The 41511-nt window shown below is 70.0% G+C and carries 33 protein-coding genes and 3 pseudogenes (1 of these 36 cut by a window edge); 23 read left to right on the plus strand and 13 right to left on the minus strand.

Annotated elements, in window-relative coordinates; genetic code table 11:
* Window positions 1–2164: the 5' portion of a nitrate reductase subunit alpha gene (locus ADL12_RS43095; RefSeq protein WP_208614742.1), read on the minus strand. 1475 nt of this gene lie to the left of the window's left edge; only the first 2164 of its 3639 coding nucleotides appear in the window; it begins with the start codon at window positions 2162–2164; the stop codon falls past the left edge of the window.
* Window positions 2165–2639: 475 nt separating this feature from the next.
* Between ADL12_RS43095 and ADL12_RS43100 the strand changes: the two genes are divergently transcribed.
* Together ADL12_RS43100 and ADL12_RS43105 are read left to right on the plus strand one after the other, a co-directional pair.
* On the plus strand, window positions 2640–3923 hold the full coding sequence (locus ADL12_RS43100; protein WP_244188259.1) for an MFS transporter: 1284 nt from the start codon (window positions 2640–2642) through the stop codon (window positions 3921–3923).
* Window positions 3924–4218: 295 nt separating this feature from the next.
* Window positions 4219–4698, plus strand: a complete 480-nt coding sequence (locus ADL12_RS43105; RefSeq protein WP_244188258.1) for a restriction system modified-DNA reader domain-containing protein — start codon at window positions 4219–4221, stop codon at window positions 4696–4698.
* 117 nt (window positions 4699–4815) lie between these two features.
* On the opposite strand, the gene ADL12_RS43110 is transcribed toward ADL12_RS43105, so the two are convergent.
* The 3 genes from ADL12_RS43110 to ADL12_RS43120 all read right to left on the minus strand — a co-directional run bounded on the left by ADL12_RS43110 (window position 4816) and on the right by ADL12_RS43120 (window position 8139).
* A complete protein-coding gene (locus ADL12_RS43110; protein ID WP_062713737.1) occupies window positions 4816–5913 on the minus strand; it encodes an integrase core domain-containing protein in 1098 nt (365 codons plus the stop codon).
* Window positions 5914–6235: 322 nt separating this feature from the next.
* On the minus strand, window positions 6236–6844 hold the full coding sequence (locus tag ADL12_RS43115; RefSeq protein ID WP_062713817.1) for a hypothetical protein: 609 nt from the start codon (window positions 6842–6844) through the stop codon (window positions 6236–6238).
* A 59-nt stretch (window positions 6845–6903) separates the two neighbouring features.
* Window positions 6904–8139, minus strand: a complete 1236-nt coding sequence (locus tag ADL12_RS43120) for an AAA family ATPase (protein ID WP_062713738.1) — start codon at window positions 8137–8139, stop codon at window positions 6904–6906.
* A gap of 434 nt (window positions 8140–8573) precedes the next feature.
* On the opposite strand from ADL12_RS43120, the pseudogene ADL12_RS43125 reads away from it, so the two are divergent.
* From ADL12_RS43125 to ADL12_RS51970, 6 genes and pseudogenes are all read left to right on the plus strand, one after another.
* Window positions 8574–9671: pseudogene (locus ADL12_RS43125) on the plus strand (helix-turn-helix domain-containing protein).
* Between the two features lie 9 nt (window positions 9672–9680).
* Window positions 9681–9806, plus strand: a complete 126-nt coding sequence (locus ADL12_RS51960; RefSeq protein WP_425265213.1) for a hypothetical protein — start codon at window positions 9681–9683, stop codon at window positions 9804–9806.
* Between the two features lie 79 nt (window positions 9807–9885).
* A complete protein-coding gene (locus ADL12_RS55845; protein ID WP_107120175.1) occupies window positions 9886–10143 on the plus strand; it encodes a hypothetical protein in 258 nt (85 codons plus the stop codon).
* On the plus strand, window positions 10140–10529 hold the full coding sequence (locus ADL12_RS43135; protein WP_062713746.1) for a PIN domain-containing protein: 390 nt from the start codon (window positions 10140–10142) through the stop codon (window positions 10527–10529). Before ADL12_RS55845 ends, ADL12_RS43135 begins: the two co-directional genes overlap by 4 nt.
* A gap of 103 nt (window positions 10530–10632) precedes the next feature.
* Window positions 10633–10846, plus strand: a pseudogene (locus ADL12_RS58775) (FAD-dependent monooxygenase); the annotation flags it as partial.
* 321 nt (window positions 10847–11167) lie between these two features.
* Window positions 11168–11344, plus strand: a pseudogene (locus ADL12_RS51970) (ATP-binding protein); the annotation flags it as partial.
* A 20-nt stretch (window positions 11345–11364) separates the two neighbouring features.
* On the opposite strand, the gene ADL12_RS54640 reads toward ADL12_RS51970, so the two are convergent.
* Entirely contained in the window at window positions 11365–11547 is a 183-nt protein-coding gene (locus ADL12_RS54640) for a hypothetical protein (RefSeq protein WP_062713747.1), read from the minus strand.
* Window positions 11548–12410: 863 nt separating this feature from the next.
* Between ADL12_RS54640 and ADL12_RS57410 the strand changes: the two genes are divergently transcribed.
* Window positions 12411–12530, plus strand: a complete 120-nt coding sequence (locus tag ADL12_RS57410) for an IS110 family transposase (protein ID WP_244188260.1) — start codon at window positions 12411–12413, stop codon at window positions 12528–12530.
* Between the two features lie 165 nt (window positions 12531–12695).
* Here ADL12_RS57410 and ADL12_RS43145 read toward each other — a convergent pair whose 3' ends face one another.
* The 3 genes from ADL12_RS43145 to ADL12_RS43155 all read right to left on the minus strand — a co-directional run bounded on the left by ADL12_RS43145 (window position 12696) and on the right by ADL12_RS43155 (window position 14720).
* Window positions 12696–13229 carry a hypothetical protein gene (locus tag ADL12_RS43145; RefSeq protein ID WP_167364474.1) on the minus strand — a complete coding sequence of 178 codons (534 nt, stop codon included), beginning with the start codon at window positions 13227–13229 and terminating at the stop codon, window positions 12696–12698.
* Window positions 13230–13337: 108 nt separating this feature from the next.
* Entirely contained in the window at window positions 13338–13988 is a 651-nt protein-coding gene (locus ADL12_RS43150; RefSeq protein ID WP_062713749.1) for an MBL fold metallo-hydrolase, read from the minus strand.
* Between the two features lie 45 nt (window positions 13989–14033).
* Window positions 14034–14720 (minus strand): maleylpyruvate isomerase family mycothiol-dependent enzyme, encoded by a 687-nt coding sequence (locus ADL12_RS43155; RefSeq protein ID WP_062713750.1) that lies wholly within the window; start codon window positions 14718–14720, stop codon window positions 14034–14036.
* Window positions 14721–14944: 224 nt separating this feature from the next.
* Between ADL12_RS43155 and uvrA the strand changes: the two genes are divergently transcribed.
* Complete coding sequence (gene uvrA / locus ADL12_RS43160; protein ID WP_062713751.1) at window positions 14945–17992, plus strand: excinuclease ABC subunit UvrA; 3048 nt, start codon at window positions 14945–14947, stop codon at window positions 17990–17992.
* Between the two features lie 165 nt (window positions 17993–18157).
* Here uvrA and ADL12_RS43165 read toward each other — a convergent pair whose 3' ends face one another.
* The 4 genes from ADL12_RS43165 to ADL12_RS54650 form a co-directional block, all read right to left on the minus strand.
* Window positions 18158–19069, minus strand: a complete 912-nt coding sequence (locus ADL12_RS43165; RefSeq protein WP_062713753.1) for a carbohydrate kinase family protein — start codon at window positions 19067–19069, stop codon at window positions 18158–18160.
* A complete protein-coding gene (locus ADL12_RS43170) occupies window positions 19066–20187 on the minus strand; it encodes a LacI family DNA-binding transcriptional regulator (protein WP_062713755.1) in 1122 nt (373 codons plus the stop codon). The genes ADL12_RS43165 and ADL12_RS43170 overlap by 4 nt, the downstream gene beginning before the upstream one ends.
* A gap of 208 nt (window positions 20188–20395) precedes the next feature.
* A complete protein-coding gene (locus ADL12_RS43175) occupies window positions 20396–21349 on the minus strand; it encodes a hypothetical protein (protein ID WP_062713757.1) in 954 nt (317 codons plus the stop codon).
* A 669-nt stretch (window positions 21350–22018) separates the two neighbouring features.
* Window positions 22019–22177: a hypothetical protein gene (locus tag ADL12_RS54650; protein ID WP_159053476.1), complete on the minus strand. Its 159-nt coding sequence runs from the start codon at window positions 22175–22177 to the stop codon at window positions 22019–22021.
* Here ADL12_RS54650 and uvrC point away from each other — a divergent pair.
* The 13 genes from uvrC (at window position 22176) to ADL12_RS43240 (ending at window position 38872) form a co-directional block, all read left to right on the plus strand.
* Window positions 22176–24272: an excinuclease ABC subunit UvrC gene (gene uvrC, locus ADL12_RS43180; RefSeq protein WP_062713759.1), complete on the plus strand. Its 2097-nt coding sequence runs from the start codon at window positions 22176–22178 to the stop codon at window positions 24270–24272. The two genes, ADL12_RS54650 and uvrC, sit on opposite strands and share 2 nt — an antisense overlap.
* The gene (rapZ, locus tag ADL12_RS43185) at window positions 24269–25285 is read left to right on the plus strand and encodes an RNase adapter RapZ (RefSeq protein ID WP_062713761.1); all 1017 of its coding nucleotides are present in this window, start codon (window positions 24269–24271) and stop codon (window positions 25283–25285) included. Before uvrC ends, rapZ begins: the two co-directional genes overlap by 4 nt.
* The gene (locus ADL12_RS43190) at window positions 25282–26349 is read left to right on the plus strand and encodes a gluconeogenesis factor YvcK family protein (protein ID WP_062713762.1); all 1068 of its coding nucleotides are present in this window, start codon (window positions 25282–25284) and stop codon (window positions 26347–26349) included. The genes rapZ and ADL12_RS43190 overlap by 4 nt, the downstream gene beginning before the upstream one ends.
* The gene (gene whiA / locus ADL12_RS43195) at window positions 26340–27329 is read left to right on the plus strand and encodes a DNA-binding protein WhiA (RefSeq protein WP_031477421.1); all 990 of its coding nucleotides are present in this window, start codon (window positions 26340–26342) and stop codon (window positions 27327–27329) included. Before ADL12_RS43190 ends, whiA begins: the two co-directional genes overlap by 10 nt.
* A 151-nt stretch (window positions 27330–27480) precedes the next feature.
* Entirely contained in the window at window positions 27481–30435 is a 2955-nt protein-coding gene (locus ADL12_RS43200; RefSeq protein ID WP_062713764.1) for a M14 family metallopeptidase, read from the plus strand.
* A gap of 229 nt (window positions 30436–30664) precedes the next feature.
* Window positions 30665–31675, plus strand: coding sequence for a type I glyceraldehyde-3-phosphate dehydrogenase (gap, locus tag ADL12_RS43205; protein WP_062713766.1), 1011 nt, complete (start codon window positions 30665–30667; stop codon window positions 31673–31675).
* A gap of 153 nt (window positions 31676–31828) precedes the next feature.
* A complete protein-coding gene (locus tag ADL12_RS43210; RefSeq protein WP_062713767.1) occupies window positions 31829–33040 on the plus strand; it encodes a phosphoglycerate kinase in 1212 nt (403 codons plus the stop codon).
* A 5-nt stretch (window positions 33041–33045) separates the two neighbouring features.
* A complete protein-coding gene (gene tpiA, locus ADL12_RS43215) occupies window positions 33046–33822 on the plus strand; it encodes a triose-phosphate isomerase (RefSeq protein WP_062713768.1) in 777 nt (258 codons plus the stop codon).
* Between the two features lie 128 nt (window positions 33823–33950).
* Complete coding sequence (gene secG, locus ADL12_RS43220) at window positions 33951–34181, plus strand: preprotein translocase subunit SecG (protein ID WP_062713769.1); 231 nt, start codon at window positions 33951–33953, stop codon at window positions 34179–34181.
* A gap of 201 nt (window positions 34182–34382) precedes the next feature.
* A complete protein-coding gene (locus ADL12_RS43225) occupies window positions 34383–34718 on the plus strand; it encodes an RNA polymerase-binding protein RbpA (protein WP_003957010.1) in 336 nt (111 codons plus the stop codon).
* 222 nt (window positions 34719–34940) lie between these two features.
* Entirely contained in the window at window positions 34941–36134 is a 1194-nt protein-coding gene (locus ADL12_RS43230; RefSeq protein WP_062713770.1) for an MFS transporter, read from the plus strand.
* A gap of 52 nt (window positions 36135–36186) precedes the next feature.
* A complete protein-coding gene (pgi, locus tag ADL12_RS43235; protein ID WP_062713771.1) occupies window positions 36187–37842 on the plus strand; it encodes a glucose-6-phosphate isomerase in 1656 nt (551 codons plus the stop codon).
* Window positions 37843–37933: 91 nt separating this feature from the next.
* Window positions 37934–38872, plus strand: coding sequence for a hypothetical protein (locus ADL12_RS43240; protein WP_079052588.1), 939 nt, complete (start codon window positions 37934–37936; stop codon window positions 38870–38872).
* Between the two features lie 26 nt (window positions 38873–38898).
* On the opposite strand, the gene ADL12_RS43245 is transcribed toward ADL12_RS43240, so the two are convergent.
* A complete protein-coding gene (locus ADL12_RS43245; protein WP_062713772.1) occupies window positions 38899–41184 on the minus strand; it encodes an FtsX-like permease family protein in 2286 nt (761 codons plus the stop codon).
* Window positions 41185–41511 lie beyond the last annotated feature (327 nt).

Below are 41511 nucleotides of genomic sequence, written 5' to 3' on the forward strand. Positions count from 1 at the left end.
GGGCCGCGCGCAGACTGGAGTGCGTGCCGAGCAGATGCTTGAGGAAGTACTCGTTCCCCTTGCCCGACGAGCCGAGCAGGTTGGCCCGCCACAGGGTCAGACAACGCGGCCAGTTCTCCTCGGCGTCCGGATCCTCGCAGGCCCAGCCGAGCTCGCCCGAGGCCAGCTTGCGGGCGACGTACTCGGTGGGGGCCTCGCCCGCGGCGGCGGCCTCATCGGCCAGGTCGAGCGGGTTGCGGTCGAACTGTGGGTAGGAGGGCATCCAGCCCAGCCGGGCGGACAGCGCGATGGTGTCGGCGGTGTGCAGGCCAGCGAGGTCGCCGCGGGCCAGCGGTGAGGCGAGCGCGTCGGCGCGGTAACCGTCGTAGCGCCACTGGTCGGTGTGGGTGTACCAGTACGCCGTGCCGATCATCTGCCGTGGCGGGCGCTGCCAGTCCGTCGCCATCGCCAGCGTGGACCAGCCGGTGAAGGGACGGCACTTCTCCTGGCCGACGTAGTGCGCCCAGCCGCCACCGTTGCGGCCCATCGCGCCGGTGAGCATCAGCAGGGCCAGGATCGCCCGGTAGGTCGCGTCGCCGTGGAACCACTGGCAGATGCCCGCCCCCATGATGATCATGGTCCGGCCGCCGGACCGCTCGGAGCTGCGCGCCATCTCGCGTGCCACCCGGATCACGGTGCCGGCCGGTACGGAGGTGTGCTCCTCCTGCCAGGCGGGCGTATACGGCTGGCTGGCGTCGTCGTACCCCGTCGGCCAGTTCCCGGGCAGGCCGTCGCGCCCTACGCCGTACTGCGCGAGCATCAGATCGAAGACCGTCGTCACCAGACGGCCACCGATTCGGCGCGCCGGGACACCGCGGCGCAGCACCGAACCGCTCCCCTCCGTGGTGTCGAAGCGCGGCAGCAGGACCTCGACGGGCTCCGCCCGCTCTCCGAGGAGCGTCAACTGCGGGCTGATGTCCCCGAGGTCGAGGTTCCAGCGCCCCATGCCGGATTCCGTCCACCGCTCGCCCAGCGTGCCGCGCGGCACGACCGGCTCACCGGTGCGCCCGTCGACGAGTACGGTCTTCCACTCCGCCCCTTCGGAGGTGTCGCCGAGGTCGGACGCCCGCAGGAACTTCCCCGGCACGAAGGCGCCGTCGTGCTTCTGAAGCGTCACCAGGAACGGCAGGTCGGTGTAGGTCCGCACGTAGTCGACGAACATCGGCACTCGGCGCTTGACGAAGCACTCGGTGAGGATCACATGGCCCATGGCCATCGCCAGGGCGCCGTCGGTGCCTGGCTGGGCGTGCAGCCACTGGTCGGCGAACTTGGTGTTGTCGGCGTAGTCCGGTGACACCACGACCACTTTCTGGCCGCGGTAGCGGGCCTCGGCCATCCAGTGGGCGTCCGGGGTCCGGGTGACGGGGACGTTGGAGCCCCACATGATCAGGTAGGCGGCGTTCCACCAGTCGCCGGACTCCGGCACGTCGGTCTGGTCCCCGAATACCTGTGGGGAGGCCACCGGGAGGTCGGCGTACCAGTCGTAGAAGGAGGTCATGCAGCCGCCGATGAGTTCGATGAACCTCGACCCGACCGCGTGCGAGACCATCGACATCGCCGGGATCGGGGAGAAACCCGCGATCCGGTCCGGGCCCCACCGTCTGATCGTGTGCACATGCGCGGCCGCCGCCATCTCGACCGCCTCGTCCCACGTCACCCGCACATGGCCGCCCTTGCCCCGGGCCCGCTGGTACCGGCGGCGCCGCTCCGGGTCGCCTACCACGTCGGCCCACGCCAGCACCGGGTCACCCAGGCGAGCCCTGGCCTCCCGGTACATCTCCACCAGGACACCGCGCGCGTAGGGGAAGCGCACCCGCGTGGGCGAGTAGGTGTACCAGGAGAACGCCGCGCCCCGCGGGCAGCCGCGCGGCTCGTACTCCGGGGAGTCCGGGCCGACCGACGGATAGTCGGTCTCCTGGCTCTCCCAGGTGATGATCCCGTCCTTGACGTAGACCTTCCACGAGCACGAGCCGGTGCAGTTCACCCCGTGCGTGGACCGTACGACCTTGTCGTGGCTCCAGCGGTCCCGGTAGAAGACATCGCCCTGCCGACCGCCCTCCAGGAAGACTGCCCGCCGATCCGCTGAGACATCACGCCGGGTGAAGAAGCGCCCGGCACGCAGCAGGGCGTCCGCCGCCGCACCGTCGTACGCGGGCCCGTCACGCCCGACGGGCCCACCAGGGGTACTGCCGTCCGCCACGATCGTCACCTCTCGCCTGCATGCGAGTCGTGGGACACCTAACCGTCCATAACTTACCTATATGTCGCATTTCCGTATGGGGTGGACCGCCGGACCGGTCCCGGCCGCCCTCCCTCCTCAGCCCACTCCAGCCGTACCGAGGCCACGCGGACAGGGGCCGAACGACCCTTTGCTCCACCTCCATGGCCCTCGCGCCGCATCACATGCTCGGGACAGCATCACCCGAAGCGACGGGCGCGTCGAGCGGATGGGCGGGTGAGTACGCACCAGCATCGTGAGGCGGATCGACGAGTCACGGAACGGCCGGGGAAACCCGCCCTTGGAGCATGGAGGAGGCCCCTTGAGCCGCACCTCAAGGCCGAGGACCGGTGGAACGGCGGCAGCCACGCAATCGCAGCGGATGCTCGCCCTGGCCACCGCCGGATTCATGCTCTGCTTCTGGGCGTGGGCGCTGCTGGCGCCGCTCGGCCCGACCCTCCGCGAGGACCTGGACCTCACCTCGTTCCAGCAGTCCCTCGCGGTGGCGGTACCCGTGATCGTCGGCTCGCTCGGCCGGATCCCCGTGGGCGCCCTCACCGACCGCGTCGGGGCGCGCCGGATGTTCCCCCTCGTCGCCGCCCTCACCGTCCTGCCGGTGCTCTACCTCGGCCACCTGGCCGACTCCCTGACCGAAGTGCTGGCGGGCGGCTTCTTCCTCGGCCTGGGCGGCACGACCTTCGCGGTCGGCGTGCCGTTCGTCAACGCCTGGTACCCGCCCGAGCGGCGTGGACTGGCGCTGGGGATCTTCGGCATCGGCACCGGCGGCACCGCCCTGTCGTCCTTCACCACCGTGCAACTGGCCGACGCCGTCGGGTACGCGTTCCCCTTCGACCTGGTCACCGGCCTCCTGGTCGCCTACGCCGTGGCCGCCCGTCTCCTGCTGCACGACAAGCCCGACCGCGCCGTACTACCCGGCTCACTACTCGCCCGCACCACGGCGACCCTGCGGATGCCCGCCACCGTGCAACTGGCCCTCCTCTACGCCGTGGCCTTCGGCGGATTCGTCGCCTTCAGCGTCTACCTGCCCACCTACCTCACCACCGCCCACGACCTCGGACGATCCGACGCCGCCCTGCGCACCGCTGGCTTCGTCGTCCTCGCCGTCGCCATGCGCCCGGTCGGCGGATGGCTCTCCGACCGGCTGCACCCCGTGCCCGTGCTCATCGCCGCCTACGCCGCCGTCGCGGCTCTCGCCCTCCTCGCCGCCTTCGAGCTGCCGCTCATCCCGCTCGGCACGCTCGCCTTCCTCGGCATGGCGGCCGCCCTGGGCGCGGCATCGGGCGCCGTGTTCGCACTCGTCGCCCGCCTCGTGCCCCCCGATCGGGTCGGCGCGGTCACCGGTGTCGTGGGCGCTGCTGGAGGGCTGGGCGGTTTCTTCCCGCCCCTGGTCATGGGTGCCGTTTACGGCGCCACGGACGACTACTCATGGGGTTACGTGTTGCTGGCGGTCACCGCGGGCGCTGCCGCGGCGTTCACCACGACTGCCGTGCGACGACAGGCCGGGGCAAACATCGTGACCGGTGCAGGTGGCCACCACGGCCTCATCGCGACACAGCATGCGCAGCGATGTGCACCGTCGCAAGGGGGCAGCTCGCCAGAGCCCAAGGCCGTCGTTCCATCAGTGACCCAGCGCAACCCTGGCTGACCTGCAAGGACTCCCCACGCGTTCCCAAAAACAAAGAGGGGCGTTCCCGGGCCTCATCGAGGCAACGCGCTGACCTGCGGCTTCGTAATTATCCGCAAGGCCCGACCCAGCCCACCACAGCGACCCCGACCTGCTCGGCTTCGACAGCGCTGGCTACGCCCGGCGCAGCAACACCCCCTACTCGCTGGCCGAAGCGAAACGCGGCCTGTGCCGCGCCGACGAAACCATACGGATCCTCGCGCTCAACGACTCTCACCTCGTCCCGCTCCGTAGCCGCCTCATGCGGGAGGTCGGCGTGCTCGCCCGCTACGGGGACGATCCCGCCATCCAGCAGCTGATCGACGACAAGGTGGGGCCCAAGGCGCCATACAGCTCGGCAGCCGCCATGGCCCTGGCCCTGCAGCGCGCCTGCGACCGGCCCGCCGCCGCGCCCACCCCGGCCGCAACGACGCCCGGCACCACACCCACCATCGACCCGACACGTTCCCGAATCGACCTGCAAGACCTGCTGGAACATCTGGACCCGGACGACCTGAAGGCCGGCATCACCCTCACCGGCCGGCACGGGAAGAAGGCGCACCAGGCAGTCCTGAACCACGAGGGCCAGATCAAAGTCCTGGGCCGCCCCTGGCGCACCCCGACCACCGCCGCCAGGGCCGCGACCGGCAGCAACAAGATCGACGGCTGGGATTTCTGGCGTCTGACCATCGCCGGTGTGGAGCAGACCCTCGCCGAGTTCCGCGCCACGCACTTCCCGCCACCCGCACCAGCCTGAACGCCGCAGGCGAGGACCTGGGAACGCCAAGGACAAGGTGCGAGGGCACCGCCCACAGCAGTCACGGGACTTTCTTGGCCCCCGCCCTGTCCCTGCCGAGAATCTCGTCCGCGCAGGTCAGGCCGCATGCTGGTACTCGTGGAGGGTGCCGCCGAGGCGGTCGCGTCGTCGTATGTCGAGGTGGGAGATGGCGTCCGGGTCGGTGATCGGCGGTCGCAGGGGGTGCAGCGGGCGGGCGTCTGCGATGCCTTGGTGGGACCGGTGGGAGTTGTAGTGCTGTTCGAACTCGCGCAGGGCGTGGAGCAGGTGGCGCTGGTTCCAGACCAGGGTGCGGTCCAGCAGTTCGCGTCGGCAGGTCTGCACCCACCGTTCCATGAGCTCGTTCATCCGCGGTATCCGGATCCCGCTGAGTACGACCTCGATCCACGCATCCTCAAGGACGGTGTCGAACAGGGCGGGGGACTTCCCGTCGCGGTCGCGGATCATGAACCGGGCCCGGCAGCCGGCATCCTCGAGATCCATGACAAGGTTTTTCGCGGCCTGCGCCACCCAGGAGGCGGTCGGGTGCGCCGTCGCGCCCAGGACCCGGATGCGCCGGCCGCCGTGCTCGAGCACGGCGAACACGTACAGCCGCGCCCCGGACAGGGTGACCGCTTCGAAGAAGTCACACGCCGGCAGGGCATCAGCCTGGGAGCGCAGAAAGTCCGTCCAGGTGCTGGAACCCCGCTCGGGTACCGGGTCGATCCCCGCCTCCTTCAGGATCTGCCATACCGTGGAAGCAGCCACCTGCACGCCCAGGACGAGCAGCTCACCGTGGATGCGCCGATATCCCCACCCGGGATTCTTGCTCGCCAGGCGCGGGATGATAGCGCGGATGGAGCGCACGGTGCGCGGTCGGCCCCCGCGTTTCGGCCGGGACCGGGCCGTATGGCGGCGCGCGAGGAGATCACGGTGCCGGCGCATCACCGTGTCCGGCCGCACCAGCAGCCGCACCCCGCGCAGCACCTCCGTCGGCAACCGGCGCAGCAATGCTGCCAGGAACGCGCGATCGCCCGGGGTGAACCGCACTCTCCGGCCGTCGAGTTGGCGCTCCAGTACCCCGATCTGATGGCGAAGAGCGAGGCTCTCGGCGTCCTTGCCATGGTCGCTCATCGGCAGTAGGCGCAGCAGGGCGAACGCGTTCGTCACAGCGAGATACGTCAGTCGCAGCAGCACGGCCGGCCATCATGCCGGGGCGATCACCAGCCGCGCGAGTACCCTGCCCCCCAGACAGACCCTCACCTGCATGGATGAGGTTTCCGGCAAGCACAGCGTCAGACTGCCGCGGAGCTGCGCGGCGGCCAGGGTGGGCTTCACGAGGACCTTTCGGGCAGGACGGCTTCAGGGACCGACGGGCGCATACCGCCGTGACAGTCGGCGAGAGCAGCGTGACGATCAGCATCAAAAATACCGCTCACCTCCGACAACGGGACCCGCCCCGGCATATCCCGGTCCCGGTCGTGCGCCGCGCGCATGCCCGGCACAACCGAAATGTCGGTCAGGTCCAGCCTGCGAGGTCGCCCACGAAGTCGTCGTACGAGCGGTTGCCGCCGCGCGGAGAGGGGATCAGCCGACGGGTGAGCGCCGCACGGGCCACCGCCGGGCCGTCGCTCTCCCGGAACACCGGCAGGCCGAGCCCGCGCTTGAGTTCCTCCTTGGCGTCCCTGATACGCCCGGTGTCCTTGTCCAGGAGCTTCGCGGGCACCTTCCACCGCGGACGCACATGCGGAAAGGCGTCCGGGAACAGCAGCAACCAGCTTTCGCTCTCCCAGGCGGCGAGCGCGAGAGCCGTGCGGAACTCCGGGCATTGGCGGGCCAGTTCGTCGGCGAGCGCCTTGCGGATCCGGTCGTAGCCGGCATCCGCGTACCCGTCCAGGTCCTCGTGGACGACGAAGCCGAGCAGGTCGGCGCGCTCCCGGAGGGCCTTCGCGCGGGCCTTCCCGGCCAGGGTCTGCACGGCGGCGGCCAGCTGCGTCCCGGACTTCCTGCGCAGCCGCACAGGGTCGTTGATGCGGACCAACTTGGCGGTGTCACTCAGATCGGGCCGGTGCGCCCGTATCAGCTCGGCGAGGATCTGGCAGTCGTTCTGATCCTCACCAGCCAGCACGATGACGCCCCGCGCCTGGCCCCTGGACGTCCGCGCGCTGGCCCGTCGCCCGCCCGCGGTCACAGCTCACCTCCGGTGAGGTCGCCGCCGAGGACACCTGAGAACCACAGCTCTCCGAGGGGCTGTTCGCCGGACTCCTCGACGATGGCCTTCACCTCGTCGACGGTCAGCGCGGGGATGATCGACGCACCCTCGTCGTCACGGTCGCACACCACGAACTCTTCCGGTCGCAGTCGGTTGACGAGCGCGGGGGAGTGGGTGGCCACGATGAACTGCGTCCGCTCGGCGGCTTCGCGCAGCCGCTGCACGACGAGTTCCAGGGCTTGCGGGTGCAGCCCGTGGTCGATCTCCTCGATACATGTGAACGCCGGCGGGTTCGGGTCGTACAGCAGCGCGAGCAGCCCCAACAGACGGACCGTCCCGTACGACGCGTAGGCGAGCGGGGTGAGCCGGCGCAGGCCGTGTTCACGCAGGACGACGGTCAACTGGTCCGTGGAGCCGCCGACCTCCTCGAACTCGATGCTCTCCAACTGCGGCAGGACGGTCCGGGCGTCGGCGACTAAATCGTCCCAGATCTCCTCACGGCCGCTCAGGTGGATCAGGAATCCGGCCAGGTTCTCGGCATGCGGCGAGAGCGTGGCGAAGTCCGCGCCGCGCAGCCGTGTCGGCTGACGGGCTGCCGCCACGTCGACGTCGAAGACCCGGAACGACGACAGCCGGTCCGCGACCCGTGTCACCTCGTCGCCGCCGTCGGCGGGACCGAGCCGGGGCAGCGTGGACAGACCACTGCTGAGCCTGCGGATACCGAAGCTGCCGCTGTCCTTCGTCTGTCCCGCCCGTTCGTCGACGACGCGAGCTTCCTCGCCGGAGATGCTGATGCGCCGGCCGCGTCCCTGCTTGCGTTTGAACGCGAACCTTTCCTCACGGGACAGGGTGTACCGCGTCCCTCTGCCGTCCCGGTTCGACGGCAGGGAGCGGCGGCGGATGACGAGGTTGTACTCGTCCGGCGCTTTGAGCGTCGAATTACTGGTCCAGGTGGCCTTCAGCTGGATGCGCATCGAGGTCGGCGGCCTGCTCCCGCCCCAGAAGGCCACCTCGTCGAACCCGCCGCGCGAGTCCAGCGCCGGCTGGAGGTCGGTGCGGATGATGTCGGCGAGGAACTCGAAGACCTCCAGCACATTGGACTTGCCCGCGCCGTTCGGGCCCACCAGCACGGTGAGGGGACCGAGCGGCACGGTCACATCCCGCAGGCTGCGGAAGTGCTCGACGTGGAGTTCTAGCAGACGGCCGGGCATGGGCAACCTATCGAGTCGATGCACGGTACGGCGGACGCGCCGGCGCGGGCCGCGGCGACGCGAGGTGCGTACTCCTGCGCGAGTGCTGCTCGCGGACGTCCCGGTGAGCGGGCATAGCGCCTCCTCCGTCGTGTCGTGCGTCCATGGACGGACGATGATCGACCAGCCGTGGACGATCGTGGCTCAGCGTATCTGCCACGGCTGACATCGATTCACCGATCCGCCACGGTTGACTCCGTCGGGCGCCGGCCAGCCTTGAGTGACGCCCAGACGGTCTTGCCCGGGCCGTCACGGCGGTCCGTGACCCTGCCCTTGCCGATAACGTCATCCGCGCTGGTTGGAGCCAGTGCGCGACGGTTCGCGGGATGTCGGCCGCTTCGCCGACGTCGACGACTCTGGCACGACTGGCGATCACCCGGGCATGATGACCGACCATGCTGCTGCGACTGGTGTACCTGGGCATGGCGAGCGCCTTCGCGATGCTGCGGCTGCTGCCGGTGAGCGATCGGGACATGGACGTGGAGGTCCTGGCTCTGCGCCATCAGATCGCAGTGCTGGAGCGGCAGCTGAACGGGCAGCGGGTGCGGTTCGACGCGGGCGACCGGGCGTTCCTGGCGGCGCTGCTCCAGGGTCTGCCGCCCGAGGTGCTGCGTCGGATGCGGCTGCTGGTACGGCCCGACACGGTGCTGCGTTGGCACCGCGACATGGTCGCCCGCCGCCACGCCGCCCGGTCCCGGCCGAAACGCGGGGGCCGACCGCGCACCGTGCGCTCCATCCGCGCCCTGGTCCTGCGCCTGGCCCGCGAGAACCCGGCCTGGGGCTACCGGCGCCTGCACGGTGAACTGCTCGTCCTCGGCGTGAAAGTGGCGGCGTCCACGGTCTGGGAGATCCTCAAGGACGCCGGGATCCCGCCGGCACCCGAGCGGACGTCCAGGACCTGGGCGGACTTCCTGCGCTCCCAGGCGGACGCGCTCCTCGCGTGCGACCTATTCGAAACCTTCACCCTGTCCGGGGCGCGGCTGTAGGTGTTCGCGCCCATCAGGCACACGGACCGGCGCATCCGGGTCCTGGGTGTGACCGCGCACCCGGCCGCCTCCTGGGTCGTGCGGGCGGCGAGGAATCTCGTCGTGGACCTCCAGGACGTCGGCTGCCGGGCCCGCTGCCTGATCCGGGACCGGGACGGGGAGTTCCCCGGACTGTTCGACACGATCCTCGCCGACGCGGGGATCGAGGTCGTGCTCAGCGGCATCCGGATCTCCCGCATGAACTCCGTCATGGAGAGATGGGTGCAGACCTGCCGCCGTGAACTGCTGGACCGCACCCTGATCTGGAACCAGCGGCATCTCCTCTACGCACTGCGGGAGTTCGAGCAGTTCTGCAACGCGCACCGGCCGCACCAGGGCATCGCGAACGCCCGTCGGCTTCACCCCCTGCCACCCCCGATCACCGACCCGGACGCTATCGCCCACCTCGACATACGACGACGCGACCGCTTCGGCGGCACCCTCCACGAGTACCAGCATGCTGCGTGACCAGGCCGGATGAGGTTTCCGGCAAGGGCAACGCTGACCGTCGAGCCGGGCTCGGCCGAGGCCCTCTCCCAGGTCACGGACCAGTTCTCCGCCGCCCTGGGCGTCCGTACGACGCTGCTGGCGGCCACCGGATGACCGCCACGATCACGTGTCCCACATGCGCCCGCAATGAACCGATTGACCTGCGAGGCTCCACAAAAGTAGAGTCTGGGTCATGGAAGACAAGTCGCTACGCGTGGACCCCGACACCCACGCTCGCATCGCCCTCATGGCCCGTGAGCGCGGGATGTCCGCCAAGGAACTCGTCCGCGCCTATGCCCTCGCCGACCGCACCGCCGCAGAGCGCGAGGCCGACGCCGAAGCCACCCGCGGGCGCATCAAAGCCCGCACCGGCCTCACCGTGACCCCGGACATGGAGGGAGCCGCCCGCGGTCTCGTCGCGAGTATGAAGGCCGAGGCCACCGCCGCGTGAAGTACCACATCGTCCTCGATGACACAGCGCTCGTCGCCCTGCACCAGGCTCACCCCTTCCTGAACGGGCTCCTCGTCGAAGCGTCCCGCAGCGACGAGATCGAACTCCACGTGCCCGCAGGCTGCCTCACACACGCGGAGACAGAGCGGCCTGGCATCGCTTCCTTCGCTCTCGAAGAGCCCTGGCTCACCGTCGACCCGCTCGACGGTGAGGCCTCGGCAGCCGTCGCCCCGCTCCTGGCCAAGGGCTTTCCCCTCACTGTGGCGCATGCCGTGCACGCCGCCACCCCAGCCATGCACGGACTGATCACTTTGGCGCCCGAACGTTACGAGGCGTGGCCAGCTGTGCAGGCCCGCCACCCCGACCGACCGCATCCCTCGGAGTGATTCATCAGGTGCCGAACCTCCGGAGGCAGGCGCCGTGCCCGGCGGACCAAGAGGCTGGCGGACCGGGGAAGCCGGACTCCACCCAGACTGTCCTGCCCGTCTCAGGCCCGCGGCAGCAGTGACCGTGCTGCCGCATCCTGCCGAACTGCTGGTGGCCGAGAGCTACCCGGGCGCCGCCGCGCACACGGCGCTGCTGATCCGCTCGGACGGCCACCTCGTCACCGTGCTGAGCGGAGTGCGCCCGGCAGATCTGTAGGCAGGCGGCCGAGGCGGCGCTGGGCGGTCCGGCCAGGTCGGAGACGGCGGCGGGGGACGGGCTGAGAACTCCGCACCGCCTGCACCCAGCGCACCATCACCCTCCCGCCCGAGGCCGGCGCCCAACTCTGGCAGCCCCTCCCTCCAGTACGGCACCGCGGAGTGGCAGCGCGTCTACTGCTCGGTGTCCGAGGTGCTGTGGCTTGCGTGGAAGCGTCACGCACTCTTTCCCTCGCCCTCTACATCGAGTTTGACCGACGTGTGCCGTCGGAAGTCGGCCGTTAGTGAACATGTGGCGATCGCAGCGGATTGGCCTGTTCGCGCTGATTTCGCAGGGGTGATTTTGCCTCATAAACGAGCGCACCAAGTCACTGATACGCACTCCACCCGGTGCGGGCAAGACAATGCTCGCGGAGCGGCTGCCCGCGGTCCTGCCCCGACTGACCCGGGAGGAGTCGCTGGAGGTGACGGCGGTACACTCGGTGGCCGGTCTGCTGCCACCGGGCAAACCCCTGATCGATGTCGCTCCCTACTGTGCCCCGCACCACTCGTCACCGCTGGCGCCCAGCAGGGGGCCGCTCTATGAGGCGGCCTCGGTGTCGAGGCTTGGCGCCGGCGGGTCGCCCATAGTGCGGAAGATGCGGCGGAGTCCCGCGATCTCTGATTCGGTGAGCGGCGGCCGGGCCGCGACGAACTCGCTCACGAACTCGTCGAGATCCTGGCCGGGTATCGGCCAGCACCAGCCGTCAGCGTCGATCATCATGAGACCGGCTCCCTCATGCGTGGAGTGGTCTACCGAAGCGCCTGGATCGCCTCGAAGCAGCAGGCCCGCAGTTCTCTACTGGTGTCCGCTCCTCAGCCGCGATGCCGGTCCAGAAGTCGTGGCCGACGATCACGGTGGCGAGTTCGACTGCCCTCGTTCGCAGCACGTGGATGCGCTGCAGGTCGGCAGAGTCCCAGCGGGGGGAATCGGGGCGGGAGGGGGTACGCCATGCGTTCTCGTGGGTCGTCCATGCGGACAGCGGTTCGGCGGACCAGGGCTGCCTCTAGAGCAAGTTATTCCTGGGCCTCGGTGAGGTCCTTCGGGAAGTCGTGCGTCGTCTTGTGTTTCGTCACCGCATATAAATGGTACTGCCGTTCGCACAGTCGGCCGGGTTGCCGGGCGGACGAGTTCCAAATCGCCCGTGTGATGGAGCCACGTCGCGGCGGACGGCGGGGTGCCCCTCGAAAGCCGTCGCCCGCGCCGGCCTGGCGGCCGAATGCCGACTGGAGACAACTGCCGCTGTTCGGACAGGTCCCGCGTGACTACGGCCGCCTTGATCAGGCCTCCGTCGCCCACCAGCTCGCCGAAGCATCCGCTTCGCCGTCAACCGCAGCCTGGCCCTCGTCCTCACCGGAGACGTCGAGGGCGGCGCCATCCGCCACACGGAGATCTTTGCCTCCCTGCGGGCCCTGGGCCTGAGGGTCGGCCACATCGTCGCAGTCCTGGAGGAGACGGGGATCTTCGAGGACGACAGTGAGCCCTCCTTCGAGGGCTGGTTCGCCGAGAGGCTGGAGGGTCTCGCGCCAGGCATCCGCTCGGAAGCCGCCTTCGCTGGTCTTTCACCGATCCCTTCCTCGTCCGGGCTGACCAACCGACACCGTCTCAACCGCAGCGGCGACCGGCAGCTCAACCGGGCCATGCACACGATCACCCTGATCTGGATGCGACTCGAGCCCTCTACGAAGACGTACGTCGCACGCTAGATCGCCGAAGGGAAAACCTCCCGTGACGCGCAGCGATGCCTCAAGCGGGTGATCTGCCGCCAGATCTTCAAGATCCTTGAGCGTGCCGACCGGAACCGACTCGGCAACGTCGAAGAACTCGCTCAAGCGGCTTGACACGACATAGCAGCCTCGGGATGGTCGTGATCACGCTGCCACCGCCTCGGCCACCTGGATCTGCTCGACGGCCGGGACCGGCTTCGCGCGGTGAACCTTGACCGACGGGGCACAGCGCTTCATGGGCACCCGGCCCAAGCCGAGCCGCTTGTATGTCGTGCGGATGGCGTCGAGGTCGGCGGTCTCCCGCGACGAGGTGACGCGCTCGACGACCCACGCGCCGCAGATGCCGACGGGCAGCCGGTCGAGGACCTTGCGCGCGGCCCGCTTTCCGCGGTCGGCGCGGCGGGCCTGGTCGGCGGCACGGTCGTACTCCTTGGCGGCAGCCTCGATCGTCTCGACCGACGGCATCTCCTCGTCGCTGTAGACGTCGGCCGGGTCCGGCGCGGTGACCGGCGCCTGCTGCGCCTGCTCGACGACGGGGGCGGCCGGGGCGAACGGCCGAGCGGACCGCGTCGCGGGCGGCGCCGAGCAGGCGCGTGGTGGGGGACTGGGCGCGGAGGGTGGCGCGAAGCGTCTTGTTGTACGTGCGACGCTCGCGATGGATGGCAGACTTCGCTGCATCAGCCGAAGCTCCTTCTGTTCAAGGACTTCGCTCAGGCCCGGCGCAGACGGTGCGAACGCCAAAGCGGGGCCCCATTTCTATGGGTGGCCCCGCTCAGATCAGCAGGTTTACCACCCGCGCGTGTGCCACTCCGGCAGATGCGGACGCTCGGCGCCCAGGGTCGTGTCGTTGCCGTGGCCCGGGTAGACCCAGGTCTCGTCCGGGAGCACGAAGACCTTCGCCTCCAGGCCCGACATCAACGACTCGAAGTCCTTGGGACGTGTTGTCCGACCAGGACCCCCCGGGAACAGACAGTCCCCGGTGAACACATGGGGATGTCCGTGCGGGTCGTCGTAGACGAGGGCGATCGACCCCGGAGTGTGCCCGACCAGGTGGCGCGCGGTGAGTTCCACGTGCCCCACCCGGATGGTGTCGCCGTCGTCGACCAGGACGTCGGTCGGCACCGGAATGCCGTCGGCGTCGTCCCGGCCGGCGTACGTGCGCGCGCCGGTGGCCTCGACGACCGCGGCGAGGGCCTGCCAGTGGTCGCCGTGCTGGTGCGTGGTGACGACGGACGCGATGCCGTCGTCACCGATCATGCCGAGCAATGCGTCCGCGTCGTTGGCGGCGTCGATCAGCAGTTGCTCGTCCGTGGCCCGGCAGCGCAGCAGATAGGCGTTGTTGTCCATCGGGCCGACCGCGATCTTGGAGATCATCAGGTCCTTGAGCTCGTGCACGTCGGCGGGGCCACCGACCGTCACCTGTCCGCTGTACGTCATGGCGGCAGCCTATAGCGGGAGAGCGGTCCAGGGACGGTCCAGGAGCTACAGCGGGGGGAGTGACGGCAAGGTGCCGCCCTGCGCGGTGAGCCCGGCCCCGTCGCGGCGCCCGGCGAGCCAGCCGAGCAGCTCGGGCGCCGGGCCCGTGACGGTGATCTCGGGCGTGCCCGCCTCCCGGCCCGTGCTCCACGCGCGCGTGCCGTCCGTGAGACGGGTCGGCGGCACATCCGGGTGCCCGGTGAACCGCTCCGCGAGGAAGTCGATCTCCCGCTCCACGAACTCCGCCGGCAGATCCTCCAGCTCGTACCCGATCCCGAGATCCACGTGATGCAACTCCACCTCGACCCACCGCCGGAACGGCACCCGGGCCGCCGCGTCGGTGACCCCGTTGCGCAGCTCGACGGTGCGCGACCAGTCCGCGGGTGCTGCCCCTGTCTCCTGGAAGCGGGCCGCGCTGTCGCGCACGTCGGTGAGCTGCACATCGAGGGGGCGCGGGGCGTCCCGCTCGATGTCGGCGTCCCGGGCCGTCGCCGAGACGTACATGGGGCGCCCTTGGAGGACGTTCACGAGGGCGTCAGCGTTACGGGCGAGGTGCGCGAGGACGTGGCCGCGGCTCCAGCCAGGGAGGCGTGACGGCTCGGCCACCGACGCGTTGTCCAGCTTGGCCGCTGCGGTGAGCAGCCGTTCCGTCGCTTCACGTACAGACACCAGGTCACGAGCGTGATCAATCATGGTGCTGACACTAGCCCCGCCACACCTTTGGGTGAAGGTGGTGAACGAGTGCCGTAAATCGAATGCGCGTGCTATAGGGTCGGTCTTGGCGTCGGGCATGCTGGATGGTCCGGGATTGTTGTCCCATTCGGGAATCCGACCGGCGTTGTCAGTGGCTCCCCCTAGTGTGAGAAAGCACGGGGGCCTCGCCCCTGTCACTTCTCTCAAGAAAGGTGCGGACCGGCGTGGCCGACCGTCTCATCGTCCGTGGCGCGCGCGAGCACAACCTGAAGAATGTCTCGCTCGACCTGCCGCGCGACTCGCTCATCGTCTTCACGGGCCTGTCGGGGTCGGGCAAGTCCTCGCTGGCCTTCGACACCATCTTCGCCGAGGGACAGCGGCGCTACGTGGAGTCGCTGTCGTCGTACGCCCGGCAGTTCCTCGGCCAGATGGACAAGCCGGACGTCGACTTCATCGAGGGCCTCTCTCCGGCGGTCTCCATCGACCAGAAGTCGACCTCGCGCAACCCGCGCTCGACGGTCGGCACCATCACCGAGGTCTACGACTACCTGCGCCTGCTCTTCGCGCGCATCGGCAAGCCGCACTGCCCCCAGTGCAGCCGCCCGATCTCGCGCCAGTCGCCGCAGGCCATCGTCGACAGGGTTCTGGAGCTGCCGGAGGGGAGCCGCTTCCAGGTGCTGTCGCCGCTGGTGCGCGAGCGCAAGGGCGAGTTCGTCGACCTCTTCGCCGATCTTCAGACCAAGGGCTACTCCCGCGCGCGCGTGGACGGCGAGACGATCCAGCTCTCCAACCCGCCCACGCTGAAGAAGCAGGAGAAGCACACCATCGAGGTGGTCGTCGACCGCCTCACGGTGAAGGATTCCGCCAAGCGCCGCCTCACCGACTCCGTGGAGACCGCCCTCGGCCTGTCCGGCGGCATGGTCGTGCTCGACTTCGTCGACCTCCCCGAGGACGACCCCGAGCGCGAGCGCATGTACTCGGAGCACCTGTACTGCCCGTACGACGACCTGTCCTTCGAGGAGCTGGAGCCTCGCTCCTTCTCCTTCAACTCGCCCTTCGGCGCCTGCCCCGAGTGCACCGGTATCGGCACGCGCATGGAGGTCGACCCCGAGCTGATCGTCCCGGACGAGGACAAGTCCCTCGACGAGGGCGCCATCCACCCCTGGTCGCACGGGCACACCAAGGACTACTTCGGCCGCCTGATCGGTGCCCTCGCGGATGCGCTGGGATTCCGGACGGACATCCCCTTCGCGGGCCTGCCGCAGCGCGCCAAGAAGGCGCTCCTGCACGGGCACAAGACGCAGATCGAGGTCCGCTACCGGAACAGGTACGGACGTGAGCGCGTCTACACCACGCCGTTCGAAGGGGCCGTCCCCTTCGTCAAGCGCCGGCACGGCGAGGCCGAGAGCGACGCCAGCCGTGAGCGCTTCGAGGGCTACATGCGTGAGGTGCCCTGCCCCACCTGTGAGGGCACCCGCCTGAAGCCGATCGTCCTCGCGGTCACGATCATGGAGAGGTCGATCGCCGAGGTCTCCGCGATGTCCATCAGCGACTGCGCGGAGTTCCTGGGCGAGCTGAAGCTCAACGCCCGCGACAAGAAGATCGCCGAGCGCGTGCTGAAGGAGGTCAACGAGCGGCTGCGGTTCCTGGTCGACGTAGGCCTGGACTACCTCTCGCTCAACCGGGCGGCGGGCACCCTCTCCGGCGGCGAGGCCCAGCGCATCCGCCTGGCCACCCAGATCGGCTCCGGACTCGTCGGCGTCCTGTACGTCCTCGACGAGCCGTCCATCGGTCTGCACCAGCGCGACAACCACCGGCTCATCGAGACCCTCGTCCGGCTGCGCGACATGGGCAACACGCTCATCGTCGTCGAGCACGACGAGGACACCATCAAGACCGCCGACTGGGTCGTCGACATCGGCCCCGGCGCCGGTGAGCACGGCGGCAAGGTCGTGCACAGCGGCTCCCTGAAGGAGCTGCTCGTCAACGCCGAGTCGCAGACCGGGCAGTACCTGGCCGGCAAGAAGTCCATCCCGCTGCCCGACATCCGTCGCCCGCAGGACCCGTCCCGTCGGCTCACGGTGCACGGCGCCCGCGAGAACAACCTGCAGGACATCGACGTGTCCTTCCCGCTGGGCGTGTTCACCGCGGTCACCGGCGTCTCCGGCTCCGGCAAGTCGACGCTGGTCAACGACATCCTGTACACGCACCTGGCCCGCGAGCTCAACGGCGCGCGCAACGTCCCCGGGCGGCACACGCGCGTGGACGGTGACGACCTCGTCGACAAGGTCGTGCACGTCGACCAGTCGCCCATCGGCCGCACCCCGCGCTCGAACCCGGCGACGTACACCGGCGTCTTCGACCACATCCGCAAGCTGTTCGCCGAGACCACCGAGGCGAAGGTCCGCGGCTACATGCCGGGCCGCTTCTCCTTCAACGTCAAGGGCGGCCGCTGCGAGAACTGCGCGGGCGACGGCACGATCAAGATCGAGATGAACTTCCTCCCGGACGTGTACGTCCCGTGCGAGGTCTGCCACGGCGCCCGGTACAACCGGGAGACCCTGGAGGTCCACTACAAGGGCAAGTCCATCTCCGAGGTCCTGAACATGCCGATCGAGGAAGCCATGGACTTCTTCGAGGCCGTCCCGGCGATCAACCGCCACCTCAGGACGCTCAACGACGTCGGTCTCGGCTATGTCCGGCTCGGCCAGTCCGCGACCACCCTGTCCGGCGGTGAGGCACAGCGAGTGAAGCTCGCCAGCGAACTGCAGAAGCGCTCCACCGGTCGCACGGTCTACGTCCTCGACGAGCCGACCACGGGCCTGCACTTCGAGGACATCAGCAAGCTGCTGAAGGTCCTGTCCGGCCTGGTCGACAAGGGCAACACGGTCATCGTCATCGAGCACAACCTCGACGTGATCAAGACCGCCGACTGGATCGTGGACATGGGTCCCGAGGGCGGTGCCGGCGGTGGCCTCGTCATCGCCGAGGGCACGCCCGAGGAGGTCGCCGCGGTCCCCACCAGCCACACCGGCAAGTTCCTGCGCGAGATCCTCGACGCCGACCGGATCAGCGACGCGGCCTCGGTGAAGGCCCCGCGCAAGGCGGCAGCCAAGAAGACGGTCGCGGCGGGCTCGACGGTGAAGAAGACGGCGACGGCCAGGACCACGAAGACGACCAAGGCCGCCAACAACACCGCCACCAAGAAGGCGGCCGGCGCCACGAAGAAGGCGGCACCCGCGAAGAAGACGACGCGGGCCCGCAAGGCCTGAGGCTCGCGGGCAACGAGCCCGAACATCGAACACATCCCGAAAAGTGCGGCGCCCCGCGGGAACTCCCCGCGGGGCGCCGCACGTTCCATGATCAGCCGCTCGGTCCCCGCGGCTGTGACGAACCTTGACTCCTCAAGAGTGGACAACAGTGGAACGGAACGCCTCCTAGAAGTCCCCCAGCTCGGAGGCGTACGGCGGCTCGGCGCCCGCCCGGGAGCAGGTGATCGCGGCAGCCCGCGCCGCGAACCGCAACAGCCGTGTCCAGCCGTCGGCGCCCAGTCCCACCAGCGCCTCGGCGGACAGGGCGTCCTGGGCGGCCAGGCCGTGCAACAGGGCCGCGTTCACGGTGTCGCCCGCACCGATCGTGTCGACGACGTCGACCTCCTCGCCCGCTACGGCGTGCACCGCACCGTCCCGTGTGAAGGCGGTCAGCCCGTCACCGCCCTGAGTGATCACGACGGCCGCAGGTCCCGCGGCCAGCCACTCGCGCGGGGTGCCGCCCAGCCACAGCGCGTCCTCCTCGGAGAGCTTGAGCAACGACACCGACGGCAGCCAGCTCTTGAATCGGGCCCGATAGCCGTCCGGGTCCGGGATCAGTCCGGCCCGGATGTTCGGGTCGAGCGCGGTGAACACCCCTTGCCCGGCCGCGCTCCGCATCAGCTCCTCATAGGCGCTCGCCCCCGGTTCCAGGACGAGCGAGCAGGTACCGAAGGAGACCGCGCGGGTCTGCGCGGGCAGCTCCGGGGGTGCCGTGAAGAGCCGGTCGGCGGTGCCCTCCACGTAGAAGGAGTAGGCGGCCGAGCCCTTCGCGTCGATGGTGGCGACCGCCAGGGTGGTCGGCTCCATACCGCGCTGCACCGCCGACACGTCCACCCCGGCCTCCCGCAGCCCGTCGAGCAGGGCCTCACCGAAGGCGTCGTAGGAGGTGCGGGAGCAGAAGGCGGTGGGGGAGCCGAGGCGGCCGAGGGCCACGGCGGTGTTGTAGGGCCCACCGCCGAGCGCCGGCTTCAGGCCCGCCAGGGCGCCCGTGCCCTGCGGTACCAGGTCGATCAGGGCCTCACCGGCGACGACGATCACGAGACGGTTCCTTTCACGGACGTCAGGGGCTGTTCGGGGCGGTCGGATGGCAGGGGCTTGGCGGTGCCCTCGGGTTTCGCGGATGTCCCGGACCCCCGAGGCTGTTCGGCGCAGCCGCACGAGGTGCGATGCACGAAGGTGCAGGGCAGACGCACCGTCCGGGCAGGCCGGTCCGGCGAGGCGAGGCGGTCCAGCAGCACACGGACCGCGCGGGCGCCGATGTCCCGGCTGGGTTGGGCTATCGCGGTGAGCCGGGGCGAGAACAGGTCGGCCCAGGCGAAGTCGTCGAAGCAGCACAGCGCGATGTCTTCGGGCACGGACAGACCGCAGTCGCGCAGGGCGCGCAGGGCGCCGATCGTCATCGCGTTGTTGGCCGTGACGAGCGCGGTGGGCGGCGCGGCGAGCGACAGCAGTGCGGCGGTGGCCTGTTCGGCGCCGGCCGACTCGGAGTCGCCGTGCACGACGAGGTGTTCGTCGAAGGCGAGCCCGGCAGCCGTCAGGCCGTCCCGGTATCCGGTGAGCCGCTCGCTGGTGGTGCTGAGTCCGGGCAGGCCGGCGACCATGGCGATCCGCCGGTGGCCGAGGTCGGCGAGATGAGTGACGAGCCGGGCCACGGGTTCGGCGCTGTCGGCGCAGACCTGGTCGAAGTGCGGCGAGCCGTCGGCCGTGCTGTCGACCACGCGGTCGAGGAGGACGGCCGGCACATTGTGGCGCCCGAGGTAGGCGATGAGTTCGCGCGGGTCCGCGGAGGGTGCGACGATCATGCCGTCCACGCGGCGTTCGTGGAGGAGCTGGACGACCTTGCGTTCATGCTCCGGATCGTCGTGCGGGTCGGCGATGAGCAGGCTGTAGCCGTGTTCCAGGGCAGCGGCCTCGACGCCCTGGAGTATCTCCGTGAAGTACGGATTGCTGATCGCCGACACCGCGAGCCCTATGGACCGGGTGCGGGAGGTCACCAGGGAGCGGGCGAGGGTGTTGGGCGTGTAGCCGAGCTCGTCCATGGCGTCCAGCACCGCCTGGCGGGTGTGGGGCAGCACCGGCCGGGTGCCGTTCAGCACATGCGAGACGGTCGCCACGGACACGCCGGCGCTCCGCGCGACGTCGGCCATGGTTGCCATCGCGGTCCCCTCCCGGTTCTGCCTGTGCCGCGCGCCCCTCCCCGGGCCGTCGCGGGTCTTCTGGCCGGGAAGGTATCCCATTCGGGGCCGGACGTAAACGCTTGCGCAAGCGTTTACGTCTCCTCGCGACCCTGCCGAGGTGAACGTCGGCCAGCCAGGGATCAGGACGTGGCGGTCTGCCGAGCCTGGGACAGATCGGAGCGGTGGGTCACTCCCACTCCCACCCGATGCCCACGATCCCCGTCCGCACCCGCGGCTCGACAAGGTGGACGGAATGGTGCAGTCCACTGAGGGCCAGCCCCTGGCGGCCGCTGCGGGGCGCTGCCGCCGAGTGCTGGGCGAACCGGTGGCAGCGGACCGGAAGGGTGTTCTCGGCGAAGCGGACCTGAAGGGCGTACTGGCCGCCCGAGAGCGGGAAACCGCGGGCGTACTCGCGGGACACGTCGGCCGTGCCGTCCTCGACGTCGTAACGGAAGAGGTAGGTGTCGCCGGCCCGCAGCCGCGTGCCGAAGAGCAGCTCGGCCACGAGGACACCGGTGTCGTGGTGCCGGCGGACCCGTCCCGTACGGCAGTTCTCCAGCGCGTGCACCGTGATGCGCTCCGGCACGCACCCCGGGTCGCCGTGGTGGACGGCGACGAAGCGGTCCACGCCGTCCTTGTGGGCGCGCACGATGTGGTGCGACTCGCGCCCCGCCAGCTCGCGGCGCGGCCCGATCCGCACCTGTTCGTGGTGGGCGAGGGTGTGCAGGCCGCCGTCGACCGGACAGTCCAGCTCGGCCAGTAGCTGTTCCAGGACGCCCGAGGCCTCCACCAGGGAGCGGTAGGAGTGGGCCGCGGGCCGCTGGAGGGCGGAGTGGTCGTCCGCCTCGGCGAGCAGCCGGATCAGGGACTCCTCCGGCAGCTGGAGGATCTCCTCCAGCGCCCGCACCGCACGCAGCGACTCGGGGCGCTGTGGTCGACGGGCGCCCTGCTGCCAGTAGCTCAGGCTGGTGACGCCGACCTTCACACCGTGACGGGACAGATGGTGCTGCACGCGCTGCAGCGGCAGTCCCCGGGCGGCTATCGCGGCGCGCAGGGCGACGTGGAACGGGCCGCCTCGCAGGGCCGTGTCCAGTTCCGCGGTGTCGGCGGGGATGTCCGCGTGCTGTGTGGCGTGCAGCATGCAGGGGCCTTTCTGTGGTTGTTCACAACGGGTGGTCAGACCGTTTGCGCGGCTGCTCGGGGCCACCCCGTCGGCGCGGCAGGGGTCTTCACATCCGTACGCCGTCGTTCACGACCCCGAGTTCCCCCGCATTGAAGCGTGTTGACCAAGTCCCGACAACACCTGATGCCCAACAGTGGGCAATCCTGGCCGAGTCGCGATGTGATCGTCTCAAGTCACGGTGTCCGCACCGGTGTTGTCCGGCACCTGCCTGATGGCGCGCTCCTGAAGCCCTCCAGGGAGTGCGTGGAGATCAGGACGATCACGCAGGCGGCCGCGCGCACCCGCCATCGGGATCGGAACGGCGCGCAACCGTCGTGCCCTGGGTTCGGCACTGTCGGCGCCCACGCTCGTGACGTGCCCGGGCGGCGCCCGTACAACGAGCTGGTGCTCTCCGCCGCGGTCGGCGGCGATCTTACGGATCCGGCTCCCGGAGGACATCGACGGCCACCGCCGTGTCCCGGCCGTTCTCACGTTCCTGGAGTCCCGGTGGGACGTGGCTGTGATGCTGCTGGACGACGAGGACGACCCCGGCGCGCACGCCGCCGATCCCGGGGCCGAAGGGTGCAGCGGGGGCTACGTGCTCACGAACGGGCAGGGTGACGAGTGCCCGGACACGGCACGGACACGCTACCGCTCGCGGAGGCGCTGCGGATCGCCCGTCACGTGCTGGAATCCGGCGCGCCGCCGCCCGGCGTGGCGTGGGTGGTGGACCGTGGCGCCCGGACGCTCCGGCGTTGTCCACAGGCCCGCCGGACTGTCAGCGCTCGCCAGTAGGGTGTGAGACATGGCCGATCCCTCCAGCTACCGCCCCAAGCCGGGACAGATCCCGGACTCTCCCGGGGTGTACAGGTTCCGAGACGAGCACCGCCGGGTGATCTACGTCGGAAAGGCGAAGAGCCTGCGCCAGCGCCTGGCGAACTACTTCCAGGACCTGGCGGGCCTGCACCCGCGCACCCGCACGATGGTCACCACGGCCGCGTCCGTGGAATGGACCGTGGTGTCCACCGAGGTCGAGGCCCTGCAGCTGGAGTACTCCTGGATCAAGGAGTACGACCCACGGTTCAACGTCAAGTACCGCGACGACAAGAGCTACCCCTACCTCGCGGTGACGATGAACGAGGAGTACCCGCGCGTGCAGGTGATGCGCGGTCACAAGAAGAAGGGCGTCAGGTATTTCGGGCCGTACGCACACGCGTGGGCGATCCGCGACACCGTCGACCTCCTCCTGCGCGTCTTCCCCGTGCGCACCTGCTCGGCCGGCGTCTTCAAGAACGCCCGCCGCACCGGCCGCCCCTGCCTGCTCGGCTACATCGGCAAGTGCTCCGCCCCCTGCGTGGACCGCGTCTCCGCCGAGGAGCACCGGGAACTGACCGACGAGTTCTGCGACTTCATGACCGGCCGCACGGGCACGTACCTGCGCCGCCTGGAGAAGCAGATGATGGAGGCGGCCGACGAGATGGAGTACGAGCGGGCCGCCCGCCTGCGCGACGACATCGAGGCCCTGAAGAAGGCCATGGAGAAGAACGCGGTCGTGCTCGCCGACGCGACCGACGCCGACCTCATCGCGGTCGCGGAGGACGAGCTGGAGGCGGCCGTGCAGATCTTCCACGTCCGTGGCGGCCGGGTGCGCGGCCAGCGCGGCTGGGTCACCGACAAGGTCGAGGAGATCACCACCGGCGCCCTCGTCGAGCACGCCCTCCAGCAGCTCTACGGCGAGGAGACCGGGGACGCGGTGCCCAAGGAGGTCCTGGTCCCGGCCCTGCCCGACCCCGTGGAGCCCGTGCAGGAGTGGCTGTCGGGGCGCCGCGGCGCCAACGTCTCGCTGCGCATCCCTCAGCGCGGCGACAAGCGTGCCCTCATGGAGACCGTCGAGCGCAACGCCCAGCAGGCGCTCGTCCTGCACAAGACCAAGCGCGCCTCCGACCTGACCACGCGCTCGCGTGCCCTGGAGGAGATCGCCGACGCACTCGACCTGGACAGCGCCCCGCTCAGGATCGAGTGCTACGACATCTCGCACCTCCAGGGCGACGACGTCGTGGCCTCCATGGTCGTCTTCGAGGACGGGCTGCAGCGCAAGAGCGAGTACCGCCGGTTCCAGATCAAGGGCTTCGAGGGCCAGGACGACGTCCGCTCCATGCACGAGGTGATCACCCGCCGCTTCAAGCGCTACCTCGCCGAGAAGGAGAGGACGGGCGAGTGGGCCGACGGCGAGAACACCCTCGACGACACCTCGTCCGATCCCCTCACCGACTCCTCCTCCGCCCCCGTCGCCAACGGCCTCAAGGACGACGACGGCCGCCCCAAGCGCTTTGCCTACCCGCCGCAGCTCGTCGTCGTCGACGGCGGGCAGCCGCAGGTCGCAGCCGCCCAGCGGGCCCTGGACGACCTCGGCATCGACGACATCACCGTCTGCGGTCTCGCCAAGCGCCTGGAGGAGGTCTGGCTGCCCGGCGACGACGACCCGGTCGTCCTGCCCCGCACCAGCGAGGGCCTCTATCTGCTCCAGCGGGTCCGGGACGAGGCCCACCGCTTCGCGATCACGTATCAGCGCACCAAGCGGGCCAAGCGCTTCCGGTCGAGCCCGCTGGACGACGTCCCCGGCCTCGGCGAGACCCGCAAGCAGGCGCTGATCAAGCACTTCGGTTCGGTGAAGAAGCTGCGATCCGCGACAATCGACCAGATCTGCGAGGTTCCGGGCATAGGCCGCAAGACGGCCGAGACGATCGCTGCGGCCCTCGCCCAGGCGGTCCCGGCCGCACCCGCCGTGAACACGGCGACTGGAGAGATCATGGAAGACGAGGAATCCGATACGACGGCGGAGACCTCGGGGGAGCCCGTGTCCGCGGGCGCCCCGGACGAACGACGGGGGCAGGAGAGATGAGCGAGCACGACACACAACCCACAGGCGAGCGAGATCAACAAGCTCAGGAAACCCACAAGGAAACCGGCGAGGATCTCACCCAGCAGGACGCACGCCAGGAAGACGGAGCACAGGTGAGTACGGGCAGCGAGACAGCCGGGGTCCCCGAAGCGGCCATCCCCGAGCTGGTGATCATCTCCGGCATGTCCGGGGCCGGCCGCTCGACGGCCGCCAAGTGTCTGGAGGACCTCGGCTGGTTCGTCGTCGACAACCTCCCGCCCGCGCTGATCCCCACCATGGTGGAGCTCGGCGCCCGCTCCCAGGGCAATGTGGCGCGGATCGCGGTGGTCGTCGACGTCCGCGGCCGGCGCTTCTTCGACAACCTCCGCGAGTCCCTCGCCGAACTCGACAGCCGGGGCGTCACCCGCCGGATCGTCTTCCTGGAGTCCTCCGACGACGCCCTGGTGCGCCGCTTCGAGTCGGTGCGCCGCCCGCACCCCCTCCAGGGCGACGGCCGCATCGTCGACGGCATCGCCGCCGAGCGCCAGCTGCTCCGCGAGCTGCGCGGCGACGCAGACCTGGTCATCGACACCTCCAGCCTGAACGTGCACGAGCTGCGCGCCAAGATGGACGCCCAGTTCGCGGGTGAGGAGGAGCCCGAGCTGCGGGCCACGGTGATGTCCTTCGGCTTCAAGTACGGCCTCCCGGTCGACGCCGACCTGGTCGTGGACATGCGCTTCCTGCCCAACCCGCACTGGGTCCCGGAGCTGCGCCCCTTCACCGGCCTCAACGAGGAGGTCTCGGCGTACGTCTTCAACCAGCCCGGCGCGAAGGAGTTCATCGACCGCTACTCCGAGCTGCTCCAGCTCATCGCGGCCGGATACCGCCGCGAGGGCAAGCGGTACGTGACGATCGCGGTCGGCTGCACCGGCGGCAAGCACCGCTCGGTCGCCACATCGGAGAAGCTCGCAGCGCGCCTTGCCTCCCAGGGCGTGGAGACGGTGGTCGTACACCGGGACATGGGACGGGAATGACGGGACGTACTCCGCGGCTGAGCAGGTTGCGCCGGGCGGTGCCCGAGTCGCGCGCCGGCCGGCCCGCCGAGGCCCGCGGTGCCAGGCCGCGCCGCCGAGGCGCCCAGCCCAAGGTCGTCGCCCTCGGCGGCGGCATGGGCCTGTCCGCCTCACTCGCCGCCCTGCGCCGGATCACCGGCGACCTCACCGCCGTCGTCACCGTGGCCGACGACGGTGGCTCCAGCGGGCGCCTGCGCGACGAGCTGGGCGTGCTGCCGCCCGGCGACCTGCGCAAGGCCCTGGCCGCGCTGTGCGGCGACGACGACTGGGGCCAGACCTGGGCCCGCGTCATCCAGCACCGCTTCCACTCCAAGGGCGACCTGCACGACCACGCGGTCGGCAATCTGCTGATCGTCGCCCTGTGGGAGCAGCTCGGCGACCACGTCCAGGCCCTGGACCTGGTCGGCAGGCTGCTGGGCGCGCACGGGCGCGTGCTGCCCATGTCCGCCGTACCTCTGGAGCTGCAGGCCCTGGTCAAGGGGCACGACCCGGACCGGCCGGACGACGTCGACACCGTCCGCGGCCAGGCCAATGTCGCCCTCACTCCGGGCGAGGTGCAGTCCGTGCACCTTGTCCCGCACGATCCGCCCGCCGTGCCGGAGGCCGTCGCCGCCGTCCGGGACGCGGACTGGGTGGTGCTCGGCCCGGGCTCCTGGTTCTCCTCGGTGATCCCGCACCTGCTCGTGCCGGAACTCCTGGACGCCCTCACCGAGACGAAGGCGCGCCGGGTACTCTCCCTGAACCTCGCCCCGCAGCCCGGAGAAACCGAGGGCTTCTCCCCGCAGCGTCATTTGGAGGTTTTGGGACGACACGCCCCTAAACTCGCCCTGGACGTGGTGCTGGCCGACGAGGCCGCCGTGCCCGACCGGGATGTGCTCACCGAGGCCGCCAAGCGGCTCGGTGCTGCGGTCGAGCTGGCCCCGGTGGCCCGGACGGACGGGACGCCCCGGCACGACCCGGAGCTCCTCGCCGCCGCGTACGACCGTATTTTTCGGATGCATGGAAGGATCGGCCCATGGCGATGACGGCAGCGGTGAAGGATGAGATCTCCCGGCTCCCCGTCACCCGGACCTGCTGCAGGAAGGCGGAGGTCTCCGCCATTCTGCGGTTCGCCGGCGGCCTCCACCTGGTCAGCGGGCGCATCGTGATCGAGGCGGAGCTGGACACCGCCATGGCGGCCCGCCGCCTCAAGCGGGACATCCTGGAGATCTTCGGCCACAGCTCCGAGCTGATCGTGATGGCGCCGGGCGGGCTGCGCCGCGGTTCGCGCTACGTCGTGCGCGTGGTCGCGGGCGGTGACCAGCTGGCCCGTCAGACCGGCCTGGTCGACGGGCGGGGCCGACCGATCCGCGGCCTGCCCCCGCAGGTGGTCTCCGGGGCCACCTGTGACGCCGAGGCCGCCTGGCGCGGCGCCTTCCTGGCGCACGGCTCGCTCACCGAGCCCGGCCGCTCGTCCTCCTTGGAGGTGACCTGCCCGGGCCCCGAGGCCGCGCTCGCCCTGGTCGGTGCGGCCCGTCGGCTGTCCATCGCCGCCAAGGCCCGCGAGGTGCGCGGCGTGGACCGTGTGGTGGTCCGGGACGGCGACGCGATCGGCGCCCTGCTGACCAGGCTCGGTGCGCACGAGTCGGTGCTGGCCTGGGAGGAGCGCCGGATGCGCCGCGAGGTACGCGCCACGGCGAACCGGCTCGCCAACTTCGACGACGCCAACCTGCGCCGTTCCGCGCGCGCGGCCGTCGCCGCCGGCGCTCGTGTCCAGCGTGCCCTGGAGATCCTCGCGGACGAGGTCCCCGAGCACCTCGCCGCCGCCGGACGCCTGCGCATGGAGCACAAGCAGGCCTCCCTGGAGGAGCTGGGCGCGCTCGCCGACCCGCCGCTGACCAAGGACGCCGTCGCCGGCCGTATCCGCCGGCTGCTGGCCATGGCCGACAAGCGGGCCCAGGACCTCGGCATTCCGGGCACGGAGGCCAACCTCTCCGAGGAGCTGGCGGACAACCTCGCGGGCTGACCTAAAAGATCGTCAACTTGCCGGTGCCGACGTCCACTTGGGACGTCGGCGCCGGTATTTGTCAGTCTTTGCGGCACTCTTGACTGGACCGTGAAGTGGCATGAGCCTGGCAGTCGTTCGTCACTGTGGCGAATCACTGCTAGGGGGGTTCATGAGACCCAGAGCGAGATCGATCCTCGCTGCCGGTGCGCTCCTGATAGGCGGAGCGAGCATCGCACCCATCGCCCAGGCACAACCTGGAAGTTCACCAGAAACCGACCCGAACGAAGTCAAGGTCTTCCGCGCCGAGGTCACCAAGAAGCAGATACCCCTGCTGCTGGCGGCCGGCCAGGACGGCCACGAACTCAGTGAGCAGGCGCCCGAGAAGGGCACGGCCACCGTCGAGGTCTACCTCACGGACGACCAGGCCAAGAAGCTCGAGAAGCAGGGCGTCGAGCTCACCGAGCACGACCTGTCCGCCAAGGCCGAGGCCCGCACCGAGAAGGCCGCGGAGGGCGTGTACCGCCCGTACAGCGCAAGCGGGGGCCTCAAGGAGGAGATCGTCCGGACCGGGCAGGAGAATCCCGGCCTCACCAAGGTCGTCTCCATCGGCAAGACGGTCAACGGCCAGGACATCCTGGCGCTCAAGCTCACCAAGAACGCCAAGAAGACGAAGGACGGCTCCAAACGCTCCGTCCTCTACCTCTCCAACCAGCACGCGCGCGAGTGGATCACGCCGGAGATGACCCGGCGTCTGATGCACTACTACCTGGACAACTACAAGTCCGACAAGCGCGTCAAGAAGATCGTCGACTCGACCGAGCTGTGGTTCGTCCTCTCGGCCAACCCCGACGGCTACGACCACACCTTCAAGGACTCCACCACCCGCCTGTGGCGCAAGAACCTGCGGGACATCAACGGCGACGGCACCATCACCACCGGCGACGGCGTCGACCTCAACCGCAACTTCACCTACAAGTGGGGCTACGACGACGAGGGTTCGTCCCCCAACCCCACCAGCGAGACCTACCGCGGCGCGTCCCCGGCCTCCGAGCCCGAGACCAAGGCGCTGGACGCCTTCGAGCGCCGTATCGGCTTCGACTACGGCATCAACTACCACTCCGCGGCCGAGCTCATCCTCTACGGCGTCGGCTGGCAGGTCGCCACCGACACCCCGGACGACGTCCTCTACGAGGCGCTCGCCGGCACGCCGGACAAGCCCGCGGTCCCCGGCTACCACCCGCAGGTCTCCTCGGAGCTGTACACGACGAACGGCGAGGCCGACGGCCACGCCTCGAACGTCAACGGCATCGCGATGTTCACGCCCGAGATGTCGACCTGCCAGACCGCGTCGAACATCGACCCGGACGACCAGTGGAAGGCGGCCGACTGCCGGTCGGTCTTCAACTTCCCGGACGACGAGAAGCTGATCCAGCAGGAGTTCGCCAAGAACATCCCGTTCGCGCTCTCCGTCGCCGAGAGCGCCAGGCACCCCGACCAGCCGTCGTCCTCGGTCGGCCTGGGCGCCGCCGACTTCACGCCGGCGTCGTTCACCACGTCGTACTCCCGCGGCGCCGACCAGGAGGTCTCCGTCGTCGTACGGAAGTCCGTGCGCGACAAGGAGCTCAAGTACCGCGTCAACGGCGGCCGTACGGAGGACATGGCGCTCAAGCCCTGGAAGGGCGGCGAGACGTACGGCGGTGAGGACAACCTGTACTTCGACGAGTACCGGGCCAAGGTCGCCGACGGCGATCCGGGCGACAAGGTCGAGGTGTGGTTCACCGGAGAGACGAAGAGCGGAAAGCCCACCTCCAGTGAGCACTTCACGTACACGGTCGCCGAGCGGCCGCGCGCGGACATCCTCGTCGTCGTCGAGGAAGGCGCCACCGCCACGCATACGCAGAAGTACGTCGACGCGCTCAAGGCCAACGGCCGCAGGGCGATCGTCTGGGACGTCGCCGCTCAGGGCGCGCCCGATGCGCTCGGTGTGCTGAGCCACTTCGACACCGTCGTCCACTACACCGGCGCGAACGTCCCGGGCAACGCCACCCAGCTCCAGCTGCGCGCCTATCTCAACGAGGGCGGCAAGCTGATGGAGGCGGGCGAGCAGGCCGGCGGCACCGTCGACCTCGGCGGCGGCACCCTGTCGAACGACTTCAGCCAGTACTACCTGGGCGCCTACTCCCGTACCTCGCTCCCCGGGGCCACCGGCTTCACCGGCTCGGGCAAGCTCGGCGGATTCATCGGCGCGCTCGGCGACACCACCGGCAACCCGCTGGACAAGGCAGGGAACTACCGCGTCACCTCGGACGAACTGCCCGCCGACAAGTACCCGCAGTTCGCCAGTGCGGGCGCCGGCCAGTTCGCCGGGACCGTCAACCCGTACGGGCCGTACGCGGGTTCCTCCATGGCGGCCGCCGTGCACACCGACGACGCCTACAAGCGACTCACCCGCACCGTCGACCTGACCGGGGTGACTGCGGCCGACAAGCCGACCCTGCGTACCCAGTTGCTGTGGGACCTGGAGCCCGGCTACGACAACGTCCTGGTCGAGGCCCACACCACAGGGGCCGAGGACTGGACGACGCTCCCCGAGGCGGGCGGTGCCACCAGCGCCACCGTGCCGGCGGACTGCGAGGCCGGGTTCTACGTGGGCGAGCACCCCTGGCTGGCCCACTACCTCACCGTGGCCACGAGCGGCTGTACCGCGACCGGCACCAGCGGTTCGTGGAACGCCCTGACCGGCGCCTCCGGTGGCGGGAAGCAGGTCGAGTTCGACCTGAGCGCCTACGCCGGCAAGTCGGTCGAGCTCTCGATCGGCTACGTCAGCGACCCGTCCTCCGGCGGTCGCGGCGTCCTCGCCGACCAGGTCTCGCTCGTCGTCGGCGGTACGGCGACCGAGACCGAGGGCTTCGAGACGTCGCTCGGCGCCTGGAAGGTGACGGGTCCGCCCGCGGGCAGCCCGGCCGTCCTCAAGGACTGGGCGCGCACCGGAGCGCTGTTCCAGACGTACGGTGCGATCACCACGGACGACACGGTGCTGCTGGGCTTCGGCCTGGAACATGTCGCCGCGGCGGCCGACCGAACGGCGCTCATCGGAAAGGCCCTAGCCTCACTTGAGGACTGACACGCCGAGGTCAACAGCGCACAACGCGCCGTGATCAAATCGAGTGATCCGGGCTTCCGGGCCGGGCGGTCCGTACCCCTACTGGCGGGTACGGACCGCCCTGCCGTGTATGAGGCATCTGGATGTCACCACGGCGGCCTCAGAGAGGTAGGGTCGTAGGCGGTCGGGGACATCCCAAATAGAGCTCGCCGGCACCGCATAGCCGGCGTACCAACGAGGAGATCGGTTCGTGACGATCCGCGTAGGCATCAACGGCTTCGGTCGTATCGGTCGCAACTACTTCCGCGCGCTGCTGGAGCAGGGTGCTGACATCGAGATCGTGGCTGTCAACGACCTGGGTGACACTGCGACCACCGCTCACCTGCTGAAGTACGACACCATCCTGGGCCGCCTCAAGGCCGAGGTCTCGCACACCGCCGACACGATCACCGTCGACGGCCACACCATCAAGGTCCTGTCCGAGCGCAACCCCGCCGACATCCCGTGGGGCGAGCTGGGCGTCGACATCGTCATCGAGTCGACGGGCATCTTCACGAAGAAGGCCGACGCCGCGAAGCACCTCGCCGGCGGCGCCAAGAAGGTCCTCATCTCGGCTCCGGCCAAGGACGAGGACATCACCATCGTGATGGGCGTCAACCAGGACAAGTACGACCCGGCGAACCACCACGTCATCTCGAACGCCTCCTGCACCACCAACTGTGTGGCGCCGATGGCCAAGGTCCTCGACGAGAACTTCGGCATCGTCAAGGGCCTGATGACGACGGTCCACGCGTACACCAACGACCAGCGCATCCTGGACTTCCCGCACTCGGACCTGCGTCGCGCCCGCGCCGCCGCCGAGAACATCATCCCGACCACCACCGGTGCCGCCAAGGCGACCGCCCTGGTCCTCCCGCAGCTCAAGGGCAAGCTGGACGGCATCGCCATGCGCGTCCCGGTCCCGACCGGTTCGGCCACCGACCTGGTCGTGCAGCTGCAGCGCGAGGTCACCAAGGACGAGGTCAACGCCGCGTTCAAGAAGGCATCCGAGGACGGCGACCTGGCGGGCTACCTGTCGTACACCGAGGACCCGATCGTCTCCTCGGACATCGTCAGCGACCCGGCCTCCTGCACCTTCGACTCCTCCCTGACCATGGTCCAGGAGGGCAACTCGGTGAAGATCCTCGGCTGGTACGACAACGAGTGGGGTTACTCCAACCGCCTCGTCGACCTCACGGTCTTCGTCGGCAACCAGCTCTGATATCCAGAGCAGGCACATTGATGTGAGTCAGGGCTCGGGCGGCGCAGGGACGCGCCGTCCGAGCCCTGACGCGCGTGCAGAACAGACCTGTTGGATCACGAGCGCTTTCGAGCGATCAAGAGCGATCACGAGCCCTCCTCAGGAGTCCCCTTCATGAAGACGATCGACGAACTTCTCTCCGAAGGCGTCGCCGGCAAGCGGGTCTTCGTCCGCGCCGACCTGAACGTGCCGCTGGCCGGCACCACCATCACCGACGACGGCCGTATCCGCGCCGTCCTGCCCACCGTCAAGGCGCTGGCCGAGGCGGGCGCCCGTGTGGTCGTCGCCTCGCACCTGGGCCGCCCCAAGGGCGCCCCGGACCCGGCCTTCTCCCTCGCGCCCGCCGCCGCGCGCCTGGGTGAACTCCTCGGCGCGGACGTGGCGTTCGCGACCGACACGGTGGGCGAGTCCGCCCAGGCCACGGTCGCCGGCCTCGCCGACGGCCAGGTCGCGGTGGTCGAGAACCTCCGCTTCAACGCCGGTGAGACGAGCAAGGACGACGCCGAGCGCGGCGCCTTCGCCGACCAGCTCGCGGCCCTCGCCGACGTGTACGTCGGTGACGGCTTCGGCGCGGTGCACCGCAAGCACGCCTCCGTGTACGACCTCCCGGCCCGCCTGCCGCACTACGCCGGTCACCTCATCGCCACCGAGGTCGGCGTCCTGAAGAAGCTCACCGAGGACGTCAAGCGGCCGTACGTCGTCGCGCTCGGCGGCGCCAAGGTCTCCGACAAGCTCGCCGTCATCGACCAGCTGCTCGCCAAGGCCGACCGTCTCCTCATCGGCGGCGGTATGGCGTACACCTTCCTCAAGGCCAAGGGCTACGAGGTCGGCATCTCCCTCCTCCAGGCGGACCAGATCCCGGCCGTCACCGAGTACATGGAGCGCGCCGAGAAGAACGGCGTCGAGATCGTCCTGCCGGTCGACGTCCTGGTCTCCACCGAGTTCCCGGACCTGAAGACCAAGGCCCCGGCCAACCCCACGACCGTCGCCGCGGACGCCATCCCGGCCGACCAGGAGGGTCTGGACATCGGTCCGGAGACCCGCAAGCTGTACGCCTCGAAGCTCGCCGACGCCGCCACCGTCTTCTGGAACGGCCCCATGGGCGTCTTCGAGCACCCCGACTACGCCGAGGGCACCAAAGCGGTCGCCCAGGCCCTCGTCGACTCCAAGGGCTTCACCGTGGTCGGCGGCGGCGACTCCGCCGCGGCCGTGCGCACCCTGGGCTTCGACGAGAACGCATTCGGCCACATCTCGACCGGCGGCGGCGCCTCCCTCGAATACATCGAGGGCAAGACGCTCCCCGGCCTCGCCGCACTGGAGGACTGACCTAGATGAGCACGCGCACGCCGCTGATGGCGGGCAACTGGAAGATGAACCTCAACCACCTCGAGGCCATCGCCCACGTCCAGAAGCTCGCCTTCGCCCTGGCCGACAAGGACTATGAGGCCGTCGAGGTCGCCGTCCTGCCGCCCTTCACCGACCTGCGCTCCGTGCAGACCCTGGTCGACGGCGACAAGCTGAAGATCAAGTACGGCGCCCAGGACATCTCGGCGCAGGACTCCGGCGCCTACACCGGCGAGATCTCCGGTCCGATGCTGGCCAAGCTGAAGTGCACGTACGTGGCGATCGGCCACTCCGAGCGCCGCCAGTACCACGCCGAGACCGACGAGATCGTCAACGCCAAGGTCAAGGCCGCCTACAAGCACGGCCTCACCCCGATCATGTGCGTCGGCGAGGAGCTGGAGGTCCGTGAGGCCGGCAACGCCGTCCCGCACACCCTCGCCCAGGTCGAGGGCGGTCTGAAGGACCTCGCGGCCGAGCAGGCCGAGACCATCGTGATCGCCTACGAGCCCGTGTGGGCCATCGGCACCGGCAAGGTCTGCGGCGCCGAGGACGCCCAGGAGGTCTGCGCCGCCATCCGCGGCAAGGTCGCCGAGCTGTACTCGCAGGAGCTGGCCGACAAGGTCCGCATCCAGTACGGCGGCTCCGTCAAGGCCGGCAACGTCGCCGAGATCATGGCGCAGGCCGACATCGACGGCGCCCTGGTCGGCGGTGCCTCGCTGGACGCCGACGAGTTCGTCAAGATCGTGCGGTTCCGCGACCAGTGAGTATGCCGTAACGGCGATTCGTCGTACCCTTGCGGGGGTCGGGGCTTGGAATGTGAGCATGAGGCTCACAAAAAGGGCTTCGACCCCCGTCGTCATCCGAATCCGAGGAAGTTGGTCCAGCCGTGGTTTTGGGGTTCTCGATCGCCCTGATCGTCTTCAGCCTGCTGATGATGCTGCTGGTGCTGATGCACAAGGGGAAGGGCGGCGGCCTCTCCGACATGTTCGGTGGCGGCATGCAGTCGTCCGTCGGCGGCTCCTCGGTCGCCGAGCGCAACCTTGACCGGATCACCATCGTGGTCGGTCTGCTGTGGTTTGCGTGCATTGTCGTGCTCGGCATCCTGATGAAGGTGAACAACTGACCGCCACGCACATTCCGCACGTAAGGCCCCATGTCCGGTACGCGCAGCTGAGCGCGGCCTATCATGGGGCTTGCGTCTTGGTGTAGGGGCTATGTAACTCCAATCACTGGACGCGCGTTGGGCCTTACGTAGACTGAGGCGCTCGCAGCGAAGCGAAACGCCGACTCGCTTTGCGGCACCATCACGCAGGGAGTTACGACCGTGGCAAGTGGCAACGCGATCCGAGGAAGCCGGGTCGGGGCGGGGCCGATGGGCGAGGCCGAGCGGGGCGAGTCCGCGCCCCGGCTGCGCATCTCCTTCTGGTGCTCCAACGGGCATGAGACGCAGCCCAGCTTCGCCAGCGACGCGCAGGTTCCCGACACCTGGGACTGCCCGCGCTGCGGCTTTCCCGCCGGACAGGACCGGGACAACCCGCCGGACCCGCCGCGCACCGAGCCCTACAAGACGCACCTCGCGTATGTACGGGAACGGCGCAGCGACGCGGACGGCGAGGCGATCCTCGCCGAGGCGCTCGCCAAACTGCGGGGCGAGATCTAGAAGTTGAGGACCGGCCGGGTACCGAGAGGTGCCTGGCCGGACCTGTTTGGCGCGCGGGCGCCGCGCCGCTCGCGGACCGATTGTCAGTGCTGCCCTCTACGGTTTGTTCATCGATCTTTGTGCATCGGCGGACCGCGAGGGGGAGTTGTGGCGACGGCTGAGACGGTGGGCAGGCGTGCGCCCGCGTGGCGCGGGGGATTCGGGCGGTTATGGACCGCCGCCGTGGTCTCGCGGTTCGGAGACGCGCTGCGGACGACCGCGCTGCCGCTGCTCGCCGTGCAGCTCACGAGCGATCCCCTGGTCATCGCCTCGGTCACCGCCTGTGGCTATGTCCCCTGGCTGCTCTTCGGCCTGCTCGGCGGAGCCGTGGCGGACCGAGTGGACCAGCGGCGCGCGATGTGGGCGGTCGACCTCGTACGAGGACTGCTCGTCGCCTCCTTCGCGCTCGCCGTCGGACTCGGGCACGCGTCGATCCCCCTGGTGCTCGCGCTCGCCTTCGCGCTGACGACGCTCCAGACACTGTTCGACAACGCGGCCACGGCTCTGCTGCCGTCCCTGGTGCACCGCGAGGCCCTGGGCAGTGCCAATGCCCGGCTGATGACAGGACAGCAGCTCGCGGGCGGTCTGCTGGCGGGCCCGTTCGTGCCGTTGCTGCTGATGGTCGGGGCCGCCATGCCGTTCGTGGCGGATGCGAGCACCTATCTGCTGGCCGCCGCCCTGGTGGCGTCCCTGCGAGTCCGGCCACCCGAGTGGGAGCCGCGCCCGGCCGGCAGCACGCTCCGGGCGGAGATCGGTGAGGGGCTGCGCGCGCTGTGGCGCGACCGTGCGCTGCGGGCGGTCTGTGTGGCGACGCTGCTGTGCAACATCGGCATGGGCGCCCTGATCGCCACCCTGGTGCTGCATGTGACGCGGTGGCTGCACGCCGGCGACGCGGAGTACGCGGCCGTCATGACGGCGTACTCGGCCGGCAGCCTGGCCGGCGGCTTCGTCGCCCAGCGGATCGCACGCCGCGTCGGACGGGTGCGGGCGCTGCTCTTCGGCGGCGCGGTCCAGGTCGCGGCCCTCCTGGTCATGGGCACGGTGCGGCACCTCAGCGCGCTGCTGGGCGCCATGCTGCTGCTCGGCCTCATGAACATGGTGTGGAACGTCAACCAGGTCACGCTGATGCAGCAGCGCAGCCCCGAGGCCATGGTCGGCCGCATCGCCGCCGCCTTCCGCACCGCCTCCACCTCGGGTGCCCCGCTCGGCGCCGTGCTCGGCGGAGCGGTCGCCCACGCCTACGGGCTGAACGGGCCGGCGCTGCTGGCGGCGCTGCTGTTCGCCCTGGCCGTCACCTCGTTGATACCGGCAAGCAAGACGGACGTACCTGTTGTTGCGCCGGACGACGACGCCACGACGGCTCACGTCCCGCGCTGATCAATTAGGTTGGAACAGCTGGGACAGGCACGAAAGAAGGCTGAAGTCGGACATGAACGCAGACGGCCGTACCAGGCTCAACCAGACGCCCGAGTGGACCGCGCTGGCCAAGCACCGCGAGGAGCTCGGCGAGGTGCAGCTGCGGGAGCTGTTCGCCACCGATCCGGGACGCGGTGCGGGGTACACGTTGCAGGTCGGTGACCTGCACATCGACTACTCCAAGCACCTCGTCACCGACCAGACTCTGCGTCTGCTGCGCGAGCTGGCCGTCGCGACCGACGTGTTCGGGCTGCGGGACGCCATGTTCCGCGGCGAGAAGATCAACACGACCGAGGACCGCGCCGTCCTGCACACCGCGCTGCGCGCGCCGCGTGACGCGGTGATCGAGGTCGACGGGGAGAACGTCGTCCCGGGCGTGCACACCGTCCTGGACCAGATGGCCGACTTCGCCGAGCGGGTCCGCTCCGGCGCCTGGACCGGGCACACCGGCAAGCGCATCAAGAACGTCGTCAACATCGGCATCGGCGGCTCCGACCTCGGCCCGGCGATGGCCTACGAGGTGCTGCGCAGCTACACCGACCGCGGCCTCACGGTCCGCTTCGTGTCGAACGTCGACGGCGCCGACCTGCACGAGGCGACCCGCGACCTGGACGCGGCCGAGACGCTGTTCATCATCGCCTCGAAGACCTTCACCACCATCGAGACGATCACCAATGCCACCTCGGCCCGCAACTGGCTGCTGGGTGAGCTGAAGGCGGGGCAGGAGGCCGTCGCCAAGCACTTCGTGGCGCTGTCGACGAATGCCGAGAAGGTCGCCGACTTCGGCATCGACACGGCCAACATGTTCGAGTTCTGGGACTGGGTCGGCGGGCGCTACTCGTACGACTCGGCCATCGGGCTCTCCCTCATGGTCGCCATCGGGCCGGACCGCTTCCGCGAGATGCTCGACGGATTCCGGATCGTCGACGAGCACTTCCGCACCGCGCCCGCCGAGTCCAACGTGCCGTTGCTGCTCGGCCTGTTGGGTATCTGGTACGGCAACTTCCACGACGCCCAGTCGCACGCCGTGCTGCCGTACAGCCACTACCTGTCGAAGTTCACGGCGTATCTGCAGCAGCTCGACATGGAGTCCAACGGCAAGTACGTCGGCCGGGACGGGCAGGAGGTCGACTGGCAGACCGGGCCGGTCGTGTGGGGCACGCCGGGCACCAACGGGCAGCACGCGTACTACCAGCTGATCCACCAGGGCACCAAGCTGATCCCGGCGGACTTCATCGGATTCGCCGAGCCGGTCGCCGAGATGAGCGACGAACTCAAGGCGCAGCACGACCTGTTGATGGCGAACTTCTTCGCGCAGACGCAGGCGCTGGCGTTCGGCAAGACGCCGGACGAGGTGCGTGGCGAGGGGGTACCGGACGAGCTGGTGACCCACAAGACGTTCAAGGGCAACCACCCGACGACCACGATCCTCGCGCGTGAGCTGACCCCGTCCGCGCTCGGCCAGCTGATCGCGCTGTACGAGCACAAGGTGTTCGTGCAGGGCGCGGTGTGGAACATCGACTCCTTCGACCAGTGGGGCGTCGAGCTCGGCAAGGTCCTCGCCAAGCGGGTCGAGCCCGCGCTCACCGAGGGCGCGGACGTGCCGGGGCTGGACGCGTCGACGAAGGCGCTCGTCGCCAAGTACCGGGAGCTGCGCGGCCGGCAGTGATCACGAATGGGGAAAGCGGGCGGCGCGCGGTCGTCCGCTTCCCGTAGACTCCCTCGGCGATCATGGTCACGATCACTCGGGGGAGTGCAAGTTGACGAATCCATACGGGAGTTGGACCGGCGGCACGCTGACCGCCCGTTCGTTTCTGAAGCCCCATCATGTGGCGCGGGCGGTGTTCCATCCGACCTGGATCCCGGACTCACTGGATCCGTCGGTGGACGCGCTCAAGAAGGCGCGGGTCATCGCGGGGGCGGTCGCGGCGTTCGGGGTCTACACCTTCGTCGAGGGCGGGTTCGCCTTCGACGAGATGCTGGACAACGCGGCGACCGCGTGTGTCGTCCTACTGTTCATCACGCCGCTCACGGTCGGCGTGATGCTCCACCTCTGGCGGCGTTCCGGCGCCGGTACGGTGGGGCAGCTGCGGGAGCCGCTCGTCCGGTCGCTGAAGTTGCTGCTGCTGTTCATCGGCTCGGCCCTCGGGACGGTGACGATCTTCCAGTTGGGCGGATCCCTCGGACCCCTCGGAAGCCTGTTGCTCAGCCTCGTCGGGCTCTGGATGGGCTTCTTCGTGATCGCCGGCGCCTACCGGATCTCGGGGAACTTCTTCGGTACCGCTGCCGTGCACCGCTGTCTGCCGCCGCTGCTCGCCACGGTGACGACCTGGCTCATGGCCATCCCCGATCTCGTCACGGGCGACCTGCACGGCCTCGGCCTCGCGATGGGCGTCGTCTTCATCCTGGGCGCCCCTGTGACGGTCACGGGCATCGCTCTGCTGGAGATGGGCCGACTCAGGAACCGGTACGGCATCCGGCTGGCGGCCCACCCGGCCACCCTGCCGACCTTCACTGCGCCGCCACCACCGTCGTACCCGCCCAACGGTTACGCACCGTCGCAGGGCAACCCGTACGCACCGGGCCCCAGGAACCCGTACGCCCCGCAGCAGCCGTACAACCCGCGACCCCCTTACGGCCCGCAACCGCCCTACAACCCGCAACCGCCGTACAACCCGCAGACGCCGTACAACCCGTAACGGCCACACGGTGCCGGCCCCGTCGGTCAGGCGACCGCGCTCAGTGTGTCCGCGAGTCGGCGGTGGGCCGCGCGGGAGGCCGGGACGGCGGCGAGGGCGGCCGCCCCGGTGACCGCCGCCACGCCGAGCAGCAGCAGGAGAGCGGCGGAGGGGCCCTGGGCGATTCCGGCGCCGATGCCGCTCGATCTGCCCTGGGCGTCGATCAGCCACTGCGCGAGGGGTGTGCCCAGGGCCGTGCCGATGACGACCGCGGCCAGGGCGGTGCAGGCGGTGGACGTGACGGTGATCGTGGTGATCTGCCGGGGGGACAGGCCGATGGCCTTGAGGGCCAGCAGGTCGCGCTCGCTCTCGCGGACGGTGCCGCCGATCGCTGTCAGCAGTTCGATGAGCCCGATGAGGGCCAGGACGGCGATCAGGCCGACGACGACTCCGCGCAGGGGTGAGAGGCCGTCGGCGGGGTTCGGTACGGCGTGTACGTCCAGGCGTCCGTGTCCGGCGGTGGCGAGTCGGTCGGCGACCTCGTACGGCTCCGCGCCCGGTCGGAGCCGCAGCTCGTAGAGGGTGGGGCCGAGGCCCGGGTCGTTCTCGTGGAGGGTGTCGAGGGAGGTGGAGATGACCCGGCCGGCGTTCTCGGGTTCGATGCTGCGGCCCACGATGTGCAGGATCTGCGGCTGGTCGCCGACGGTCATCCGGACCCAGTCGCCGACCTTCACGTCCAGCAGGTCGAGCAGCCCCTGCCCGGCCACCGCCTCGTCGCGGCCCCGCGCGGGGCGGCCCTCGGCCAGGGCGTACGGGTAGGGGTCCTGGCGCGTGCCGAGGCCGCGCAGGGCGATCGTGGCCGTCTGGCCCGGGACCAGGGCGGCCACCTCGACGCCCGGGTAGGCGGCGGCGACCTGTGGGTCGCCTTCCAGCAGCGTGCGGGCGTCCCGGTCGGGCAGGGCGGAGTCGGCGTGGACGGTGAGGGCGGTCGGCAGGCCGATCCGGTCGGGTCTGCTGTCGAAGCGGTCGATGGTGGTCCACGCGCTCATCGCGACCACGATCAGCAGCAGCGGCAGCGTGAGCCGGGCGACCGTGGCCAGGGACCGCAGTCGGCGCGTGAACGCCCGGTGCCAGCCCAGCACCAGCGCGGGCGGCAGCCGCAGCCCGAGCGCCTGCCGGGCCACGCCGGAAAGACGCCCGCCGAGCGGTGCCGCGGGCCGCGGCACCGGGACCGGGGGCACACGTCCCGCCCGCCACGCGGCGAGCCCCGTGGTCGCGCCGATGAACAGCACCGCGCCGACGGGCACCACGAACAGCGCCACGCTACGCCCGGGCAGCCCCTGCCACACGCCGACCGCGTCCCCGAGCCGCCCCGGGATATGGCTGCCCACGGCCTCGATGAGGGCTGCTGCGGTCACGGCACCCAGCAGGGCGTAGGCGAGGTGCTGGAGCAGGAAGACGCGGACCACCTGACCCGGGGTGAAGCCGATCGCCTTCAGCACGGAGATGTCCCGCAGATGGCCGCGGATACGGGTGCCGATGGCCCCGTGCACGGCGAGTCCGGCGGCGACCAGGGCGCCCAGCCCGAACAGGCCCAGCACCTGCCCGAGCAGCCGGTTGTCGCCCTGCGCCTCGGCGCGCGCCTGCTTCCACGTGGAGACCTCGCTGACCGCGCCGGCGCCCAGCGCGGTCACGGCGCGCTGGACGGCGTAGTCCGTGTCGTCGGGGTCCGTCAGGCGCAGCCCGATCACCTGGCCGCCCTGGTTGCGCACGGCGGCCGGCGGCGCCCAGACGAGCCCCGGCTGCTCGCCCGGCCGGTAGCGCGGCTCGGCGCTGTCGGCGATACCGAGGACGGTCAGGGTCCGGTCGGTGCCGGGCAGAGTGAGCGTGTCGCCGGGGGCGGCCAGGAGCGCGCGGGCCAGGCGGCTCTCCAGGACGACGCCGTCGGGGTTCGCGGGGTCCAGCCAGTGGCCGGAGGTGAGGAGCGGGCGGTCGACGGCGGGGCGGTCGGGCGTGCCGCGCAGCTCGACGGAGGCGCGGGTGCCGCGAGAGGCCAGCGTGGTGGAGGCGGTGGGGTAGGGGCCCGCTACGGACTCGACGACCTCGTCGAGCTCGACCAGCTTCCCGGTATCGGCCGAGGAACCGGTGTGCAGCCAGACGTGCGCGCCGTGCGCCTGGGTGAAGACGCGCTGCCACGGGTTGGTGGCGTAGCCGAACAGCGCCGTGGCCAGCAACAGCGAAACGACGATCCCGGCCGTGGCCAGCACGAGGAACAGCGCCTCGCCGCGATGCGTACGCAGATCGGAATGCGCCCAGCGCAGGGTGGCTCGCACGACGTCAACCTCTCCGCTCACGCGGGGCAACAGGACGACGCGCCTCGCATACGGCTGCCCCGGGCCCCTGCGCCTCGGCCCGCCGCTGTCGCCGGGCTGCCGTGGCCATGAGCGCCTGCGCCTGGGCCGCAAGCCGAAGACCGATCGCCCTGCTCAAGCGCTCCCGCGCCCCGCGGTGCCGTCGCTCGGCCGGTGTGGACATGGGCGCTCGTGCCCTGGCCGGGCGCTGAGGACCGATTGCCGTGGGCAGTGGCTTCCGAGCCCCGGCTCGCCGCTGTCGCTCGGTCGGCGTGGACATGGGTGCCCGTGTCCCGGCCGGGCGCTGAA

It is taken from the genome of Streptomyces regalis (genome assembly GCF_001509475.1).
In the GTDB taxonomy this organism is placed as follows: domain Bacteria; phylum Actinomycetota; class Actinomycetes; order Streptomycetales; family Streptomycetaceae; genus Streptomyces; species Streptomyces regalis.

Excerpts from the sequence above, each read along its gene's own strand:
- ADL12_RS43100 (WP_244188259.1), top strand. The coding sequence starts at position 2,640 with ATGCTCGCCCTGGCCACCGCCGGATTCATGCTCTGCTTCTGGGCGTGG.
- ADL12_RS43120 (WP_062713738.1), bottom strand. The coding sequence starts at position 8,139 with ATGCCCGGCCGTCTGCTAGAACTCCACGTCGAGCACTTCCGCAGCCTG.
- ADL12_RS51960 (WP_425265213.1), top strand. The coding sequence starts at position 9,681 with ATGAGGTTTCCGGCAAGGGCAACGCTGACCGTCGAGCCGGGCTCGGCC.
- ADL12_RS55845 (WP_107120175.1), top strand. The coding sequence starts at position 9,886 with ATGGAAGACAAGTCGCTACGCGTGGACCCCGACACCCACGCTCGCATC.
- ADL12_RS54640 (WP_062713747.1), bottom strand. The coding sequence starts at position 11,547 with ATGATGATCGACGCTGACGGCTGGTGCTGGCCGATACCCGGCCAGGAT.
- ADL12_RS43145 (WP_167364474.1), bottom strand. The coding sequence starts at position 13,229 with ATGCAGCGAAGTCTGCCATCCATCGCGAGCGTCGCACGTACAACAAGA.
- ADL12_RS43150 (WP_062713749.1), bottom strand. The coding sequence starts at position 13,988 with ATGACGTACAGCGGACAGGTGACGGTCGGTGGCCCCGCCGACGTGCAC.
- ADL12_RS43155 (WP_062713750.1), bottom strand. The coding sequence starts at position 14,720 with ATGATTGATCACGCTCGTGACCTGGTGTCTGTACGTGAAGCGACGGAA.
- ADL12_RS43170 (WP_062713755.1), bottom strand. The coding sequence starts at position 20,187 with ATGGCAACCATGGCCGACGTCGCGCGGAGCGCCGGCGTGTCCGTGGCG.
- ADL12_RS43175 (WP_062713757.1), bottom strand. The coding sequence starts at position 21,349 with ATGCTGCACGCCACACAGCACGCGGACATCCCCGCCGACACCGCGGAA.
- uvrC (WP_062713759.1), top strand. The coding sequence starts at position 22,176 with ATGGCCGATCCCTCCAGCTACCGCCCCAAGCCGGGACAGATCCCGGAC.
- ADL12_RS54650 (WP_159053476.1), bottom strand. The coding sequence starts at position 22,177 with ATGTCTCACACCCTACTGGCGAGCGCTGACAGTCCGGCGGGCCTGTGG.
- rapZ (WP_062713761.1), top strand. The coding sequence starts at position 24,269 with ATGAGCGAGCACGACACACAACCCACAGGCGAGCGAGATCAACAAGCT.
- ADL12_RS43190 (WP_062713762.1), top strand. The coding sequence starts at position 25,282 with ATGACGGGACGTACTCCGCGGCTGAGCAGGTTGCGCCGGGCGGTGCCC.
- whiA (WP_031477421.1), top strand. The coding sequence starts at position 26,340 with ATGGCGATGACGGCAGCGGTGAAGGATGAGATCTCCCGGCTCCCCGTC.
- ADL12_RS43200 (WP_062713764.1), top strand. The coding sequence starts at position 27,481 with ATGAGACCCAGAGCGAGATCGATCCTCGCTGCCGGTGCGCTCCTGATA.
- ADL12_RS43210 (WP_062713767.1), top strand. The coding sequence starts at position 31,829 with ATGAAGACGATCGACGAACTTCTCTCCGAAGGCGTCGCCGGCAAGCGG.
- tpiA (WP_062713768.1), top strand. The coding sequence starts at position 33,046 with ATGAGCACGCGCACGCCGCTGATGGCGGGCAACTGGAAGATGAACCTC.
- pgi (WP_062713771.1), top strand. The coding sequence starts at position 36,187 with ATGAACGCAGACGGCCGTACCAGGCTCAACCAGACGCCCGAGTGGACC.